We start from the raw sequence: 57,671 nt of genomic DNA, 5'->3' as shown, positions 1-57,671 counted from the left end.
CGCGAGAAGCTCAGCCTGCTGAATCTCGGGCTGGAGAATCGCTTGTCGGACCGTATCGGGCTACTCTCGGGTGGCCAGCGTCAGGCCGTGAGTCTGTTGATGGCCTCGTTGCAACCGTCGCGCATTTTGCTGCTCGATGAGCACACGGCCGCACTCGATCCGAAGACTGCGGCGTTCGTGCTGGAACTGACGGCGCGCATCGTGCAGGAGAGCAAGCTCACGGCGATGATGGTCACGCACAGCATGCGTCAGGCCCTCGACTACGGCGAGCGGACCGTGATGCTGCACCAGGGCAAGGTCGTTCTTGATGTCGCGGGTGAAGCACGTAAGGGACTGGATGTGCCGGATCTGCTGCAAATGTTCGAACGCACGCGCGGCGAACAACTCGACGACGATGCGCTGTTGCTGAGTTGAACGGCTTCTGAGACGAGAGAAAACCCCCGGTAGAGCCGGGGGTTTTTTTATGCTCGCGCAATTTCATATTTGCGCCAAATCCTCATTCAAATCGGGCAGTTTCCACGCGGCAGACAGTTACTGGAAGACGCGCTAGCGCATTCACAAAAAAATCCTGGCTTTCGAATTTGGATTTTTAGCGTCCTATGCTTAACGCTTCAAATAGTGTTTCCAGTACGTCGACAGCGTTGCAGCCTTCGTGCCTCGATGCGCCTTCGCCGGTCGTTGCGACACCTTCCGACGACGGGGCGTATTCACTTGCGATCGGCGGTCACGACCCCTGGCCCACTATGAAGCGCGACGTGCTGTCATGCTTCGCGGTCCTGGGTGCGGCAGCCGGTCTTGCGACCGGCGGTGCACCGATTCTTGGTGTCGGGTTGGCGCTGGGTGGTGCGTTCTCGGCGTTGCTCAAATGGGGGCCGACAAACCTAGTTGCGCGGGAGGCGGCCTTTCAGGAAGTCGTCACGGAGATGCGCGAGGCGGGGGTCGCAGACGCCGACATCGAAAAACTCTCAGGCGTGTGTCGTGACAACCGATCGCAGGCCGCACTCCTGCACGCCATCTTTCCCGAATTGTCGTCACCGGCACTCGCTTCGTGGCTTAAAGACGTCGAGCGACTCGATGCGCACCGGTTACTCGACTTCGGCAAAGTGGTTTTCCATCTGCGACAGGCGCTGAATCTGGCGCCGCAGCGCAACCCCGACGAAGTCCTGCGAATGCTGCCCGTGGGCTACTGGGTCGGCTCGCAGGAAGCGGAGAACGCCAGGCAATTCGATCCGGGCAAAATCGGTGTGGAAAAGCCGCTGGCGACCGCGACGCGAGAATTGTTGACACAGCTCTACGGCGGTTTTCGCCCGACGCCGGTCGATCCGCTGCCGGTGAGTGCGGCCCGGGCTGAGCGCGGGGCAGTCGAACAACGGGATGCGCGCGCATGGATCGAGAACAACGACACCCGAGGCATGGACGCCGGACGCGCCGAAGTCGCGCTGCGCGAGTGGCAGGCAAACGCTGCGCAGGACGTACTGCGAGGCAAACGCGACGCGCTGCGCCAACAGCAGGACAACATCAAAGCTGGCACACAAAGCCGCCAATTGGCGCGTCAGGCACAAGCGATCACGCTTCGGCAAGCGTTGCTGAGCGAGCACAACCCGGCGAAACGCGATGTGCTGCGCCGCGAATTGCGCGAGTTAAAGCAAGCCATCGACGTCTGGCATCTGACGAAAAGCGAGCGCACCGCGCAACACAGACAACACGTCGGGCTAGCGCCGTTCGAGCCCCCAACCCTTCCGGAGCCGCACCGCTTTGTCTCAGTGAGTGACCCACGGGGGTGCAACGAAATCGGTAGCGGGATACTCGTGGGTGTCGAGCCACTCGTGATGGCCACGTCTTCGGCCCCTCGCCATGGCGGTGCATTGCAGTCGATTTCGCGCGCGTTAGGTCATATCGGTCGCCCGATCGGCGCGTTCGTCGCGTCGATATTCGCGCCGGATTCACCCGACTCCCGATCCGCCGATGTGGAACAAGGCACGCCGCTCACGGAGTTCCGCGATGGAAGACCGATCCACGCGAGCGCCGACATCGAAGGTGCAGTGAGGGTCATAGAGGGGCCGCAGAGCCCCGTCCGGGCGTGGATCGCAGGGGCATTGAAGACGACGTTGGGAAGCGCCTCTCTCTATACCGGCTACGCAGGCTTCGAATGGTTGCGCAGTCGCGGCCTATCGGTCGCGCAACCGTCACCGGCGTCGCAGGCCGGTCGGGCTACGCTTTCGCCCACGTCGCTGCAGCGCGCGCTGGTCGACACGCTTGCCAGCAGCGTTCACGCGAACGAGAACGGGACGTGGGGTTCGACGCTCGACGCCATCGCAGCCATCCTGCGCGGTGAGCCCGACCCTCACGCGGCGCAAGTGATCGCGAGTGTGACGGTCGTGCTGCGTCAGGATTTCAACGATGTCGCTTCGGTGTACGCGAACGACTTCGACCGGCCGAACTTCATCGATGGTGTCGACGGTCTCGGTGACGCCAACGATTTCGCTGAATTCGATGTACCGGACGATGTCGACGCCGAGGGTCTGCCGCACCGGCGATTGCGTCGCGACGTCGATGCGAGCAGTGCCGCGCAGAAGCTGGAACAACAGCGCAGCGAGGAAGCGGAAGATCGGGCGACAAAGGCGCGCGTCGTCGAGATCGTCGACGCCGTCGCTCAGCACCAGCAATCGGCGTCGGCAAACGACGAGAAACTGCTTTTCGGCGCACTGCCTGCCCATTGGCGCACCGATCCGGCGCTGGACTGGCTATCAAGGGCACCCGAGTCGGAGCAGAAGCTCTGGGTGCACGCGGTGCAAAAGGCTAACGATCGCTTCGACAGCTTCTCGAAAGCCATCAACGACGCGCAACCGCTCGATGGCATATACGCCGCGTTCGCGAACCTGGGGCTCGACGCCTTACCCGCCGCATGGTCGGTCACGTATCCCGTCACCATCCCCGGTATTCCGACGCCTGTCACCGCGCGCCAAACCCTCATCGAAGCGTGTCTTGCGGGGGATGCGCTACGCGATCCGCAGAAGTTCGAAGGCTTCATCGACGGTGTGCCCGCGTCAGCGGACCAGACCAGACGCATGCGCGAATTGCTCGGTGCCAGTGAGTGCCGCACGTCGCCGCAAGCGCGCCTGATATCGATGACGTCGAACATTCCGGCGCTGAAGATCCCCCTCGCTGCGTTCCTGGAAAGCGAACTTCATCGCGATATTCTGGAAGCCAAGCTCAAAGGGCATCTTACGGGAGGCAGAGACGCGTGGATTCGCGCGCTGGATCTGATGCAAAAGGCGATGAGCGATGCGCCGGACGTCAGCGTCGGGGAATTGCGTCTCGCACCCCCGGGCATGACGGAGATTGCACTGGTCCCATGGCTGGTCTTCACCGACAAGCAGGGTCCGGACTCCGATCCGAATAGCTGTGTCGTGTTGTACCGTCCCATTGAAAAGACGTGGTCGGTATTCAACAGTCGGCAGGAGCTGTTTCAGTACCTCGACGTGGCGCGCATGCGCCACGCGCTGGCCGGTGAGATGAACCCGGCGACGGTCACGACCGGCGGTGACGACGCGCTGCGCTTGCTGCCGCAGGTCGCGCTCGAATCGGCCGCGCCGCGCGATCGCACCGCGTTGCGCAAGTTTTTCAGAACACAAGCCGAAAATCCGGCGAACTGGAAGCCCGAGTACCTCCGGTTCGAGGCGTACGAGGGAGAGCGTCTGACGGTGCGCATGCAAGCGTGGGCGCAACGACAACTGGAACTGCATACCCAACAGCTCGAGCCGCTGGCGAAAGCGCCGGGGCTGACGTCGCAACTGGTTGATGCCGCTGCGCTTGAGCGTCACTTCAAGGCCTACGAGGATGAATATCTCCCGCCGCTGCGCGAATTTACGCGTCGCATGGAGAGCGCCAAGCTCACGCGTGGGCTGTGCGCTGAAGGGCCGTCCGATCTCGGTGAAATCGACGCGGACCGGGTTTTCATCGACTTCAACGGGCGCAACATGACGGTGACGGATTGGGTGCTCGAAGGCTATCGCGCGCACGGCGACGAGGTGCTTGCGAGCACAAACAACTTCCAGCGCGACGCGCAGATTTCGGCAGGGGATGCGGAGGTCGCCGCGCGCTTGAGCACACCAGCGTATAAGCAGAGTCTCGAGAGCAACCTGCGCGCCACCTATGCGGGCGACGCGTTCATCAAGCATCTGCGAGACTGGTTGGCATCGACCGACGCCGAGTCGCAGACGTTTCGTCGACTGACGCAAGCTGCGATTCGTACGCAATTGCAGGTGACCCTCTCCCAGGAGATCGCGAACGGTCGTATCGGGCAGCAGGATGCCTCGTGGATGACTGCGCTTGTCGATGGTTTGCCTCAGCAAGTCGCGAGCGGGGATACGTTCATCAGCGAATTGTCTATCGACGATCGCCGCATCCCGGGGCTGCTGGTGTTCACGCTGCGCAAGCGTTCGTCGGGCGATACGGCAGGCGAAGCGCTGCGCCGCGATTTCGTGTGCTTGCCGCAGGGTCCATACGGCACCGAATGGCTCCCGCTGGACGAGTATCGCGAGGTCATGCATCAGTCGCCGTACGACGACGACTTACGCGAGCGTGCGCTCCGCAAGGATCGCGCCGTGATCGACGCCGCGTTAAAACACGGCCAGGGCGTCGATGCTTCGCGCGTGAAGACGCAGGCGCTGACCGATTTCGCAAGCTTGAGTGACCGACGCCTGCTGGATCGCATCTCCAACGCGCAGGAAAGCACCACAAGCCATGCGGAAGTGATCTGGGGCGAGGTGGTTAAGGGGCTTCGATATGCGGCGATGCCGCTATGCGTCGCGACGACGGGCGGTGCTGGCCTTCTGCTGTGCGGACTCGATACGGCGGTGCTCGCCGGTATCGATATCGAGAGCGCAATGTCGAACACGCGCCGGGGCGACCTGAACACTGCGCTACTCGACGTGGCGTTTTTGTGGGCGGATGCGCTCGATATCGGTCCGGCGCTACGCATCGCGAATCCGGGGCGTCTGCTCAAGTGGGCGGGGAAGACACACTTCGCCAACGCTGAGGAAGTGAGCGAGGTGCTGGGTCAGGTCAAAGGCCAGCGTGCGGCGTTCGATCGTGCGGGGCATCTGCGCGATACGTTGGCGCGTCACGGTATCGATATCGGGGCCGCCCGACCGACGCCGATCCGTGCCGGTAGCGTGAGTGGCGGCGTGCGTTACGAGCACGAGGGACGCCACTACATCGAGGATCGCGGTCGCGTTTTCGAAGTGTTCTCCGACAATGCATGGTCGACCGTGCGTGTGCGTGACCCGCAGCGCGGGAAGGCGTCGGGCGTGCCGGTCGTGTTTGGCAACGGCCGCTGGCGGTGGGACGACGGCGGACTGCTCGGTGGCGCGCCGACGTCGGCCAAACGTCCCCGGATTGTCGACCCCATCAATTATCTGCTCGACCTCGGGATGTCCGCCCGCGATGCACGCGTTTTTCTGAACGCCTTCGTCTTCCCGCCGGGGGTGGAGGGTTCGCGACGCCTCGCGCTCGTGCAGGAAATGCATGGCGGCCTGCAAGTTCCGGGCTGGGCGCGCCGCTATGTTCGTGCGTCCGAGCGTGGGCAAGTCTTCGGCATCATGGGGCAGACGCCGGTCGAGGTATGGGGGAAATCGGTCGGCGTCGTCGATCCGTCATTGCGGCTGAATCGGGATCAGTTCGAATTTCCGAATGCCGCCATGTGGGACTGGTTCGATCTGGCATTGTCCAGGCGAGAGCGCCCGATGTGGGCCGCGAAGTATGCGAGGACCGTCGACGGCATGTTTGTTCCCGAGGAAGTGCTCGCAGCCAAGGGGGTCTTCGACAGTCCCGAGGCGGCGGACCGATATCTGTCCTCTTTCGAGGCGCTCGACGCGTCTCAGCGCGCGCGTTTGGCCAACGACCGTATGGCGCTCACACGTACACCGGAGTGGGCTTATCCGTACCTCCGGGATACGGAGGCGATATCCGTGCTCAGGAGCGAAGGGATGACGGCGGAGCAGATGCTCGTTGCATGCGGCGCATTTGCGCACGACCTTGCGGTCCGCGATTACCTGAGTCGGTTCGACTTCTCGACGATGCAAATCGACGGGGACGCACGCGAGTGGGTTGCGCAACGGCGGTTGCTGTCCGGCGCTACGCCCATCGAGCTTGGTCAGTTTCTGCGAACGCCTGTCGATACCCGCAATCCGGCATCGAAGATGCTGGTCGATGCCGGGATCTTCCCGACCCAACGGATGGCTCGCGAATATCTGGCGAAGTTCACAACGTACGACCCGCTCAGGCGGAAGTTGACGACCGATCAGGTCAAGCAGATCGCACTGGCGCGCATTCTCGAGGGCGTGCCACCCGCGTGGTCGTTTGATCTGGTACAGCCGGAAGATGTGTTGGCGCTGTTCGGACCGAATCGCATACCGCGCAATATCGGCAGTCTGTCCGTCCATGCCTCGGAAGCGGGCCGTCTGGAACTGCCAGCAGTGATGCCACACCTGAGAACGCTGCGCATCACCGGTCCCATCGATCTCACGCTGCCTGTGGAACTGCCGAAGCTCCAGTCGTTCATCGTCAAAGGCGCTCGTGTGCCGCGTGACTTCAGCGTGCCGGTCGGCAGGCGCGCGACCACCGTCGTCATCGATGCGACGGATGCGCACACCATCCGCATACCCTATGGCTGCCACGGGATTCGCCATCTGGGCATGGATGGCAATTCCGCGCTGCGCTCCGTGGTCGTGGAGTCCGCGCCACCGGGCGCCGTCAGTACGCTGGCGAATGTCCAGGTGATCGAAATCCTGAACAACCCACGACTTCAGGAGATCGAGCTGCCGCTTGAATTGCCCCACCTCGTGAACCTGAACCTTGCGGGCAACGATCTGACGCGATTTCCGGTGACGTCCGAACATCGCATGAACACGCTGCGAACGCTCAATGTGCGCAACAACCGCATCGCCACGCTCAGCGGTTTGCCGCACGCGCCGAATTTGCAGACGCTGAATCTGGACCGAAACCAGTTCACCAGCATCCCCGCGTCGGTGGCAGGCTGGCGTGGCGAAAACCCGGCGGAAAACCTCTTCGCGCGGCGGCTCAACGTTTACCTGGAAGAGAATCCGATTCCCGAGGAGCGTATTACGCAGTGGGCCGCGCGTGTGCAAATCAATAACGACGCGCGCATCTACTTCTCGATGGGAAATCCGCTTGCGGATCTGGCGGCGCGCCCGCTTGCCGATGCCGTGTTCGACTGGTTCCCTGCGCTGACGCAGGACGCACATCGGAAGGTTTGGGAGGCTTTCGCGCAGGAGACGAACGCAAAGGACTTTTCCGCATTTCTCGATCGGTTGCGCCGCACGGTGAATTTCAACGAACCGGCGTTCCGTGCGCGGGTGCGGAAATGGCTGGAGCGGTTGGAGGCCGACAAAGCGCTGCGCGACGATACGTTCCCTGTCAGCTTATGCGCGACCGCATCGTGTGAAGATCGCGTCACGCACGCCTATGGCCAGATGAAGCAGGTGTTGTTGACTTCCGATGTCGCAAACGGCGTGTACAACGACGATCCGAAGTTGCTGCGCGAGACCATGCGCGGCCTTTTCGACCTTGAGGTGCTCGAACAGGTTGCGCGAGAGAAGTTCAGGGCGATGGGCGGCGGCGATGAAATCGACGTATATCTGGCGTATCAGGTGAAATTGCGCGGTCCGCTGTCGTTGCCGACCGATGCGACCGACATGCGTTATTTCGCGATCTCGGGCGTGACGGAGGCGGATCTGGTGGCCGCGAAGGCGCGTGTGCTGAGCGAAGAGAAGACGCAGTTCGACGCCTACCTGTCGAACTCGGGACCGATGCAGCAGGCCATCAAAAACAAGTATCCGGAAGCATTCGCCAACGCAGAGGACGCGTTGACCGACATCACGGCCGATGCAGAGGCATTCGAGCAGCGGGTGAAGATGCACCTGAAGCACACCGGCATGGAAGACGACGCCGATGCGATTCGCGAAGCTGGCCCGGTTGTCCTGCGGGCGTTGACGCATGAGTTCTACGGCCCGCTCGTCAGAGATCTGCTCAAGGGCTAGCCGCGCATGCAAACGCCCTCGCTTCGGCTGAGGGCGTTTGCATACCTATGTCAATCGCTCACTGGCGCTGCGGTAGACCTTAAGGTTGAGGGCAGAGGGGAGAAATTGCAGGTCATAAGTCGTCAAGCTTCGTACTCACCGGCGTTTCGCCGGCGCGTGAACGGATGATGTCGGCGAGGTCGGCTTCGTCCAGGCGTTCGCAAATCGTTTCCCAATCCGCGGCGGGAATGAGATACGCCACTGGCGTGTTGCGATTCAGGATGGCGACGGGGCCGGTGGCCCGGTTGATGGCGGCGCTGGGGTTTGATTTCAATTCGCTGATTCCGATCGATGCGCTGGCAAGGATGATTTTCATGTCATGTCTCATCAGGCCCGGGGGGAGGCGGCCTATCCGCTTGCGCGAATTGGCCGAGACCCTGAGAACGAGCCCATCATAGGTCGTTTGTCGATGCTCGGCTTTGGGAGATGGCCGAGAATCCCACCAGAGATTTCCGATTTTTCGCGCACATGAATGCGGCGACCGGACACCACGCGATCAGCCGTTTTTCAGCGCCAGCGCCCGCTCGTACAGCGCGTTCTTCGGTGCGCCCGTAATCGCGGCTGCGAGCTTGGCGGCGCTCTTTGTCGGCAATTCCGCGACCAGCAACGCGAGGACGCGCTGCGCCTCGGCATCCACCCCATCGTCGCTCTCGCTGGCCGCCGCACCTGAGACCGCCAGCACGAATTCGCCGCGCTGACGGTTCGCGTCCGCCTTCAGCCACGCCACACCTTCGCTCAGCGCGCACTCGTGAATGTCCTCGAAGCGCTTGGTCAATTCGCGTCCGATCAGCAGGCGACGCTCGCCGCCCAGCCCCTCGGCCAGCGCCGCGACGGTCTCCACGATCCGGTGCGGTGCTTCGTAAAACACCTGCGCCGCCGTCGACCCGGAGAGGGCGGCAATCGCCTGAGCGCGTTGCTGCGACTTCGACGGCAGGAAGCCCACGAACGTGAACGTCTCCACCCACGCACCCGCGGCCGACAGCAGCGTGATCACCGCGCTCGCGCCCGGCACCGGCACCACGCCGAGGCCCGCCGCGCGCACAGCATCGACCAGACGTGCCCCTGGATCGGAGATGCCCGGTGTGCCTGCGTCCGAAATGTAGGCAATCCGCTCGCCGCCGCGCAAGCGTTCCACGAGTCGCGTCGCCGCTTCGTTTTCGTTGTGTTGATGGGCCGCAATCAGCGGCTTATCGATACCGTAACGCTGCAACAACAACGCGCTGTTGCGCGTATCTTCACAGGCGATCGCGTCGACCATGCCGAGGATGTGCAGCGCCCGCACCGTGATGTCGGCCGTGTTGCCCAATGGGGTGGCCACGACATACAGGGTGCCTGCGGGGTAGTGCTGACCTTCGGCCAGCGACATCAGACGCTCATCCATCGCATCGGTCTCCGCTACGCGTGGGCACCGGCATGCGGGGCATGACGTGCATCGGAATTCGGACAGTGCCGGCTTGGCCGGTCACGGAAAACATCGGAACAACCATGTCGAATCAGCTAGGAGTTTCGTTCGAGGGGCACGCGCAGGCGCTGTTGGAGCGGCGCGGCTGGCGGCTCGTCGCCCGTAATTATCAGTGTCGGGGCGGCGAAATCGACCTCATTATGCGGGATCAAACCGGCGTGCTGGTATTCGTCGAGGTGCGCGCCCGTGCGCGAGGCGACTTCGGGGGCGCGGCGCAAAGCATCACGCGCGCGAAACGGCGCCGTCTGACACTGGCCGCCCGGCACTACCTGTTGCGGCGTCCGGCGGCGCGATGCCGGTTCGATGTGGTGACGTTCGACGGGCGTCCGCCCGTGGTGCACTGGCTGCCCGACGCCTTCCGCACGGACGATCTCTGAGCAACGCCGTGCCCGAACCCTTGCCCGCTGGCCCTGTTACACTTGCGAAATTGCCGCTCTTCAATACTGACGGCATCTGCACGCCAGCCCACGCAAGGCTGGCAGCTTTTGCGACACCCTGGCAAACGACCATGTCGATCGAACGAATTCAGCAACACTTCACGGATAGCGTCGAGACCAAGCTGGCCGCGCGCGACGAACTGGCCCACCATATCGCCGCCGCTGCGGACGTCATGGTCGAGGCCCTCGCCAACGGCAACAAGATTCTCGCGTGCGGTAACGGTGGCTCGGCTGCCGATTGCCAGCACTTCGCCGCCGAACTCGTCGGCCGTTTCGAGCGCGAACGCCCCGAATTGCCGGCTATCGCCCTGACCACGGACTCGTCGATCCTGACGGCCGTCGGCAACGACTACAACTTCGACGTCATCTTCTCCAAGCAGGTCCGCGCGCTCGGCCAGGAAGGCGACGTACTGCTGGCCATCACCACGTCGGGCAACTCCGGCAACGTGCTCAAGGCGATCGAGGCCGCGCACGAGCGCGGCATGCACGTGATCGCGCTCACGGGCAAGGGCGGCGGCAAGACCAACGACGTGCTGGGGGAACTGGACGTGCACATCTGCGTGCCGGCTCAGCGCACGGCCCGTATTCAGGAAGTACACCTGCTCACGATTCACTGCCTGTGCGACCTGATCGACTCGATGCTGCTTGGCGACGAGTGAACCTATTGTCATCTTAAGGCGTCAAGATCATGTGACGGGCACCGGGTCGCGGGGGCGAGCGGTGCCGACCGGGCGCGGCGGGGGCCGTCCCGTCCGAACATCCTGGAAGGAGAAAGCCCGATGAGTTTCCGACGCGTCCAAAGCGTTCAAAGTTTGATCAAGCCGCTGATTGCGGCAGCCCTGATTACGGCAACCCTGGCCGGTTGCGCCCCCATCATCCTCGGCGGCGCCGCGACAGGTGCACTCGTTGCCACCGACCGTCGCTCGGTCGGCGCGCAGACGGAAGACCGCGAGATTCAGGTCAAGGCCGAAGCCAACATCGCCAATACGCTGACCGACGACGCCGTGCATGTGAACGTGACCGTCTTCAACCGTCGCGTGCTGCTCACCGGCGAAGTGCCCAACGACGCGACCAAGCAAGCTGCCGTGAACATCGTCAAGCAGATCAGCAACGTGCGCGGCATCGTCGACGAACTGGCCATCGGGCCGAAGAGTTCGTTCGGCTCGCGCTCGAACGACGCGTGGATCACCAGCAAGGTCAAGGCGAACCTGATCAACACGAAGGAAATCTCGGCGAATGTCTTCAAGGTCGTGACGGAGCGTGGCGACGTCTATCTGATGGGGCTGGTGTCGCAGCAAGAGGGCGCCATCGGCGCGAACGTGGCGAGCCGCATCGACGGCGTGCAGAAGGTCGTCAAGCTGTATGAGTACGTGAAGCCGGAAGAGGCGCAGCGCCTGTCGACCGAAGCCGAGAAGAACCCGGCCCCGGCGCAGGCCGAGGACCCCAATGCGGCGACGGTCACGACCACGCCCATCGGCAACGACACCGTGACGGCCAAGCCGCTCTCGTCGCCCGCGCCGATCAGCGAAGGACCCGTCAAGCCGGGGCCGTCGACCAAGACCGGCAACTGATCGACGCAGCGCTGCGGAGCTTCTCCTTGCGCATGCTTACCGGGCATTGCCCGGACACACGCCGCCGCCCTCGTCCCCTTTGCCGCAAGGCGAGTCGGACGATGGCGGCGGCGTTCGTTTTGACGGCAAGCCTCGGGTTTGCCGCGTCGGGCAACGCCTCGCCCGATTGGCAAGCGCGCGATTGGGCGATGGCTTGTATGACTTGCCACAATGCGTCGGCCCCGGTCAGCGCAGGGAAGGCGACGCTGTCCGTGCTGGAGGGACGTCCGGCGGCAGCGTTGATGGACTCGCTCCGATCGATGCGTGACGGAAAGCGTCTCGCGACGCTGATGCCGCAACTGCTCAAGGGCTATCGCGAGGACGAATTGCAGCGCATCGCTGCGTACTTCGCTGCGCAGCCCAAACCTTCTCCCTCGTCCCCATCATCTCGATAGGCCGCCCGCGCATGCATCGCCGCCAATTCCTTCTCGGCCTGAGTTCGACGGCCGCGTTCGCCGGGACGGTCGGCATGTCCATGCCTTCCCCCGCATTCGCTGCGCCACTTTGGCCGACGCCTGTCAAAGGCCGTGCCCGCGTGGTCGTCGTCGGCGGCGGGTTTGGCGGTGCTACGGCGGCCAAGGCGCTGCGCGTGCTTTCCGGCAACACGATCGACGTCACGCTGGTGGAACCGAATCCCGCCTTCGTTTCGTCGCCGCTATCGAATCTCGTCGTCGGTGGCAACCTGCGCGTGAGTGACCTCACGGTGCCGTACGACCGGCTCGTATCGCGGCACGGCGTGACCTGGCGACGCACGCGCGCCACCGCCATCGACGCAGCGCGCAAGCAGGTCAAGCTGGACGACGGCGCGAGCCTCGCCTACGACAAGCTGATCGTCGCGCCCGGCGTGTCGCTGCGTCGCGACGCCATCGCCGGTCTGAACGACGCCGCGATGCGCGAGGCGCTTCCCGTCGGCTGGACGGACGCCCGCGAGAGCGCCACGCTGCACGCGCGGCTCAACGCCATGCCCGAGGGCGGCACGTTCGCGATCACGATTCCCGAAGCGCCGTTCCGCTGCCCGCCCGCCCCGTACGAACGCGCGTGCCAGGCGGCGGCGTGGCTGAGGCAGCACAATCCGCGCGCCAAAGTCCTGATCTTCGACGCCAACGACGCGGTGCTGGCCGAGGCGGAGCAGTTTCACGACGTCTGGCGCACGCAATTCGCAGGCATGGTCGAGTATCACCCGCAGTTCAACTGCACGGAGGTCGTCGCCGACGGCAAGACGCCGCTCGCGCGCTTCGAATTGGGCGAGGAAATCCGCGCCGACGTGCTGAACGTCATTCCCCCGATGCGCGCGGGCGACATCGCTGTGCAAAGCGGACTGGCGACGGCCAACGGCCGCTGGTGCGACGTCGACTTTCTGACCTTTGCTTCCACTGCGCAGCCCGACATCCATATCCTCGGCGACGCCATCCAGATTGCGCCGCAAATGCCCAAGTCGGGTCACATGGCCAACCAGCACGGCAAGGTCTGCGCGGCGGCCATCGTTGCGACGCTGTCCGGCCGTGCGGTCAATCCCGAACCGCTCTACAGCAACACCTGCTATACGTTCGTTTCGTCCACCGAAGCGATGCACGTCGCCAGCGTGCATCGCTATGACGCGGTGCAGCACACCATGATGCCGGTGCAGGGCACGGGCGGGGCGTCGCCACGGGCCACGCGAGAGGAATTCGCGCTGGGACTCGCATGGGCGCAGGGCATCTGGGCGGACATGCTGGCCTGACGCCGCGTTCATGCGGGTTTGGGTGCCGTTCGACGCCGTCGTATCGCGTTTGGAGGAGAGTCTCTAAGCGGCGCAACCTACGTCCCTACGACTCGCCCGACGCACGTGTTGTCGGCGCGCTGCAATCCCCCGGTTTCCCTCGTTGACGGGGCCTTACCCCTCGCGGTTACACTGGCTCCACGAAAAAATAAGCGTTTTGGGGCGCATAGGGATGGCGTATCGCCAGGGAGAGTCCCGTCTTGCGTCACGCGTCGCGCGTGGGGGCTCGGTCACGTCTGTTCGCAATCGTCATGTCGTACACCGCAATTCCGCACACCGAAGTGCCGCACGCATTGCCCAGTTCGTCGCCCTATCGCTTTGCGTCCTGAGTCTGCTCGGCACTCAATACGCCTGGGCCGACGCCAGTCCGGTGCGCGGCGATCCGATGCAGAGTCTGCCGAAGATCGAAGCGCCCAAGGCGGCCCCGGCGACGATCCACATTCAGCCACCGTCGCAGGAAGACGCGCTCAAGTCGTTGCTCGCGCGCAAGATCACCCCTCAGCGTTTCGGTATCGAAGGCGTGAAGTCGTTGCCGTTCGACCAGATCGCGGCGTTGTTTTCACCGATGGCCGGGAAGGAAGTCACCATCGGCGATCTCGTCGAAAAGGCCAATCAGGTCACGAAGATGTATCAGGACGCGGGCTACCTGCTGTCGTTCGCCTTCGTCCCCGCGCAGGATTTCAACGACGGATTCGTGCGCGTGACCATCGTCGAAGGGTATATCTCCAGCACGAAGATCAGCGGCACGCCGGGGCCGTCGGAGCAGCGGCTGCGCGACATCGCCGCGCACATCGAGGCGGAGCGCCCGCTCAAGCGCGCGACGTTCGAGCGGTACCTGAATCTGCTCACACTCGTGCCCGGCATGAAGATCAAGGCCGACGTGCAGCCGCCCACGCAGACCGATGGCGCGACCGAGCTGTCGCTGGACGTGCAGCGTCAGCCCGTCGCGCTGGGCACATCGCTCTCGTATAACAACCCGGGCATTCGCGGCGTTTTCACCGTCACGAGCAACGCGCTCACGCCGCTGGGCGAACAGATCCAGTTGACGGCCATCGCCCCGAAGGGACACAACGACGAAGAGTTTTACGCGGCGTCGTACGTGCAGCCGCTGGGCTCGAACGGGCTTCAGGCGCGCCTCGACGCGTCGCACTATCGCGGCCAGCCGGACGATCAGGCGCTCGCCGGTCTCACACGGCACCTCGACACCAAGCGCGTTGCGGTGAGCCTGTCGTACCCGATCCTGCTCAATAACCAGCGCAGCCTGACGGTCAGCGGAGGCATGTACGGCGTGAACTCGCGCGACCGTTACGAAGTGCCGAACTCGCCGAACAACATCAACTCGCAGACGAACGTTCGCGCCGGTCAGGTGCAACTGGCGTACAACGAAGTGACCGAGAAGCAAACGCGCAGCGCCACGCTGGGCGTGTTCAAGGGCTTCAATGGGATGGGCGCGAGCCAGTCGTACACGACACAGCCCGCAGGCATCCAGCAGATTCTCGGGCCGTACGATCTCGCCTTCTGGCGTTTCAACCTCGACGCCAAGCAAGGGGTGGTGTTGCCGTGGGAGTTCGGCGTGGTCGTCTCGGCAGGCGCGCAGTACAGCAGCAACACGCTGCCGACGTCCGAGCAGGCCACCTTCGGCGGTCAGCGCTACGGTCTGGGCTATCCGGCGGGCGAAATCGCGGCGGACAAGGGCTGGGGCGCATCGATCGAGCTGAACCGCATGTTCCGCACCGATTTCCGGTATCTGAAGACGATTCAGCCGTATCTGTTGCTCGACACCGCCCGCGTCTATCTGAACGCCGGTCAGCTGTTCCACAACCAACTGGCGTCCGTGGGCCTCGGCGTGCGTGTTTCCGACAGCAAGTACTACACGCTCGACCTGTCGGTCGCCAAGCCGATGGCGGACGCGCCGACCAACTCACCGAACCGTCCGCTGCGCTTCAACGCCAACTGGTCGTATCAGTTCGAGTAAGCGGGGGACCGCCGGGTCCGGTAGCATGCTGCGGGGCGACGCTCGTGCGATAGCTGCATGTGCGTCGCCCCGGTTGTTTGTGCCGTCCCTCATTCATTTTCTTATCAGGTTTTTCCCTGATGCCGACGCTCCCTTCGACTCCGTGTGTTCCGACGCGTCTACCGACGCCGCTGACGACGTGCGTCTCGCAGTCGATTGCAGCGCCGTGCGCTATATCCAGCGGTATACACGGAAACTTCGCATTTTCGGACGCCGCCGATCGTCGCACCGCCAATAGATCGGCGTGCGACATGTTGCAGTGCAGCTTGCTTCCTTTGCCCGTTATTTTGATTATCCGTATATGCGTATGTAGGCATATACGAAATTCTATGTGCCTTCGCACGAACTTGAAGACTGACCGTCATGGAAGAACTCGATCGCGTATTCGAAAAGGTGTCGCACTACTTCAGCCTGCTGTCCGAGCCGACGCGGCTGAAGATTCTGCACGCGCTGTGCGGAGGCGAGCGCTCGGTAAACGAGGTGGTGACGGAAGTGGGGTCGTCGCAGACCAACGTGTCCCGGCATCTCGGTGCGATGTATCAGGCGGGGGTGCTCTCGCGGCGTCGCGACGGGAACCAGGTGTACTACACGATTGCGGATACCGGGGTGGTCGAGATCTGTCGCGCCGTGTGCGTGCAGGTGGCCGGCCGAATCGAGGAGGAAGCGCTGCCGGAGCGTGCCGTCGATGGTTTCATGCCACGCGCGAACTAATACATAAGCTGTAACCCGTCAGTGTCCTCGCGATGCTGGCGGACGCCACAAAACGCGAGGAGACAGGGGTGAGCAAAACAAGCGATGACAAATCGCGAGCCGGCCGTTTGCGCCGGGCTCCGGAGAATTTCATCGACGGCACGTTCGCTGCCGACGTCACGCGCGACGGGTTGAACCCCTCGCGACGCGGCTTTCTGCAACGCAGTTTCCTCGCCGCAGGCGCGGCACTCGCGGGCGGCGCAGCGTTTGCCGCCGACGCGGCCAACGGCGTGCCGGGGGCCGGTGATCCGATGATTCTCGAACCGCGCCCATGGGCCACGTCGCTCGGCCAGGCAGTCGCGGCACGTCCCTATGGCATGCCGTCGAAGTTCGAGGCGAACTTGCAACGGCGTCAGTCGCCGGGGCTCACGCAGACGGCACAGGCTTCGGTCGCCTTCACGCCGCTTCAGGGCCTGTTCGGCATCATCACCCCCAGCGGCCTGCATTTCGAGCGTCATCACCAGGGCTGGCAGGAGATCGATCCGACGCAGCACCGGCTGATGGTGCACGGCCTCGTGCGCGAAGCGAAGGTGTACACGATGGACGACATCATGCGTCTGCCGTCCGTCTCGCGCATGCACTTCATCGAATGCGGGGCGAACACCGGCATGGAGTGGGGCAATGCCGCCGTGCCGACCGTCCAGTACACGCACGGCATGCTGTCGTGCTGCGAGTTCACCGGCGTGCCGCTGTCCGTATTGCTCGACGACGTGGGTGCCGACACGAAGAAGGGGCAGTTTGTGCTCGCCGAAGGCGGCGACGGCTCCGGTATGACCCGTACGATCTCCATGGAGGCGGCGCTCTCGGATGTGCTCGTCGCCTGGGGGATGAACGGCGAGATGCTGCGCCCGGAGAACGGCTATCCGCTGCGTCTGGTGGTACCGGGCGTGCAGGGCGTGTCGTGGGTGAAATGGCTGCGTCGCATCAAGGTCGGCGACGCGCCGTGGAATACCAAGGATGAAACGAGCCACTACGTCGATCTGATGCCGGACGGCCAGCACCGTCAATACACGTCGATTCAGGAGTGCAAATCCGTCATCACGTCGCCCTCGGGCGGACAGGCGCTGCTCGACCGGGGCTACTTCAATGTGACGGGCCTCGCATGGTCGGGCAGAGGACGGATCAAGCGCGTGGACGTCTCCACCGATGGCGGCAAGTCCTGGCGCGCCGCGCGGCTCGAATCGCCGGTGCTTCCGAAATGCCTCACACGTTTTAACTTCGACTGGCAGTGGGACGGCTCGCCCGCCTTGCTCCAAAGCCGTGCCGTCGACGAGACCGGCTTCGTGCAGCCGCGCTACCGACAACTGCGCGAAGTGCGCGGCACCAAATCGATCTATCACAACAATGCGATCCAGACGTGGCAAGTGGCAGCGAACGGGGAGGTGACCAATGTTCACGTCGACTGAGCGCATGCCGAAGCGCGCGTCCATGAGAGCGCTACGCCGTCGCGCGCAATCCACCGCAGTGGCCGCGCTCTGGGCCGGTGCGCTGGCCGTCGCGGGATTGACCGTTGCCACGTGGTTCGCAACGCCCGCGCAAGCCGCGAAGGCAACGCAGGTGTCGCAGTCGGCGTCTGCAACGCCCGCCTCCCCCACAACCCCTACCAAGGCCCCGGGCGGCATCGGACGTGACGCCACACCCGCCGAACTCGGTGCGTGGGACATCGACGTGCGTCCCGATTTCAAGGGACTCCCCAAGGGGCAAGGTTCGGTCGCCGACGGGCAAAAGCTGTTCGATGCGCGCTGCGCGTCGTGCCACGGCACGTTCGGTGAGAGCAACGAGGTCTTCAATCCACTGGTGGGCGGCACGACCGCCGACGACATCAGGACAGGCCACGTCGCCTCGCTGCGTGCGAACAATCAGCCGGTGCGCACCACGCTGATGAAGGTCGATACCGTCTCCACCCTTTGGGATTACATCCGTCGCGCCATGCCGTGGAACGCGCCGCGCTCGCTCACGCCCGACGAGGTGTACGCGGTGACGGCCTACATCCTGAACCTCGGCGAGATCGTGCCGACGGACTTCGTGCTGTCGGACAAGAACATCGGCGACGTGCAGAAACTGATGCCCAACCGCCTCGGCATGACGCGTGCGCACGGCATGTGGCGCGTGGGCGACAAACCGGATACCCATAACAAGGCGTGTATGCAGGATTGCCCTGAGGCTGGTATCGTGACGTCCGCACTCCCTGCGTACGCCCGCGACGCACATGGAGATCTGGCCGCGCAGAACCGGGTCATCGGCCCGGTGCGTGGTGTCGATACGAAGCTGCCGCCGCTGTCGGGCACCGCCGCGCAAAATGCGTCGGTGCGCAGGACCGCGGCTCTCGCCACGCTCGGCATGGCGAGTCCGGACGCGCCGGCCCAAACCGCCGCTGCGACGTCACCGGCAGCAACGCTTGCGGATAAGAACGGTTGTCTGGCCTGTCACGGCGTTACCGACAAGAAGATCGGGCCCGCCTTCTCGGAGGTCGTCGCCAAGTACCATGGGCAGTCGAATGCGACTGAAGTACTGGTGGCGAAGATACGTGCCGGAGGTGCCGGTAATTGGGGCAGCATGCCTATGCCGCCGCAATCACAGGTTGCAGAGACCGATATCCGTACGATGGTCGACTGGATTCTTCGTGGTGCACATTGAGCGGGCAGGGTGTCCGACGGATGCGCCGACGCTCCTCGCAGCTTCAGGTCGCCGCAGGACCCCGTCCCCAACACAAACCGAAGGAGTAAGAATGAAGAAGATGCTCATCGCTGCGGCCATGCTCGCCGGTACCACGCTGGCTCACGCAGGCGTCGACGTCGCCGCTGCGACCAAGCTCGCGCAAGCCAACGCCTGTATGGGTTGCCACGCGGTCGACAAGAAGCTCGTGGGCCCGTCGTATCAGGAAGTCGCTGCCAAGTACAAGGGCGACAAGGATGCGGTGGCCAAGCTGGTCAAGAAGGTGAAGAGTGGTGGTTCGGGTGTCTGGGGTCCGATCCCGATGCCGGCCCACCCGAACATGTCGGATGCTGACGCCAAGATCCTGGTGGATTGGGTTCTGGCCGGCGCCCCGGCGAAGTAAGTCAGGGGCAGGGGGCTCGCCGGAACATCGGACGAGCGAACGGCGGCCGGCGTCACGTAGGAAGCGTTCAGACGTGCGCCGGCGGCCTTCAAAGAGGAAACACACAGAGATGAACCAACAGCGACGCGACATGCTGCGGTTTTCCGCGGTAATGGGACTGGCGGTGGCCGCCGGGCTGATCAAGCCCGAGGAGGCCCGCGCGGCACAGGTGGAATGGAACAAGGCGGCGTTTGCCACCAAGAGCGTGGCCGATACGGTCAAGGCGCTCGGCGGCACGAGCGCGAGCCCCAGCGACCTTGTCGTGCTGACGGCTCCCGACATCGCCGAAAACGGCGCCGTCGTGCCGGTGGCAGTCACGAGCAAGGCCCCGAATACGCAATCGATCGCCATCCTGATCGAGAAGAATCCGAACACGCTCGCCGCGTCGTTCGATATTCCCGACGGCACCGAGCCGTCGGTGACTACGCGCGTGAAGATGGGCCAGACGTCGAAGGTCTACGCGCTGGTCAAAGCAGACAACAAGTACCTCGTGGCCGAGAAGGAAATCAAGGTCACGCTGGGTGGCTGCGGCGGTTGAGCGACGCATCGTATAAGGCTAGAGGAGCACAACATGGGTAATCCGATGCGCATTCGCGCAACCGAGGCCGGCGGTGTCGTCGAAGTGAAGGCGCTGATGAGCCACATCATGGAAACCGGCCAGCGCAAGGACGCTTCCGGTAACATCGTCCCCGCACACTTCATCCAGACGGTCACGGTCACCTGCAACGGCAAGACGGTGCTGACGGCCGAATGGGGTCCGGCCGTGTCGAAGGATCCGTTCATGTCGTTCAAGTTCAAGGGCGGCAAGAAGGGCGACAAGGTCGCGGTGACGTGGACCGACAACAAGGGCGACTCGCGTACCGACGAGGCGACCGTCGCCTGAGCGGCGATGCCGGGAAGCTGTGCGGTGGCGCTCGCGGGAAGGCGGTTCGTGTCTGCCCGTGGTGCGCCGAACAACCCACAACAAGAGGAGAGTCAGATGCTAGAGGCGCAACATAGCGCACGGGTGAGCACCCCACGCGACGCAACATCGGCGGCATGGCTGCGCCGTGCCGTCCTGGGGGGCATGCTCGCCATCGCGGGCGTCGGCGCGCCCGTTGCCACGGTATTCGCCGCCGACAACTCGACGGCCGACGCCATCGCGCAATATCGCGAAATGCTCGCCGACGGCAATCCGGCGGAACTCATCGAAATGCGCGGGGAAGAACTCTGGAAGACGCCGCGCGGCCCGAACAACGTGTCGCTCGCACAGTGCGACCTCGGGCTCGGCCCGGGTGTCCTGAAGGACGCCTATGCGCAACTGCCGCGCTACTTCCCGGATGCGAAACGCGTACTCGACGGCGAGTCGCGCATCGTCGAATGCATGGTGAATCTGCAAGGTTTCAAGCGTGCGGACGTCATCAAGCAACCGTTCTCCAAAGAAGGCCAGGACCCGACCGATCTCGAAGCGCTGACCGCTTACGTGGCGGGACAGTCGCGTGGTGCACTCATTCGCGTGCCGCAGTCGCACAAGGAAGAGAAGGAAGCCTACGCGCGCGGCCAGAAGATTTTCTATTACCGTGCCGGTCCGTACGACTTCTCGTGCGCGTCGTGCCACGGGGCAGACGACAAGCGCATCCGGTTGCAGGATCTGCCGAACCTGACCAAACCGGCGGCCGCACGTCAGGCCTTCGCGACGTGGCCGGGTTACCGTGTCTCGCAGGGCGCGCTGCGCACGATTCAGTGGCGCATGTACGACTGCTTCCGACAGCAGCGCATGCCCGAGCTGAACTACGGTTCGCAGGCGTCGATCGATCTGATTACTTTCCTCGGTGTGATGGCCAACGGCGGCAAGATGGACGCCCCCGGCCTGAAGCGCTGACCGATTGCGAGGCACACCCATGAAATCATTCGCATTGCGCGCGACGTGTGTCGCGCTGGCAGCGGCCGGGGCTCTCGTCGTCGGCGCGGCCTTCGCTCAGGACGAGGGCGTGAAGCGCGTCACGGGCACCACCGACGCGGCCGTCGTACAGGAACTGCGTGACTCGTTCCGTGGCTCGGGTATCGCGCAGCTCGATCGCATCGATCAGAGCGAATTGCAGAAGCTGTGCACGCTGTACGCGACCAAGCCGATGCCCGCGAAGATCGCCGAACGTCTGCAAAAGGCCGAACTGGCGAGCGTCAAGGCGCCGGCGGACGGTAAGTACCTCGGCGACTGGAAGGAAGGCGAGAAGGTCGCCCAGAACGGACGCGGCATGCAGTTCACCGACAAGGCCGACACCGTCAATGGCGGCAACTGTTACGCCTGCCATCAACTGACCAAGAGCGAGATCTCGTTCGGCAACATCGGTCCGTCGCTCTACAACTACGGCAAGCTGCGCGGCGATTCGCCCGAAGTGGTCAAGTACACGTGGGCGAAGGTCTACGACTCGCACAGCTACATGGCCTGCTCCAATATGCCGCGCTTCGGGGCGGCAGGCATCCTGACGGAAAAGCAGTTGAAGGATGTGATGGCACTGCTGCTCGACCCGGCCTCGCCGGTCAATCAATAAGGCGATTGTCCTTTGCCGTTCGGGCGGAGGGGTAACCTCCGCCGACGGCTTCCGGAGTGCCGCATGACTTCCCAATCTGACGCTTTCGCCCGGTCTGAAAGGCCTGGTCGTGCGCGCGCACGCGTGGCACGCGCCGCTAATGGAATGGCCATCGTGTTGAGTATGGTGGCGATGCTCGCAAGTGCGCCTGCGCAAGCGGTCGAAGTCGGCGACACGGTAACGCTGCCGTCGCTCACGTTGCTCGACGGCAAGACACTGCCCGCCAGCGCCTTCAAGGACCGTACGGTCATCGTCGAGTACTGGGCGTCGTGGTGTCCGTTCTGTGCGCAGCAGAATCCGCACCTACAGAAGCTCTACGAGGCGACGCGCGGCAAGCCGATTCAGATTGTCACGCTGTCCATCGACAAGAAGCCCGCAGATGCCGTCGACTACCTCAAAGCGCACGGCTACACCTTCCCCGCCGGGATGGAGACGCCCGCCTGGCAGGCGGCGCTGGGCAAGCGTCGGGGGTTGCCGGAGTTGTATGTGATCGGACGCAACGGCAAGGTTTTGCGCAAGGAAGTCGGCGAGATGTTCGGCGAGGACGTGGCGGCGCTCGCGGATTACGCTGGCAAGTGAACTGATCCGACGAACGATTCGACGCCACAACCAACAAAAGACCAACGCAAAAAACAACGCGCAGAAATAACAACGGCGGCGACGCATGGTGAGACGCGCGCGCCCCGCAGATGCAACGGAGACGAGATGAATCGACGCGAGTTCATGCAAGTACTGGCAGTGGCGGCCGCAGGCGGGATGGCGCTGTCGCATCACGAGACCGCTGCCGCCAAGGCGGCCGCAGCGTTCTACGATCTGCCGAAGTTCGGCAACGTGCATCTGCTGCACTTCACCGACTGCCACGCGCAGTTGCTGCCGATTTACTTCCGTGAGCCGAGCGTCAATCTGGGCCTTGGCGAGCAGGCCAACAAGGCACCGCACCTCGTGGGCGACGCTTTCCTGAAGGCCTACGGATTGCGTCCCGGCACGCAGGACGCCTACGCCTTCACCTATCTGGACTTCGCAGCCGCTGCGCGCACGTACGGCAAGGTCGGGGGCTTTGCGCATCTGGCGACGCTGGTCAAGCGCATGAAGGCGTCGCGCCCCGGCGCCCTGCTGCTCGACGGCGGCGATACGTGGCAAGGCTCGGGCACCGCCATGTGGACGAAGGGCCAGGACATGGTCGACGCCACGCTGGCCCTCGGCGTCGACGTCATGACGGCGCATTGGGAATTCACCTACGGCGCGGAGCGCGTGAAGTCCGTCGTCGAAGAACAGCTCAAGGGCAAGATCGACTTTGTCGCGCAGAATGTGCAGACGAACGATTTCGGCGATCCGGTGTTCGCGCCGTACACCATCAAGACGATGAACGGCGTGCCGGTGGCGATCATCGGTCAGGCGTTCCCGTACACCCCGATCGCGAATCCGCGCTACTTCGTACCGGACTGGACGTTCGGTATTCAGGAAGAGCGTCTGCAGGCGATGGTCGACGAAGTGCGCGGCAAGGGCGCGCAGGTGGTCGTGGTGCTCTCGCACAACGGCATGGACGTCGATCTGAAGCTGGCGTCGCGCGTGCGCGGTATCGACGCGATTCTCGGCGGCCACACGCATGACGGCATGCCCAAGCCGGTGGTGGTGGCCAACGCCGGGGGCAAGACACTCGTTACCAATGCGGGCTCGAACGGCAAATTCCTTGCGGTGCTGGACTTCGACGTGAAGGGCGGCAAGCCGGTGGATTTCCGTTACAAGCTCCTGCCGGTGTTCGCGAACCTGCTGCCGGCGGACGCGCAGATGCAGGCGCTCATCGAGCGCGTGCGCGCGCCGTTCGCGGCGAAGCTGGCCGAGCCGCTGGCGATCACCGAAGGCACGCTGTACCGCCGGGGCAACTTCAACGGCACCTTCGACCAGTTGCTGCTCGACGCCGTGATGGCCGAGAAGGACGCCGAGATCGGCTTTTCGCCGGGCTTTCGCTGGGGGACGTCTCTGCTGCCGGGCCAGGCGATCACCATGGAGCAACTGCTCGACCAGACGGCGATTACCTATCCGTACACGACCGTTACGCCCATGACCGGCGAGACGATCAAGACGGTGCTCGAAGACGTGGCGGACAATCTGTTCAATCCGGACCCGTATTACCAGCAGGGCGGCGATATGGTGCGCGTGGGCGGTATGGACTACACCATCGATCCGATGGCACCGATGGGGCAGCGGATTTCGGAAATGCGACTGAACGGCAAGCTCATCGAGGCGGGCAAGACCTACAAGGTGGCCAGCTGGGCGCCGGTCGCGGAAGGCGCGCAGGGGGAACCGGTCTGGGATGTCGTGGCCCGTCATCTCAAGGCGCAGAAGACGATTGTTGCGAAATCTCCGAAAGACCCCGTCATCAAGGGGATGAAGGGCAATCTGGGCGCGGCCTGAAGCGCCTTGAAATCACAGGGATTGCTCGTCAGACGAGCAATCCCGAGCAATTTTGTCGGCTGCTCGCCGCGCTGAGAAAAATCGCTATAATCGGAGCTTCGTGTGGGGCGGTAGCTCAGCTGGGAGAGCGTCGCGTTCGCAATGCGAAGGTCGGGAGTTCGATCCTCCTCCGCTCCACCAAAACATCTTTTCGGCGAGGATGGGATCTCCTTTCTGGCCGTCGATAGTGCTGAACTGAATTGAGGTGGCGCATGCCCACCGTGCGCGTTTCATCACTCAAACCCCGTACCTGACCGTCTGCCGAGATTAACGCTCGCTGAACTTCGTGCGTCACCGCTTAGTGTTGGCGGTTGTCCGTGATGCCCGGGACGGTTGGCACGTTCTGATCGGCGTGTCACCGAGGCGGTGCTTGCTTCACTCTTCCAATTTGTTACACACGGGTCGCGATTCGTCGTGGCCGTTCGAATATAATTCGACTCTCTTTGCACGGCGCTGAGGCATGGCGATTCCTCGGTTGTGTCGAAGATATGACATGAGAAATTTGAACCCACAAATGAGAAGGCGAGCCGAGGTCGCTCAGTTCACCTGACATCTCCCATGCCGTTCCTGGTCTGCCATTCAAAAACAATGACGAGTGCGGACATATTCGCATCGGGGGCCGCCAAGGAATCAGCAAGTCCGATGTCATTCTTGCATTTTCAGACCATAGAGCCACGAATTGTCCCTTCTTAGATCAAGTGCCGGTTTTGCCATTTCCACGGCGGTGCGGATATTGGTCGGGTTGCTGATCGTCAAAAGCATGGCGTGGCATCTCGGCCCGCAAGCGTTCGGCATGCTCGGGCAAATGATGACAGTGGTCGCCATCGCCAGCATGTTCGCTGGTGGCGGCACCGCGCTGGGTCTCACTAAACAACTCTCTGAACCAGTTAGCGAAGCCATTAAACTGCAGCGGCTCGGATCCGCGATGGTTATTTACGTGGCCGTTTCGTCCATCGTGACGATAGTGCTCGTGTTCGGCAGTCGCGCGTTTGCCAGAAGTTTGCTCGACGACGCTGGCAGTATGGTCGTCATATGGGCTTTAGCTGTCGGTTATTGGCTTGTTGGCATCTATAGTGTCGTTCAATCGATATTTAGCAGCAGGCAGGACGTGCGCTCCTTGGTCGCCCTGAATATCGTGGGGGCCTTGGCCGGCGCAGCCGTGTTCCTGACACTGCTCTATGGGTTCGGCTTTATCGGCGCAGCGTTTGGATTGGTTGCCATGCCGGCGATCAACGGGCTGTCGGCGCTGCTGTTTGCACGGATTCGTCTGCCGGTGCCCTGGCTCAAGCTTCAGTGGAATCCGAATTGGGAAAGCGCGCGCGAGCTTCTCGCATACGGAGGCGTGATGCTTGTGTCGGCAGCGGCGGTACCTATGGCGCAGTTGGCGATGCGAAATATGCTGGGGGAAAGACTCGGCTGGGACCAAGTGGGCTACTGGCAGGGCGTGCTGAAGATATCCGATGTGTACTTTCAGTTCGTGGGCGTTGTGTTGACGAGTTTCATTCTGCCGAAGTTCGCTGCTGCGCGATCGATCAAGCAGATCGATGGCATCCTTCGCTCGATTTTCTCGACGTTGCTCCCTCTAGCGGTCGTCATGTTGATCTCCGTTTACCTGCTGCGCAATATCATCATCGAGCTGCTCTTCAGCCGATCGTTTTTTCCAATGACGGATCTGTTCCTACCGCAGGTTTTGGGGGACTTCATCCGGATATGTGGTTCAATCATTGCCTACATATTCCTTGCGCGCGGTTGGCGACGTATTGCGATCGCTTCGGAATTGTTGCAGGCAATTGTTCTGCTTGTCGGTACCTGGCTACTTGTCGGTCGCGTCGGAATCATGGCGCCAATTTATGCCTATTGCGTGAGCGCCACGCTAACGCTGGTGTTGATGCTCTGGACGTATAGCCGTCTCAGGCTAAAGATGGCGGTGATAGGTGAAGATGTGCAGGCCAGCTCTATCGGTTGACACCGGGGCAATGTGTTTTCAAGTCGAACGATATATGTAATCGCCGATTTTCCCGGTTGGCGAAAGATTGAGGGAACGGATGAGAGTATTGATTCTCTGCACCAAGTTTTCCACCGTTGAGTCAGACGGGTGGCTGACCAACGATTTGGCGGCAGCTTATGCGAGCGCCAAACACGATGTTACGGTGGTATGCGTTGACTGGTCTGGGCAATCGCATTCGCAAGTACTTGCGATGTACGGAAACGTGCGCGTGATTAACACTCCCATTGACTTGTCGGCGGTGCGCAGATTGCCGGCGAGTTTGCAGAAGATGTATAAGTGGTTTTGGGCATCGCGCGCGGCGATTCCGTATGTCGATCAGCATCTGGCTGTGGAGCCTTACGATCTTTTTGTGGGGTTTTCTCCTGCGTCAACGGCATTCTGGGTTCAACGCCATTTGCTCAAACGCCTCAAGCCGAAACGGAAGTACATGGTCCTGTGGGATTTCTTTCCCAGGTATCACCATGAACTCGGCCTCATTCCTGCTGGACCAATCTTCAGGATCGCCAAGTGCATGGAAACGCTTGCGATCAAGCAGTTCGACACGGTCGGCGTGATGTCGCCGGCCAACATTCCCTACTTTTGGAAAGAGACTCCCACGTTTGCAGGACAGGTGGAGGTGCTTCCTCTGTGGGGGCCGCAGGCACTGGCTAGCGAGGGTGATCGAAAGGAAATTCGCGGGCGTTATGGCTTGCCTCAGGACGCCGTTGTCGCGATTTTTGGCGGTCAGCTGATTCCCGGTCGGGGCATCGAACTTTTACTCAGGCTGGCGGAAGCATCTTCCGAAAGCTGCCCGGGAGTGATCTTCGCGATCGCTGGAAGCGGGCCGCTGGAGGGCTATCTTAAGGCGCGTTTGACTGAACCTGCACTATCGAATGTGCGGTATCTGGGAAAAATTCCGCGCGACGAATATCTCACGTTCTTAACGGCGTGCGACATCGGCGTTGTTTTCAACTCCGGAACCGTCAGCGTGCCGACCTTTCCTTCAAAGTCAATTGACTACTTCCGCGCGGGGCTTCCTATTCTCGGTGCAGTGGAGGCTGCAACTGACTACTCTGAAATTCTCGAAAACGATATCCATGGGGGGTATTCTTCGGTCACGACACAATTCGAGCGTATTCAGGAAAACCTTGCCAAATTGTGTGCGTCGGAAAGTCACCGTCGGGAGTTGGGCGAGAATGGGCGCAAGTATTTTCAAGCGAAAATGACGGCCCCACAAATCGTCGCTCAGATTCACTGAGTCCGAGCGTCTATGAGTTTTTATCTCGTTATCGCATTCGTCCTCAGCATTGCTGCGCTGGTGCAGGTTGTATGGCGAAAGCGAATCCTCTCGCTCGGGGCGCTTGCTGTTCTCGCGCTATGGGCGCTGGCCGCGTTGCGATACCGCACGGGCTACGATTGGCTCGTCTATCAAGCATTCTTTGATCAGTACGCTCCGGATTACATAGGTGACGGTTCCGGAATGGTGCCGATGGAGCCACTGTATGTGTTGCTGAATATTGTTGTGGCAAAGATGACTGGGAGTTTTCAGGTCCTTTTGGTTGTGATCGCCACGTTCAATATTTGGGTTTTGTATCGATTTGTAAAGCTCGCCCGAGCCGATCTCGTTTTCTGTTGCGCTTTTTATTTTTGCCTTGTGTATCTGCCGTTGCAAATGGGCGTGTTCCGTCAGTCATTGGCCGTTTCAATGTTCATGATCGGAATGATGTATGCGTCCCGTGGCCGCAACAATATGGCGATGTTCTGTAGTGTTATAGGCGTTGGATTTCAATATTCCAGCGTTATCTATTTTTTCGTATATTGGCGTAAGGGCGTTCGCTTCGTGATGAGGCGTCCCGTTTTGTTCGTCGGCGTCGTACTTCTGTTTTACGCACTCGGCATTGGTGTCGCATCCCTCGCACTCGAGGCGTTGTCCAAGCTAAGTTTGTCGTTCATCTCGGAGAAGGCCGCCATCTACGCGTCGACGGGGGCGTTCGAACGCTCTCCCGGGGCCATCGCCTACCTGCTGGTAAACTGTGGGATCTTCCTGTGGGTCAATAAACGGCTCCCGGAGCGCAGTCGGTTTCAGGAGCTACTTTTCGGTGCGATAATTCTTCAGATCGCATTTCAAGGTCTCTTGTTCGATTTTCCGATTTTCTGGAACCGCGCGCAGTATCTCGCAGTGCTTCCGCAGGCGATTCTGCTATATCAGGCTGTTTCGATGCAGCCGATCGTTGTGCGAACGGTTGTAGCGTCGACGTCGTTGGCATTTGTTGTCTCGGCGCTTGTTTATCAACTAGTAAACCCTCTGATCGAGCCTTACATACCGTACTACTCATATCTCGAATACAAATTCACGGGAGATATTGGGGACGGGCTCGGCAGAACGCTTGAGTATTACCGAAGATTTGAGGCCCATTTACAATGAGTATCAGTTCGTTCAAAAACAAAGTGCTGTTGATTACCGGCGGCACGGGTTCGTTTGGCAATGCGGTACTGCGCCGCTTTCTCGATACTGATATCGGTGAAATCCGTATTTTCAGTCGCGATGAAAAGAAGCAGGACGACATGCGCAAGCGCTATAACAGCGACAAGCTCAAGTTCTACATTGGCGACGTCCGCGATCCGGCTTCGGTGATCAATGCGATTCGCGGCGTGGACTTCGTGTTTCATGCGGCTGCACTGAAGCAGGTTCCGTCGTGTGAGTTTCATCCGATGGAAGCGGTTAAGACCAACGTGATGGGTACGGAAAATGTGCTCGAAGCGGCGATCCAAAGCGGCGTGTCGCGCGTTGTCTGCCTGAGTACCGATAAGGCTGTCTATCCCATTAACGCGATGGGCATTTCGAAAGCCATGATGGAAAAGGTCATGGTCGCGAAGTCGCGCTCGGCGGACGACAACAAGACGGTGATTTGCGGCACGCGCTACGGCAACGTCATGGCATCGCGTGGTTCGGTAATCCCGTTGTTCGTGCAGCAGATGCGCGACGGTAAGCCGATCACGGTGACTGATCTGCTGATGACCCGTTTCATGATGACGCTCGATGACGCGGTGGAACTGGTGCTTTACGCTTTCCAGCATGGTCGTAACGGCGACATCTTTGTTCAGAAGGCGCCGGCGGCGACGGTAGAGACGCTCGCGCGCGCGCTTCGAGAAATGCTTGGCAAGCCCGAGCATCCGATCAACGTGATCGGTACGCGTCACGGCGAAAAGTTGTATGAAACGTTGCTTAGCAGAGAAGAGCTTGCGGCCGCGGAAGATCGTGGCGACTACTATCGTGTTCCGCCTGACCTGCGTGATCTCAACTACGGCAAGTATGTCGAACAAGGCGAGACGAGTATTTCGACTGCAGAGGACTACAACTCCCACAACACCGAGCGCCTGGACATCGCTGGCATGAAGGTGCTGTTGCAGAAGCTCGCATTTATGCGTGCTTTGCAAGCAGGGCAAGACGCTCAGCCGGAGGAGTGATCCGATGAAGATCGTTGTGACCGGTGCGAACGGTTTTGTCGGCAGGAATTTGTTGGTCCATCTCGAGGAGATGGGCGGGCATGAATTGGTGCGTGTTGGTCGCGACACGTCGGACGAAGCGCTCGACGCTGGCCTGCGCGATGCGGACTTCGTGTTCCATCTTGCGGGCGTCAATCGTCCGAAGTCACCCGACGAATTTGTCTCGGGCAACGTCGATTTCACGCAAACGTTAGTTGAGAAGTTGGTAGCGACTGGCCGCAAGGTGCCCGTTGCCTACACCTCGTCGACTCAGGCCACAGCGGAGAATCCTTACGGGCAAAGCAAGGTCGGCGCTGAACTGGCCTTGCAGGCGTACGCGCAGCGCACCGGCGCCGCAGTGTATCTGTACCGGTTGCCGAATATTTTCGGTAAATGGAGTCGCCCGAACTACAACTCGGCGGTCGCCACTTTTTGTCACAACATTGCACGCGGCTTGCCGATCGAGATTCACGCGCCGGACGCCAAGGTGCGTATGGTCTATGTCGATGACGTTTGTGCGGCATTTTTGGCGCTGCTCGCCGACAATGCGCCCGCGCCCGGATTCGTCGATGTCAGCCCGGTTTACGAGACGACGGTCGGTGAACTCGCGGATCAGATTCGCGCATTCCGACAGAGCCGAGATTCGCTGGTGAGCGAACGTGTCGGTACAGGCCTCGTGCGTGCGCTGTATTCGACTTACGTGAGCTTTTTGCCGGACGATGATTTCGCTTACGATGTTCCGATGTACGGCGATGCACGTGGCGTTTTCGTGGAAATGCTCAAGACACCCGATGCAGGGCAGTTTTCGTATTTCACAGCCCATCCCGGGGTGACGCGCGGTGGTCACTATCACCATTCCAAAACCGAAAAATTCCTCGTCATCAAGGGGCGCGCCCGCTTCGGGTTTCGCCACATCGTGTCAGGTCAGCGCCTCGAAATTGAAGTGAGTGGCGAGAAGGCTCAAATCGTGGAAACGGTGCCGGGTTGGGCGCATGACATCACCAACATCGGTGAAGATGAAATGGTCGTGATGCTGTGGGCAAATGAAATTTTTGATCGTTCGCGACCCGATACGGTAGCGCACAAGGTGTAAGTCATGCGCAAAATGAAAGTGATGACCGTTCTCGGGACACGTCCTGAGATCATTCGACTCTCGCGTGTGATGGCGCGTCTGGACCAGTATTGCGATCATGTCATTGTTCATACGGGCCAGAATTACGATTACGAACTCAACGAAATCTTCTTTCGCGATCTCGAGGCGCGTCGGCCGGACCATTTCCTGAACGCTGCGGGTGCGAATGCCGCGGAAACGATTGGTAAAGTCATCATTGCGGCGGATCGGGTGATGGAATCGGTTTGCCCGGATGCCGTGCTGGTGCTGGGCGATACGAACAGTTGCCTCGCCGCCATCCCCGCAAAGCGCCGCAAAATCCCGATTTTCCACATGGAAGCGGGGAATCGTTGCTTCGACCAGCGCGTGCCGGAAGAAACCAACCGTCGTATCGTTGACCATACCTCGGACATCAACCTGACGTACAGCGATATCGCGCGGGAGTATTTGCTGCGCGAAGGATTGCCACCGGATCGCGTTATCAAGACCGGGAGCCCGATGTTTGAGGTGCTGACGCATTACGCGCCGAAGGTCGACAGCTCCAACGTACTGGGCGAGCTGGGTCTCGAGGCCGGCAAGTATTTCGTGGTCAGTGCGCACCGCGAGGAAAACGTCGATTCGCCCGTGAATCTCGCCAAGCTTGGCGAAACGCTCAACGCGGTTGCGAATGCCTATGGCGAACCAGTGATCGTGTCGACGCACCCGCGTACGAAGAAGCGCATCGAAGCGGCCGGGCTGACATTTGCGCCCAACGTCCGGTTACTCAAGCCTCTAGGTTTCCTGGATTACATCCGGCTTCAGCGCGACGCAAGAGCGGTGCTTTCGGACAGCGGGACGATTACGGAAGAATCGTCGATTCTGAACTTCCCGGCCGTCAATATCCGCGAAGCGCACGAGCGCCCGGAAGGCATGGAAGAGGCCTCCGTCATGATGACGGGCGTTGATGCTGACCGAGTGTTGCAGGCGCTGGCGATCCTTGCGGACCAGCCGCGCGGCGAGAATCGTCTGCTCCGACAAGTGGCCGATTACAGCATGCCCAACGTTTCCGACAAAGTTCTGCGCATTATCCTCAGCTACACCGACTATGTCCGGCGCACTGTTTGGCGCCAGACTGTCTGAGCCGTGTCGTCAACAAGCAAAGCATAACCTGAGCAGCACGGCCGGTTACAGGATGGCAATGAAGTGAAAGTACTTATCGTTTCGCAATGGTTCGATCCGGAGCCGACATTCAAGGGACTAATGTTTGCCAAGGCGCTAGTCGCGGCTGGGCATGAGGTGGATGTCATAACCGGGTTTCCGAACTACCCCGGCGGCAAGGTCTACGACGGCTACAAGGTGCGTTTGCTTCAGCGAGAAGTCATGGACGGCGTGCGCATCACGCGTGTTCCGTTGTATCCGAGCCATGACGGTTCGGCGATGCGCCGAGTCGCGAACTATGCGAGTTATGCCGCATCAGCGACGCTGTACGGCATTTTTGGCGCAGGTCGTGCGGATGTGATCTACGCATATCATCCGCCACTTACCGTTGGTATGGCCGCTTCGCTTATCGGGATGTTCCGTCGTACGCCGGTGGTGTGTGACATTCAGGACATGTGGCCTGACACGTTGCGCGCGACGGGCATGCTTAATAGCGAGCGCGCGCTGAACGTCGTGAGCAAATTCTGCGATTGGGTCTATCGTCGTGCGGCAAGGGTAGTGGTGCTTTCGCCGGGCTTCCAACGCCTGTTGCAAGAACGCGGTGTCCCGGCCGGGAAGCTCGACGTTATCTATAATTGGTGCGATGAGACCGGTTTGACGCAAGCGGCCGCGCGTCCGGCCGAGGGCGATCCCTACGGCTTCGCCGGCAAGTTCAATATTGTCTTTGCGGGAACCATGGGTAAGGCACAGGCGCTCGACGCTGTGCTCGACGCCGCGAAGCTTGTGGCACCGAAGCGCCCGGAGATTCAGTTCGTATTTGTTGGCGGTGGTATCGAAGTCGAACGACTCAAGGCGTCCGCTGCGTCGCAGCAATTGGAGAACGTCCGCTTTATACCTCGCATGCCGATGTCGGAAGTTGGTGCGCTACTCAATGCGGCAGATGTTTTGCTCGTCCATTTAAAGGACGATCCGTTGTTCGCGATCACGATTCCGTCCAAGACGCAGGCCTATATGGCGGTCGGAAAGCCCATCCTGATGGCGGTGCGTGGCGATGCCGCGGCACTCGTCGAACAAGCGGGCGCAGGATTTGTTGCGACGCCGCAAGATCCTGTAGCAATAGCGGAGGCCGCTTGTCGTTTCGCCGCGTTGTCGCGTGAAGAGCTCGTCGCCATGGGCTCACGAGGCGCGGCATTTTATCGGGACCACCTATCGGTTGCTGTCAACGTGTCAAAGTTTGGTGAAGTCTTTGAGCGGGTCGTCGCGGAGCGGAGGCAGGCATGAAGCGGACTTTTGATTTTCTTGTCGCCCTGTGCGCGTTGATTGCACTGAGTCCGATACTGTTGGTTGTTTCGGTCTGGGTCGCGATTGCATTGGGTCGCCCCGTATTGTTCCGGCAAGTCCGTCCGGGCAAGGATGGCCAACCGTTTCGGATGTGCAAGTTCCGTAGTATGTCGGATGCGCGAGACAAGGACGGTAACCTCCTGCCGGATAGCGAGCGCTTGACGCGTTTTGGCAAGTTCTTGCGCAGCAGCAGTCTGGATGAATTGCCTGGGCTTTGGAATGTGCTCAAAGGTGACATGAGCCTTGTCGGGCCACGTCCGCTCCTCACGGCCTACCTGCCGCTCTACAGTCCCGAGCAAGCGCGGCGTCACGAAGTACGTCCGGGCATTACAGGATGGGCGCAAGTCAATGGTCGTAACGCGATTTCGTGGGACGACAAGTTCCGTCTGGATGTCTGGTACGTAGACAACCAGTCATTCGCGCTGGATATCAAGATCCTGTTGCTCACCGTTAAGAAAGTGTTTGCCCGTGATGGCATCTCCGCTGCCGGTGAGGCCACAATGCCCGCGTTCAAAGGCAGTCAGGCCGAGACGAAGCGGCCCTGACGCCGATCGCGACAAGAACATTACATTAATCGACAGACTCTCCCAGAACCGTCAGATGCTCAATACTCGACTCTCTCCCTGGCCCAGCTATTCGGAAGACGAAGTAGAGGCCGTTGCCGCTGTCCTCCGCTCGAATAAGGTTAATTACTGGACGGGCTCGGAAAGCCGCGAATTCGAAAAGGAATTCGCCGCATACATTGGGTCTCGGCACGCCATCGCGTTGGCGAATGGCACACTTGCGCTAGATCTTGCGCTCCATGTTCTGGGCATCGGCGCGGGTGACGAGGTCATCGTGACGTCGCGTACTTTCCTTGCCTCCGCCAGCTCGGTGATCAATGCGGGAGCGATTCCCGTCTTTGTCGATGTCGATCGGGACTCGCAGAACATTACGGCGCAAACCATTGCGCCCGCTATCACGTCGCGGACCAAGGCAATTCTCTGTGTTCACCTGGCCGGCTGGCCCTGCGACATGGACCCGATCATGGCGCTCGCCGAAGCGCATAATCTGTATGTGATCGAGGATTGTGCGCAGGCGCATGGCGCCAAGTACAAGGGGCGCCACGTCGGCACTATCGGGCACATGGGTGCATGGTCGTTTTGTCAGGACAAGATCATGACGACTGGTGGTGAGGGCGGCATGCTCACGATGGACAACACCGATTGGTGGAAGGCTGCCTGGGCATTCAAAGACCACGGCAAGTCGTACGACGCAGTCTACGAGAAGCAACACCCGCCGGGGTTCCGCTGGCTGCACGAATCGTTCGGCACCAATTGGCGAATCACCGAAATGCAGTCGGCGATTGGCCGCATTCAATTGCGCCGACTCGATACGTGGAAGGCGCGGCGCCAGGCGCTCGCGGCACGGCTAGACGAGGTACTGCGCAAACACGATGTGGTTCGTGTGCCTGCCATTCCGGCTGATATTGAGCATGCCGAATACAAGCACTATGTCTTTGTTCGCCCTGAGCGTTTGCGCGACGGTTGGACCCGGGACAAGATCATCGAGGCGCTGACGTCGAGGGGCGTGCCTGCTTATCAGGGATCGTGTTCGGAGGTTTATCTGGAGAAAGCGTTCGACAACACTGGCTGGCGGCCTGAAGAGCGTCTGCCAGTTGCACGAGAATTGGGCGACACGAGCCTGATGTTCCTGGTGCATCCCACGTTGACCGACGACGAGATGGCGTTTGTCTGCCGCGAACTGGAAGAGGTATTGACGGCGGCCGCGCGCTAAACAATATGCTCAGTATGATCGTGAATCTGCCGCGTAGTGCAAAGATCACCGTGATGGCCGCAGCGGATGCCATTCTGCTGCCGTTATCATTGTGGACCGCCATCGGACTGCGTCTCGAACTTTGGCAGTTCCCGCAAATCCACGCCTGGTGGGTGTACGTTCTGACATCCGCACTGGCGATCCCGATATTCATGTGCCTTGGCTTGTATCGCGCAGTCGTGCGGTTTATGGGTACGCGCGCGATGCTCATGATTGTGCTTGCCGTGACGCTTTCCGTGTGGGCGTTCGCGGGCACGTTGACGTTGCTGATTCTGCCGCCGGTTCCACGAGGCGCGTTGCTCATTTACTGGGTGATTTCCGTCGTCTACATCGTGGGAAGCCGCCTTCTTGCACGCGCGGCGCTGTTGAACTGGCGCCCTTCCGAGCGTGGTCGCGCTGTCATCATTTACGGATCGGGGAGTGCTGGCTGTCAGTTGGCCGTGGCGTTACGTGCAGGCAAGGAATATCAGCCGATCATGTTTGTGGATGACAATCCCGCGCTGCACAGTCTGGAAATCATGGGCCTGCGCGTGCGCGATCCCAAGGATTTGCCGAAGTTGGTCAACCGCTTCCAGGTTGAGCAGATTCTGCTGGCAATTCCGTCGGCCGGACGTAGCCGCCGCATTGAAATCATCAATAAGCTCGAAGCGTTGCGGGTGGAAGTGCGGGCGATTCCGGGGATGGCCGATCTGGTCGGCGGGACGGTACGAGCGACCGATGTGCGAGAAATCGAGATCGACGACCTGTTAGGACGAGAAACGGTACCGCCCGATCAGAGACTACTGGAGGCCAATGTTCGAAACAAGAACGTTTTGGTCACCGGTGCTGGCGGATCGATCGGCTCGGAACTTTGCCGACAGATCGTATTGCTGCGTCCTCGCCGCTTGGTTCTGTATGAGCTTTCGGAGTACGCGCTGTATTCCATCGCGCAGGAATTGGAACTGGTCGTCGGTCAGCGTGAATTCAGCGACATCGAGATCGTGCCGGTACTTGGTTCGGTACAGAATCGCGATCGTGTCACGGACATCATGCGTCGCTATGGCGTGCAGACCGTGTATCACGCCGCAGCCTACAAGCACGTGCCTTTAGTTGAGTTCAACATGACTGAAGGCGTGCTCAATAACACATTTGGCACGAAAGCCGCCGCAGAAGCGGCGATCGCGGCGGGAGTGGACACGTTTGTGCTCATATCCACGGACAAGGCCGTGCGCCCAACCAACGTCATGGGCGCTACAAAACGCTTCGCCGAACTGGTGCTTCAGGCGTTTGCCAACGATCCGAGCGTCAAGACCCGGTTCTGTATGGTGAGGTTCGGCAACGTCCTGGGATCGTCGGGTTCTGTGGTGCCGCTTTTCCGTAAGCAGATTCTCGCGGGCGGGCCCGTGACGGTCACGCATCCTGAAATCAACCGGTATTTCATGACAATCCCTGAAGCTGCGCAGTTGGTGATTCAGGCCGGTGCGATGGGGGCATCAGGGGAAGTCTTCGTGCTTGATATGGGGGAGCCCGTGCGAATCGTAGATCTGGCGCGTCGCATGATCCACCTTTCTGGATTTTCCGTTGCGGAAGAGGGGCGCAATAACGGTGATATCGCCATCGAATTCAGCGGGTTGCGTCCTGGTGAGAAGCTTTACGAGGAATTGCTGATCGGCGATGACGTGACCGGGACGCCGCACGCAAAGATCATGATGGCCAACGAACACTTCATTGGCCGTAAAGAGCTGGAAGGAGTGCTGGAGATTCTTGCCGACGCGTGCCGGAACAACAAACACGACGTCATCATCAACACGCTACGTAATTGCGTGTCGGGTTTCCGTCCGGAGTCGGAAATTCGCGACCATCTGTACACGGTCAACCAACGTGCGGTGCACTCCGTGTCTTAAGCGCAAACTCGCCAGCAGCTTGTTTGTCAACGAAGGGCTGCCGGTGAAATTGGGTACGAGGTCATGAAGACCTCGTACAGCGCCAATCTTCTTATCGGCCCGAGATCGCGGCCAAACTCTCTCTGAAATGTCGCACTTTCGCTTCGTTATCGGCGAGGGTGAGATGCGTCTCGAGCGCGCGTGTCGGAATGCGTTTGCAAATCTGGTGATCTTCGTCGAATACCTTCCGATTGACCTGCGCTGTGGAATCAAAAAACGATTGCGCAGTCGCCAGCCGCTCGGGTATGACCGGTGCCGTCAACAAGCGACTGGTGAAATGCGTTCGCTCGGGATTGGTCGACGGGAAGAAGTTTTGCAGCGAGTACGAATAGCCGTACGTCGACGAGAGCATCGCGAACGGAAAGATGTACAGGCTCTGATACCCTTCGTAGCGATAATCGATGTTGAACAAGCGGTTCATGGCCCGTAATTGCTTGTCAACGCGACTATTCCCCACCGGCGCTCGCCAAATCGAATTGACGCCATGAAATTCATTCTCGCCGTCTTCAAGGCGTAACGTGCCGAGTGAATTCGGATGCACCATGTCGATGTGATATGGCTCCAGCGCATTCTCCAATGCGATGCGCCAGTTGCATTCGAATTCGTATTGATTGAAATCGTGTCGTCCCGCGATATTGAACGAAATTTCCTCAAGCACTTGTTCCGTTTCGCCCAGTTGTTCGCTGAGACTCATGATCGGTTCAACGCCGATGAACATGAAGTCCGCGCACCATTCAACGCGAAACTCGTTGAGTTTCGCCTTTGCGAGATCGCACGGGGCGAATCGCTGCGGTTGGGGTATATGGACCGTGCCGTGTTCGAAGCGCCAGCCATGATAGGCGCAATGCGCAGGGTGATTGCCATGTGCATCGACGAAAAAGCGGGTCCCTCGGTGCGGGCAGAGATTGTCAAACGCCACGATATTGCCGTGGTCGTTGAACAGGACAATCTCTCCATCAGCCCAGTTCAGCCGAAGGAAGTCATTGTCGGCCAGCAGTTCGGTACGGTGACCGATCAGATGCCAATACCGGCGAGACAAGCGTTGCTCTAACACGAATGGCTCCGCGAAAATTTTGTGGGTCACATCTTTTTGGACGGCGGCGCGTACAGCGTCATGCCGTCGGCCAGTCGGCGCATCGCAGTGGTGCCGGCACCGAGCGTGCAATCCGCACCGATGGTGACGCTGGGCATGACCCGCGCACCCGAGCCAACGAAAGTTCGGGTGCCAAGCGTCGAAAACCCCATGAGGTCGACGTGCGCGCTCAGCGTGCAGAAGTCGCCAACGCTCGCATCGTGTCCGATTGACGAACAAGCGTTGACCGTCACGAAGTGGCCGACTTGCGCATCTGCAGAAATCAAAGATTGTGGGCAGACGATCAGGCCTTCGCCCAGGCGGGCCGATTCGGCAATGACCGCGCTGGGGTGGACGATCGTGCCAAAACGGGTTTCCGGGTTGCGTTCGCGGAGCATGCCAACCAGCCGTTCGCGCACCTTCGGGGAGCCGATTGCCATGACGAGTTCGACGTCCGCTGGCGCCAGGTAATCGGCTGGCTTGCCCAGGTAGGCTACGCCGTAGTCATAACCGTTGAGGCAGTCGGGATTGTCGTCAAGCACTCCGACGACTTCTCCCTTCGTCGCGCCGGCGTTGATCTGCCGGATCCAGGAAATCAGTTCACGGCAAAAACCACCGCCGCCCACGATGACGTATTGCTTCATCAGCGCACCGTAAAGCCACCGTCCACAACCATCGTCGTGCCGGTGATCCAACGTGAAGCGGGGGAGAGAAGGAAGGTCACTGCGTTAGCGATATCTTCCGTCCTGCCGAAACCGAGCAGATGCTTTTCCTCGTAGGCTTGCATGGCAGCGGGCGGGAGGCTCGACGCCAGACGTCCGTGCATGGCAGTTTCAACCGCGCCACTGGCGACGCTGTTCACGCGAATTTTGCGGGGAGCGAGTTCGACAGCCAGCGAGCGCGAGAGACCATCGATTGCCGCTTTCGACGCCGAATAGGCTGTCATGCCGGCCTGGCCGCGCAAACCGGCCGCCGACGACATCAGGACCAGCGAGCCACCATCACGAATCACGTCCTTCATCGCCATTGCGCGAGCGATACCGAACGCCGTGTTCACGCTCGCGGCAAACAACTTGTCCAGACTCGATTGCTTGGTCATTTTGACCGGCAGGATCAGCTCTAGGCCAGCGGCATGAAAAATGCCGTCAACGCCACCTGCGGTGACGGCGGCTTCTTTCACCTGCTGTGCAGCCGAATCTGCATCCTCGAATGCTGTGATGATCGCGACGTGGTCGGCGTTCGTGCCGAGCGAACCCACGCTCTCCGAGGTGCGAGCTTCGTCGCGCCCCATCGCGAGGATTCTTGCGCCGCAAGCCGCTAACAGCTGTGCCGTCGCACGCCCAATGCCCGACGACGCTCCGGTGACTAGGAAGGTTTGACCAGACAGCGCCTTGGAATCAAAGATCATGGAACACCGTTTCGTTACATGCCAGAGGGCCCACACGCATGAGGGCGGAGCCCCACGAATATCCGACGCCGAAGCCGGCCATCAGGAGTTGCTTGGGTTCACGCAGTGCGTCGCGTAAGCGCGTGCTGAGCAATAGTGGGATCGACGCACAACTGGTATTGCCATACTCGCCGATATTGATCGGAAATTTTTCCGCTGGAATCTTCGACTTTCTCGCCAGATGCTTGAGCATGAACTCATTGGCCTGGTGATAAAGGAATCCATCGACATCGTCAGTCATTTGGCCAGCATATTGGAGCGTGTCGGCAACCAGCCCCGGTACGGACTTGAGCGTGAAGTTGAAAATCTCGCCGCCGTCCATATAAAGGCACGCGGGATCGCGGCCTTCCAGGCGGGGGTCTTCCGGCAGTGTCGTGCGGAATCCGCCTTGCGGAATAATCAGGTTCTTTGCACCGGCACCGTCGGTGCCAATCACGAACGTGCTGGTCGGCGCCTGTTCATCGAACTCGATGGCCGTCGCAGTGCCTGCGTCGCCGAAAAGCATTGCGGTGGCCCGATCGTCGGGCGACACCGTTCGGGTGATCGTGTCGCCTGCGAGCAAGAGGACACGGCGCGCACCGCCGGCAATCATCGTCGATGCCAGCCACAGCCCGTAGGTGTAGCCAGAACAGCCCAGATTGACGTCGAACGCTGCACAAGCCTTGTCGAGTCCCAGTTGGCCGTGAAGCGCGCAGGCCGTAGCGGGAAGACGGTAATCAGGTGTCTGGGAAACGAAAACCAGGGCGTCGATCGTGTCGAGCTCCCATGCCAGGCTCGACAGCAATCGACGTGCCGCGTACAAACAGAGGTCCGCCGCGGTGGTCTTGTCATCAACCCAGTAGCGGCGCTGGACCCCAATCATCTTGACGACATCGCGCACAGCGTCGGCGCCGAAGCGCGCTTCGAACCCCTTGTTGTCGATTTCATTGCGCGGCAGCACAGACACGACACCGCGAATGGCGATGTTGTCGATGCGACTTGCGCGACCGAACGTCAAGCGACTGTTCATGCTTTGGCCTTCTCGATCAAAGCCTCGATGTCCGAAACCTTTTCGCACTTGCCGAGGGCCGAGCCATCGAGGGTCACGTTGAAGATTTCATCGACGATGGCAATGGTCGAGACGATTGCAAGCGAGTCCCAGTTGTGCTCTGCCAGCGCCATGTCCGGGCCGACGGTTGCCGGGTCGATTTCCAGTACTTCTGCGAGTTCGGCGTAAAAATTTTCCACTTGTTGCTCTCCCTGTAAATCAATAATCAATAATCGTGCCGGCCCAAGAGAGCCCTACGCCGAAACCGACGACCATGACCCGGCGCGGGCGATCCGCGGGCTGCGGCAGCGAGGTCAGTGCAATCGGGATCGTCGATGATACGGTATTGCCGCAATGGCTCATGTGCACGACAAATTTGTCTTCCGGAATCTGGCACTTCTTGCGCAGAGTCTCCAGGATGAAGGTGTTCGCCTGATGAAAAACGACATGATCGATGTCGTCAATCGTCAACTCGGCCTTTTCGAGCAATCGGCGTACGGCGTCCGGTACGGCACGCAGCGTAAAGGCCATAACGGCCCCGCCATCCATAAAGAGATTGTCGTCGGTGCGCGTATTGCCCGATTCGTCGCTGTACTCCGTGGCACTTGCCTCGGTGCGTTCCGAGCGCGCGCCGCCGGTCTTGACGATGAGATCCTTTGCGCCTTTGCCGTTAGTGCCGAAAATGAAAGGGCCAATAGCGCTGGCGTCGCCACGGTCGGCTTCGACAAGCGTTGCTGCCGCGCCATCGCCGAAAATCGTACGGACGCTTTTATCTTTTGGATGGATGAGCTTAGTGTACGTATCGGCAGTCAGCAACAGAACCCGTCGCGCGCTGCCCGTCTCAATCAAACCTTTTGCCAGCGACAGTCCGTAGACGAAGCCTGAGCATCCCAAATTGAAGTCCAGTGCACCGACATCCTGCCGCAACCCGAGACGCTCCTGAAGTACACACGCGGTTGTCGGCAATATGAAATCTGGCGATTGCGTGCAGAGCAGCAAAAAGTCGATCGACTCCCGATCGATATGATGCGATTCGAAGAGCTTTTCGGCCGCCAGGGCTGCGAGGTCCGAGGCCGTCTCTCCCGGTGCAGAAATGCGGCGTTCGGCAATGCCAGTTTTTGCGAGGATCTTGTCAGCCGTCCACTCGGGAAACACCGCCGCCAAATCCTCGTTACTTACGATATCGGCAGGGAAATGGGTGGCAATGGCGGCAACTTTAGCTTTCGTCATCTCTTCGTGGTCAGTCGGACGTTGATATCCGCCTTAGCTGCAAATTTGCGTAAACTAAAAACGGCCGAAAAGCGGCCAAAATGCTCAGAATACGGTTCGAAAGACTGCGGCACCGGTTTTTGGACGCTGCGCAGTATGCCGCAAAAAATTGCATACATAGCGACAAAATTGCACGTCGATTGGCCAATGCCACTAAACGATGCATTGTGCATGAATGTTTCCGGATTCGCTCGTACCGACCTCAAGCGAGGATCGAACAAGCGGAAAAACGAAACAGTCCTTGTTCGATGTCAATACAGAATGTGACAGCCTTTGGTCATGAAGATTCCGGCTGCCCAAAACGCTGGATATTTTGCCGCTATTATAAACGACTGCTTAATGCCCTGACGGTGCGGATCAGCTTGGAAACCTTGACACGGTCGCCACGCGAGCTAGTCTTCTAGGCAGACCTGTCAACGAGACCATGGCCCTGCCCATCCTCCTGATCGTCGTAGTCGCTGCCGCGCTCGCCTTTCATTTCTGGAGTCCGTGGTGGCAGACCCCGCTGGCGTCGAACTGGCACCAGATGGACGACACGCTCACCCTTACGCTGGTGATCACCGGCGTAGCCTTCGTCGTCATCAATCTTTTCGTTGCCTGGGCGATTTTTCGCTACCGTCATCGCGACGGGCACCGTGCGGCGTATCAACCTCATCACCGGCGTCTCGAATTCTGGCTGATCGCCATTACGACGGTCGGCATCGTCGCCATGCTCGCGCCGGGACTGTTCGTCTACGCGAAGCTGATCGACGCGCCCAAGGACGCCCATGTCGTCGAAGTCGTCGGCCAGCAATGGCAGTGGCGCTTCCGTCTGCCGGGACCGGACGGACGGCTCGGCACGTCGGACGCAAGCTACGTCACCGCCGACAATCCGCTGGGCCTGAACCCCAAGGATCCGGCGAATCAGGACAATCGCATCGTCGACGCCCCCGAACTGCACCTGCTCGTCGGCCAGCCCGTGAAATTGCTGCTGCGCGCCAAAGACGTGCTTCACGACTTCTACGTCCCACCGTTTCGCACGCGCATGAACATGGTGCCGGGCATGGTGACGCAGATGTGGCTCACACCGACCCGCACCGGCCGCTTCGACATCCTCTGCGCCCAGCTATGCGGGGTGGGGCACGCCAACATGCGCGGCGTGGTCGTCGTGGACGACAAGCCCGCCTATGACGCCTGGGTGGCCAAACTCCCCACCTTTGCTGCACTGCAAACGCAACACGCCGGGGCGGGCGCGCTCGATCCGCTCGCCGCGAAGGGCAAGTTGCTGGCGCAGGCCAAAGGATGCGCCGGTTGCCATTCGGTGGATGGTTCGGCAGGCGTCGGGCCGACCTGGCACGGGCTTTACGGAAAGACCGAGACGTTTCAGGATGGCAGTTCCGCACACGTCGACGACGCCTACCTCACCGAATTCATCCGCAACCCGACGGCGCGCGTGCCCAAGGGCTTCGCCCCGATCATGCCTAAACTGGAACTCAGCGACGACGATCTGAAGGCGCTCATCGCCTACATCCGCACGCTGGGCGCCAAACCGGCAGCGCAGCCCGGGGCGCCCGCGCCGACACCACCGTCCGCTCAGTCCGCTTCATCCGACACACCTCATTCGTCCGCCATGCTCAAACCTGTCCGACATCTCGCCATTGCGCTCACTGCCGTGACCCTGGCGGCCACCGCCGCCCCTGCACAGTCGTCGCCCCAGACTGAAGCGCCCGCGATGCAACTCGCGCAGAACACGCTTCAGTCGCCGCGCCCGCCGGTGCAATACGGACCACTGACGCCATCCGCGCCGGGCAATCAGGCGAATCAGGGAACACAGCCGCCGTCCCAGCCTGCGCGCCGCCAGGGGGGCACGCCGGGCCTGCCGTTACAGAACGATCCGAACACGTACGCCCCGCCGCTGGCAATCCCGCCGCGACAATCCACCGGTCCGCAACCGCCGGGACCGGCGCAACCGAGTGTGCCGATGATCAGACCGGCGCCGTAGCCCGACGCGCGTCGCACACAGACGCGCGCGGACCGCACCGGCAACACAGGGAGACAACGTCATGACTGGCAATGCCGAGAATGCCGACGGTTCTGCCCATGCCGGCGCCCATCGTGGATACGGTGGGCATGACGGCGGCCCGCAGAGTTTCTGGACGAAGTACGTCTGGAGTCAGGACCACAAGGTGATCGCGGTGCAGTACGCGTGCACGGCCATTGCCGTCGGACTGGTCGGGCTGGTGCTGTCCAATCTCATGCGCCTGCAACTGGGCTTCCCCGGCAAGTTCTCCTTCATCGACGCCAGTCACTACTACGAGTACGTCACCATGCACGGCATGATCATGGTGATCTATCTGCTCACTGCGCTCTTTCTCGGCGGCTTCGGCAACTACCTGATTCCGCTGATGGTCGGCGCGCGCGACATGGTCTTCCCGTTCCTGAACATGCTCAGTTACTGGGTATATCTGCTGGCCGTTATCGTGTTGATGGTGAGCTTCTTCGTGCCCGGTGGCCCGACCGGTGCGGGCTGGACGCTCTATCCGCCACAGGCGATCCTGCCCGGCACACCAGGCACCGAGTGGGGCATCGTGCTCATGCTCGTCTCGCTGCTGATCTTCATCGTGGCGGCGACGATGGGCGGCCTGAACTACGTCACTACCGCATTACAGGCGCGCACCGAAGGCATGACGTTGCTGCGCATGCCGCTTACCGTGTGGGGCATCGTGATGGCGACGGTGCTGGCGCTGCTCGCCTTCCCGGCGCTGTTCGTCTCCGGCGTGATGATGCTGCTCGACAAAACGCTGCACACGAGCTTCTTCATGCCTGCCGTGGTGTCGATGGGACAGCCGCTCGACTATCGCGGCGGCAGCCCGCTGCTGTTTCAGCATCTCTTCTGGTTCTTCGGGCACCCCGAGGTCTACATCGTCGCATTGCCTGCGTTCGGCATCGTGTCCGATCTCATCAGCGTTCACGCGCGCAAGAACATCTTCGGCTATCGCATGATGGTCTGGGCAATTCTCGCCATCGGCGTGCTGTCGTTCGTCGTGTGGGCGCACCACATGTTCATCAGCGGCATGAATCCGTACTTCGGATTTCTGTTTGCGACGACCACGCTCATCATCGCGATTCCGACCGCGATCAAGGTCTACAACTGGGTGCTCACCCTCTGGCGTGGCGACATCCATCTGACGGTGCCGATGCTGTTCGCCATCGGCTTCATCAGCACGTTCGTGATCGGCGGACTGACGGGGCTTTTCCTCGGCAATGTGAGCGTGGACATGCCGCTGTCGAACACCTATTTCGTCGTCGCGCACTTTCATATGGTGATGGGCGTGGCACCGCTGCTGGTGGTCTTCGGCGGCATCTACCACTGGTATCCGCTGGTCACCGGCAGACGGCTGGACGACCGCCTCGGTCAGTGGCACTTCTGGATCACGTTCCTCGGCACCTACGCGATCTTCTTCCCAATGCATTACCTCGGCATTCTCGGCATGCCGCGACGCTACTACGAGTTTCAGAACTACAGCTTCATCCCCGAGTCCGCGCACACGATGAACACCTACATCTCGGTGGCCGCGTTCGTCGTGGCGCTCGGGCAGTTGCTGTTCCTCTTCAACCTCGCGTGGAGTGTGCGACACGGCAAACCGGCCGGTCTGAATCCGTGGCGTGCGGCGTCGCTCGAATGGCAGACACCGCACGCACCGCCCGGGCATGGCAACTGGGGCGCGGTGTTGCCGACGACGTATCGCTGGCCCTATGAGTACAGCGTGCCGGGCGACATCGACGACTTCGTGCCGCAGAATCTCGCCCCCGATCCGCGACGTCCCGCCACGCTGGTGGATGGTGACTCGGCGGCGCTGCATGGCGGCGGTAGCAAAGCACCGCCTTCGCCCGATTCCCCGAAAGGAGCGACACCATGAGGCCCGTTCCGTCGTGGCCGCCGATGCCACCCGATGGCATTCCTGGCGGCGTTCCCGTGATGCTGCCGCGTCGACGTACGGCGTCTCAGGTGGCGCTCTGGTGGCTCATGGGCGTGATCGGCATGTTGTTCGCGCTGATGCTCGTGGCGTACGTCATGCGCATGAGCCTCGGCGACTGGCGCGCGTTGCCGCCCGTCAATGCGCTGTGGGTCAACACGGGCATGCTGGCGGCGGCGTGCATCGTGATGCAGTCGGCCGCGTCGCAGGCAAAGCGAGGTGAACTACGACGCTCGCGACGCGACTGGACACTCGCAGGTGCGCTGGCACTGGCGTTCATTGCCGGACAACTCTGGGTCTGGCGCGATCTCGCGCTGCGTCGCTACGGCGTCTCGGGCAACCCGGCCAACAGCTTCTTCTTCCTGCTCACAGGCCTGCACGCGCTGCATCTGCTCGGCGGCGTGGTGGCGTGGGCGCTGCTGATTCCACGTCGCGTGACGCACGCCACGCGGGCCAGACGTCTCTCGCTCACCGCGCAGTACTGGCACTTCCTGTTCGTATTGTGGGTGGTGCTGTTCGCGGCCATCGTCAATCTCACGCCGGAGATCGCGCAGCGCCTGTGCGGCACCGGCGTTGCGCCGTAAGCCCATGCTTCGGCCCGGCCAGGAGACGCCTCGTGAATACGCCATCGCCCACCCCATCCTCCGCTGTGCCCGCGATCACGCCGCCTGACGGCTGGCGCGGTGTCGTCACCGACTGGTCCGGCGACCGCGCGACATTCCGCGTGCCGTGGGGCAAGGCGATGATGTGGATCTTCCTGCTCTCGGACACGTTCGTGTTCAGCAGCTTCCTGATCGGCTACATGACGGTGCGCATGTCGACGACGGCGACGTGGCCGAATCCGGCGGAGATCTTCGCGCTCAATGTGGGCGGTCACCCGGTGCCGCTGCTGCTCATTGCGATCATGACGTTCGTGCTCATCACGAGTAGCGGCACGATGGCGATGGCGGTGAATTACGCGTACCGGCGCGACCGTGACAAGACCGCGGCGTGCATTCTCGCGACGGCGTATTTCGGCATCGCGTTCGTCGGCATGCAAGCGTTCGAATGGACGAACCTGATCGTGCACGAAGGCATTCGACCGTGGGGCAATTCGATGGGGGCGGCGCAGTTCGGCGCCTGCTTCTTCATGATCACCGGGTTTCACGGGCTGCATGTCAGCGCGGGAGTGATCTATTTGCTGATCGTCATGCGCAAGGTGCTCAACGGCACGCTGGAGCGACGCGGTAATTACGAACTGGTGGAGATCGCGGGCCTGTACTGGCACTTCGTCGATCTCGTGTGGGTGTTCATCTTTGCGCTGTTCTATCTCTGGTAGGAGGCACGATGGAATCCTCTGCGACAGCGACGCACAGTGCCGGTCACACCGGACAACAACACGCGGTCGGCCTCTACCTGAAAGTGTGGGGGCTGCTGTTCGTGCTCTCGACGTTCTCGTATCTCGTCGACTACGCGAATCTGCAAGGCTATCTGCGATGGGGGCTGATTCTCGCGCTGATGATCGCCAAAGCGGGCCTCATCGTCGCAGTGTTCATGCACATGCGATGGGAGCGGCTCGCGCTCGTCTACGCCATTCTGATTCCACCGTTGGCGCTACTCGTGCTGATGTCCCTGATGGCGTCGGAAGCGGACTTTACGTTCGTCACGCGGCTGGCGCACTTTCACTGAGTTGCTGGGCGATTCCTAAACAACGTCGGCAAAGTCAGCAAGATCAGCGCCTCACAGCAATTCCACCAGCCGCCGGTCGCTCTTCTGACAGTACTCCGCACACGCGGCGCGCGCGGCAGTTCCCGCGCCATGCACGAACAGCGGTGCATCGGCACGGCGCGACATCGACACCACGATGGACGGCGGCGCTGGCTGCAAGGGCAACTCGACGACTTCGCCGTTGGCGATCAACGCGTCGACGAACAGGCGCGGAATCGCGGCGACGCCGAATCCGTCACGTACCAACTGCACGATCACGGCAATCGACGGCGAGCCGGTAATGCGCGTCTCGGAGAGCGGCACGCCGTGCGCACCGGCCAGCTTGGCCACGATGTCTTCAAGCGCGCGGTGCGGCGCAGTCCCGCGTCCGTAGGTCAGGATCGGGTGCTGCAGCACCTGCTTCGCAAGCCCGCTGCGCGTGTTCGGAAACATGCCCTTGCGCGCAATCCAGTGCACCGGATAGTTGGCGAGCGCGTTGCACACTACGCTGCTGTCGTCGCTGCCTTCCACGCGAATGATGAGGTCGAGTTCGTCGGCCATGAGACGCCGTTGCAGCTGCACGGAGACGTCGACCGTCAGCTCGACTTCGAGCGTCGGATAGTCGGCGGCGAGCCGTCGCAGATAGTTCGGCAGCCAGCTGTGCACGACCGTCTCGATGACCCCCAGACGCAGCCGTCCGCGCAACGTGCTTTCTCCCGATGCGGCCGCTTGCAGACGACGCGCCGCCTCCACCACCGCCTTCGCATAGCCAAGCAGGTATTCCCCGTTCGGCGTGAGTCGAAACTCGCGGCTGTCACGGTCGACAAGCTCGGTCTTCAGTTCCTCTTCCAGCACTTTGAGTCGCTGCGAGATGGCCGCCGGCGTCGCATGCAGCGCGGTGGCCGTCGCGCGAAAGTTGCGCAGCTTGGCGAGCGTGACGAAAGTTTCGAGAAAGCGCGTGTTCATGAGGCTCAGTGAGCGTCGTGGGGCAGGGAAGTCGCCCAAAGTCTGCGACGCATGGTGTGCGCTGTGGTGAACGGTGCAGTGAAAATAAATGCAACGAACCTCGGGAAAACCCCTGAGGTTGTTAAGAAATTCTATACATGGAGGCGAACAAAAACTCGTTAGCGGCAACTTTTTTTTCTTCCTATGCTTCTGCCATCCGATGCCGCATTGGCGTCTCCCACTCAAGCCGGATCTGCCATGAACCACCGAGCCACCCCGCACGACTTCACTTCGCAACGCGACACCATCACGCCTTACGAATTTCGTCAGGCCGTGCGTTCGGCACAGTTCCGTGGGCCGACCGCCGGATACTGCGGCGACTACGCGCAGGCGAATCTCGCTATCGTGCCGGTAGCGCATGCGCACGACTTCCTGCGCTTCTGCCAGAGCAATCCGAAGGCATGCCCCCTGCTGGGCGTTGGCGAGCCGGGGCAGTGGCACGTGCCCTCGCTTGGGCGCGAAGTGGATATCCGCACCGATGTGCCGGGCTACAACGTCTACCGCGACGGCAAGCTCGACGCCCAGGTCGATAACCTCGCGGAGTTCTGGCAGAGCGACTTCGTGGTGTTCGCCATCGGTTGCTCGTTCTCGTTCGAGGACATGCTGGCCAAGGCAGGCATTGCGCTGCGCCACGTGGAAGAGGGACGCAATGTGCCGATGTACCGCACCAACATCGCGAATCAGCGCGCCGGTAAGTTCGGTGGCGAACTGGTCGTGTCGATGCGGCCGATGAAGGGCGCCGACGCCATTCGCGCCGTGCAGATCACGAGCCGTTTTCCCGGCGTGCACGGCGCACCGATCCATATCGGCGATCCGTCGGCGCTGGGCATTGCCGACTTGTCGAAACCGGATTTCGGCGACGCCGTGACCATTCGCGACGGTGAGCTGCCCGTGTACTGGGCCTGTGGCGTCACGCCGCAGACCGCGCTCATGGGCGCGAAGCTGCCGCTGGCCATCGGGCATCGCCCGGGCTACATGCTGATGACGGACATCACGAACGCGTCGCTGGCCGTCTTCTGATCTCGTTCAGGACCTGCAAGACCCGCATTACCCGCACCACTCGCACCACCCAGCACCACCGAATCAGCAGAAGAACCGCGCCATAAAGGGCTGCGGCGGGAGAGGTATTGCCCGCCGGTGACGACTTACGCCTGTCGGATGAGCGCGGCCCGAGTGCATCACACGGCAAGTCAGGACATCACCGGAGCCTTTTTCTCATGGAAAGCAAAACCCCTCTCGCGCCCCCCGTCGGGACAGATTCCTCCACCGAAGCCGGCGGAAGCCTGTTCGGCTGGTACGGCGACGCCACACCGCGCGAAAAGCGCGCGTTCTGGAGCTGCAAGGTCGGCTACATGCTCGACGGCATGGACACCCAGATGCTGAGCTTCGTCATCCCGACGCTGATCGCCACGTGGGGCATCAGCCTCGCCGACGCGGGCTTCATCGGCACGCTCACGCTGCTCGCCTCGGCCCTTGGCGGCTGGGTCGCAGGCGTTCTCTCGGATCGCATCGGCCGCGTACGCACGCTACAACTCACCGTGCTGTGGTTCGCCGTGTTCACCGGGCTGTGCGGACTCGCGCAGAACTACCATCAACTGCTCGCCGCGCGTGCGCTCATGGGCTTCGGCTTCGGTGGCGAATGGACGGCGGGCGCCGTGCTCATCGGTGAAGTCATCCGCGCCCGCGATCGCGGCAAAGCCGTTGGCCTCGTGCAATCGGGCTGGGCCATTGGCTGGGGACTGACGGCTATCCTCTACTCGGTGCTCTTCTCGTTGATGCCGGGCGAGCTGGCGTGGCGTGCGCTGTTCCTGATCGGGCTGCTGCCTGCACTGCTCGTGCTGTTCATCCGTCGCTATGTGCAGGAGCCGGAGGTGTACGAGAAGGAGAAGGCCAAGCAGGAAAAGTCGGAAGACGCGCCCGGTCTGACCGCCATCTTCAGCCCGGCGCTGCTCTCCACGACGATCCGCGCCGCATTGCTGACGACCGGCGCACAAGGCGGCTACTACGCCATCACGACCTGGCTGCCGACGTTCCTGAAGACGGAGCGCCACCTCACCGTGATGGGCACCGGCGGCTATCTCGCGATGATCATCTTCGGTTCGTGGGTCGGCTATCTCGCGAGCTCGTATCTGACGGATCGTCTGGGCCGTAAGCCGAACTTCATTCTGTTCGCTGTGGGCTCGATGGTGATCGCGTTCTCGTACACCTCGCTGCCGCTGACCGACAGCGCGATGTTCTGGCTCGGCTTCCCGCTCGGTTTCTTCGCGTCGGGCATCTTCAGCGGCATGGGCGCGTTCCTGACCGAGTTGTTCCCCACGCGGGTTCGCGGCTCCGGACAAGGCTTCTGCTACAACGTCGGCCGTGCCGTCGGCGCACTGTTCCCGTTCCTGATCGGCATGCTCTCGAAGGAATACGGTCTGGGCACGACCATCGGCATCTTCGCCGGTGTGGCCTACGGCGTGCTGATCATCGCAGCCCTCACGCTGCCTGAGACACGCGGTCGCGAACTCGAATCGCTCGAAACCACCTCGCACTAATCGACTGACGGAGGGCGGGTGGTGCACGCTGCGCCGCCCGCCCTCGCCACGCGCTTGCCTCTCGCTGGCTCTCCCCCGATTGACACCCCTCTGTTTTGCGAATGACATCATGACGAACGCTCTCACGCCTTCTGCCCAAAACCGCGCGCCTGCGCATCAGACCGCATCGCGCTGGCAGTTCTGGATCGACCGTGGCGGCACCTTTACCGACATCGTGGCGCGTCGCCCGGACGGCACGCTCGTCACACGCAAGTTGCTCTCGGAGAACCCCGAGCAGTACCGCGACGCCGCCGTCGCGGGCATCCGTCACCTGCTGGGGCTGAGCGCTGGCGAGCCGATCACGCCCGATCTCGTGGATATGGTGAAGATGGGCACGACAGTGGCAACCAACGCCTTGCTCGAACGCAAGGGCGAACCGCTGGCGCTCGTGACCACGCACGGCTTTCGCGACGCGCTGCGCATCGCGTATCAGAATCGTCCGCGACTGTTCGATCTCGACATCGCGCTGCCTGAAGCGCTGTACGCCGACGTCGTGGAAATCGACGAGCGTGTCGGTGCGCACGGCGATGTCGTTCGCGAGCTGGATGTCGTCGCTGCGCGTAGCGCGCTCGAAGCGCTGTACGCGAAGGGCATTCGCGCAATCGCCATCGTGCTGATGCATGGCTATCGCTATCAGACACACGAGAAGACGCTCGCCGCGATGGCGCGCGACATCGGCTTCACACAAGTGTCCGTCTCACATGAAGTTTCGCCGCTGATGAAGCTGGTCTCGCGCGGCGATACCACCGTGGTGGACGCGTATCTGTCGCCGATCCTGCGGCGTTACGTCGAGCAGGTGGCGAAGGAAATGCCGGGTGTGAATCTGCAATTCATGCAGAGCAGCGGTGGCCTCACGCGCGCCGACAACTTCCAGGGCAAGGACGCGATTCTCTCCGGTCCGGCTGGCGGCATCGTCGGCATGGTGCGTGCGTCGAGCGCTGCGGGCTTTGAGCGGGTGATCGGTTTCGACATGGGCGGCACGTCGACGGACGTCTCCCACTACAACGGCGAGTTCGAGCGCGTGTTCGAGACGCAGGTCGCCGGGGTGCGCATGCGCGCACCGATGATGAGCATTCACACGGTGGCGGCGGGGGGCGGCTCGGTGTTGTCGTTCGACGGCACGCGTCTGCGCGTAGGCCCGGAGTCGGCGGGTGCGAACCCCGGTCCGGCCGCATATCGTCGCGGTGGCCCGCTCGCGGTCACGGACTGCAACGTCATGCTCGGCAAGATCCAGCCCGCGCACTTCCCGAAGGTCTTCGGTCCGCACGCCAACGAACCGCTCGATCGCGACGTCGTGGTCGCGAAGTTCACGGCACTGGCCGACGAGATCGAGAAGGCGACGGGACGCCGTCAGACCCCCGAAGCGCTCGCCGAGGGTTTCCTCGACATCGCCATCGGCGCGATGGCCAACGCCATCAAGAAAATCTCCGTGCAGCGCGGCCACGACGTGAGTCGCTATGTGCTGACGACGTTCGGCGGCGCGGGCGGTCAGCATGCGTGCGGCGTGGCCGATGCGCTCGGTATGACCAAGGTCTTCGCCCATCCGCTCGCGGGCGTGCTGTCGGCCTACGGCATGGGTCTGGCCGATCAGACGGCGATGCGCGAACGCATGATCGAAGCGCCGCTGGCCGACGACGGTCTTGTGGCCCTCGAAGACGCCCTCGGTGCGCTGGCCGACGACGCCGTGAACGCACTCCTGTCGCAGGGCGTACCGCCATCGCGTATCGAGACGGTGCGTCGCGTGCACGTGCGTTATGCGGGCACGGACTCGGCCATCGCCGTGCCGTTCGGCAGCGTGGCGCAAATGCGCGACGCGTTCGAAGCCGCGTACCGTCAGCGCTACTCGTTCCTGATGGACGGGGCGGCGCTGATCGTCGAAGTGGCCTCGGTCGAGGCCATCGGACTGTCGGACGCGCCGGTCGACATCGCACCGCTCGAAGCACGCACGTCCGGCGCGCCGCAAGCCATCGATCGGGTGAAGCTGTACGCCGCCGGTACGTGGCACGATGCGGCGCTGTTCGAGCGCGACACCTTGCTCGCGGGCGACACCCTCGACGGTCCCGCCATCGTTGCGGAGAAGAGCGGCACGACGGTCGTCGAGCCGGGCTGGCAGGCCCAGATGACGGGGCAGGGCAATCTCGTGCTCACGCGCGTGGTGCCCCGCGAGACGCAGCGCGGGCTGGGCACGCAAGCGGATCCCGTGCGCCTCGAAATCTTCAACAACCTCTTCATGTCGATTGCCGAGCAGATGGGGCTGCGTCTGCAAAACACTGCGTACTCGGTCAACATCAAGGAGCGTCTGGACTTCTCCTGCGCGCTGTTCGACCGTGACGGCAACCTCATCGCCAACGCACCGCACATGCCGGTGCATCTGGGATCGATGGGCGAGAGCATCAAGACGGTGATCGAGCGCAATCGCGGACGGATGCGCGAGGGCGACGTCTTCATGCTCAACGACCCGTATCACGGAGGTACGCATCTGCCGGACGTCACGGTGATCACGCCGGTGTTCGTGAAAGATGACGACGGTGCATCCGGTGCGCGTGCGGCGGAGCCGCTGTTCTACGTCGGCTCGCGCGGCCATCACGCGGATATCGGCGGGATCACGCCGGGTTCGATGCCGCCGGATTCGACGCACGTCGAAGAGGAGGGGGTCCTGATCGACAACTGGCAGCTCGTGGCCGCAGGCGAACTGCGCGACCGTGAGACACGCGAGCTGCTCGGCGGGGCTCGCTACTCGGCGCGCAACGTCGACCAGAACATGGCCGATCTGCGCGCGCAGGTCGCGGCGAACCAGAAGGGCGTGGACGAACTGCGTCGCATGGTGAACGACTTCGGGCGCGACGTCGTGCTCGCGTACATGGGGCACGTGCAGGACAACGCCGAAGCGGCGGTGCGTCGCGTGATCGGGGCGCTGGGCGACGGGCACTACCGTTATCCGCTCGACAACGGTGCGGTCATCGACGTGACGATTCGTGTCGATCGGGCGTCGCGAAGCGCCACCATCGATTTCACCGGCACGTCGGCGCAGTTGCCGAACAACTTCAACGCGCCGCGTGCGGTGTGCATGGCGGCGGTGCTGTATGTCTTCCGCACGCTTGTGGACGACGACATCCCGCTCAACGCGGGCTGTCTGAAACCGCTTACGGTGATCGTGCCGCAGGGGTCGATGCTCAACCCCGTGTATCCGGCGGCGGTGGTGTCGGGCAACGTGGAGACGTCGTCGGCGATCACCAACGCGCTTTACGGCGCACTCGGCAGCGTGGCCTCAAGTCAGGGCACGATGAACAACTTCACCTTCGGCAACGAGACCTACCAGTACTACGAAACCATCTCGGGCGGCAGCGGGGCGGGCAATGGCTTCAACGGTTCGGATGCTGTGCAGACGCACATGACGAACTCCCGTCTGACCGATCCGGAAGTGCTGGAGTGGCGCTATCCGGTGCGTCTTGAGAGCCATCGCATTCGCGTGGGGTCGGGCGGCAGCGGACGCTGGCAAGGCGGTAACGGCGCGGTGCGACGCATTCGCTTCCTCACACCGATGACCGCGTCGATTCTGTCCAACAATCGTGTGCACGCACCGTTCGGGGCGCAAGGCGGCGGGACCGGCGCGTTGGGTGCCAACTACGTTGAGCGCGTAGACGGATCGCGCGAGGAATTGGCACACATCGGACGCACGCAGATGCAGCCGGGCGACATCTTTGTCGTGGAGACGCCGGGAGGCGGCGGCTTCGGGAAGATGTGAAGCCGAAGGCTCGATCTAATGTCGTATGGCCGGAATGCCCCGCCGGATAAGGGGCCGCGCATCGTGCAACGCGATGCGCGTAACCGCTTCGTCACTGGGAAATGACTGAAGTGAGACCGGTTCCCGGAAGAGATGGCGGGCTTTGCAAAGGCGCACCATGAGGCTCTCCGTACGATGCCGATGTCGTAAATGACAACGGCTACGAAACGTACGGAGGTGCCCTGAAATGTCCCAGATGTCCGCAACACCCCAAGAGCCGAACGCTCAGAACGCCACCGAGGCAGCGTCCTCTTCCCCACCCCCCGGCACGCATGACCCTGACGCGCTGCTCGCACAGTACGAGCGGGCGTGTGGCGAGATCCAGATGGCCGGTCGCAAGCTGGCGCGTCAGACGCTCGACTATCAGACGGTACTCGACGAGATCGAGCGGATGGAAAAGGCAGGTACACCGCAGGCGGCGGACAAGCTCGCCCGGCTCGACGCCCTGCTCGACAGCGAAGCGTTTCAGCGGGAAGCGCGCGAGATCGAACGCATGGCTGTCGCTCTGGCCGGTGTGATCGAACGGCTGAATGCCGAGGTGCCTGCGACGGATGACGAAGCAGCGCGAGCCCCGGCGCGTGGTCGCGCGATGCATCGGACCTGCGCGTGACGGGGGCGACATGATCTACCGAACCCTCGAAACTAACGACGCGCCGCGATTGGGCGGCGTGTTTGTGCAGGGTGCGCGTTCCGCGTCGCAAAGCCGCGCAGGCGACAACCCGTTGTTGAGCGCGATGCAACGCGCAAGCGAGCAGATGGACGGCTTGCGGGCGAGCGTCGACGAATGGCTAGGCAATGCGCGCGCCCGTTCGGCGAACGCTCGCGATGCGCGCGGCTGGCTGACGTCGATTGACGAGATGCAGCGGCGCTTGCGCGCCAGTGAGACCACGGTGTCGCTGCCGGACGGATTGCGCGACTTCGCGGTGCGCCACTCGCTGATGTCGACATCGCAGGCGTCGGGCGCGCTCGGCGCCGCTGCCCTGGACAGCCTCAGCGCCGGTGTGCAGTCGATGGCGTCGGGCGCGAGCGAGTCGGCCACCGTCGAGCAGATCGAACTCAAGCAGTTTCTGTCGCGCTACGAGAACGCGCTGACGTTGAGCAACGCGGTCACCGCCAAGTTGCGCGACATCATGAGCAAGATCACCGCCAGCCTCTGACGACCGTCTTTCACTTGACGTCTCATCTCTGCCCCCTTCATATCGAATTCAGGAACGACCCCATGACTTCCATCCAATCGAACGCCTATCGCTACGCCGCGTCGGCCTCGCAGCAGGTCTCGCCGGACGTCACGCTGACGTCCGCGCGCACCGTCGACATTCATTCGCTCCTGCTTGCGCACGCCGCCATGCTCATGCAAGCCAGCGGCGGCGACGCCAAGCGAAAGATCGACTCGATGCGTGCGCGTCAGGCGCACGGCCGCGAAGCGCGCGATGTGGCGAACCAGATCGAAACGCTCATCAACAAGCTCGGCACCAGCACGACGGCGACGACCAAAGTCGGCGACGGTATCCGCGAATTCTTCGACAAGCACGACCTCAGGATCACCATCGACGACAGCGGCGCGAAGAAGACGCTGAAGGACTGGGAGTCGCGCAGCAAGAAGGTCGGCGAGGACGGTTATGCGGGACCGTCGGGGTCGTTGGGCGACTACCGCGCGGACCATCTGCGTGCGCTCAAGGCGGCGGCCGACAGCCGGGGTGAAGAGGCGACCGACAGCCGCACCATCGAGAACATCGAAATCAACAAGTTCCTTCAGGAATACAACGGCGTCTCGACGCTCGCCAACACGATCATCAGTTCGCGCGGGCAGCAGCTCAATCAGATCAACGGTTCGATGCGCTCGTGAATTCATCTTCATCGACATCCTCGTCGCTGGCGAGTGAGGCGCACGACGCGTCAGCCGCCGACACGGCGGCGATCTTCTCGCGCTTCTTCGAGCGAGGTGGCGCGCTGCGCATGCTGGCGGATCTCGACGAAAGCGATCTGGCATGCGTTCGTGCGTATGCGCTCCAACGCTTCAAGGAGGGCGAGATCGCGGCCGCGCAGCGCGTCTACTTCATGCTCGCCACGCTCGACCCATGGTCGTTCGACGACTGGTTCGGTCTTGGGCTGTGCTACCAGCGGCTCGGTCAGCATGACGACGCGCTGCCGTGCTTCGCCAAGGCCGGTGTGATTCGCGCGGCGGACCCTCGCCCCTCGTATCTGGCGGGCATGAGTTACGAGAGCGTGGGTAATGCGCCTTTTGCAACGAAGGCGTACCGCGCGACGCTACGGCTCTGCGGCGAGAGCACGCAACATCGCAAGCTCGCACATTCGGCGCGCGCCCGGTGCGACGCCCTGTCAACTTCTTCATGGAAAGGAAACCTATGACTGTGATTGGCGCAATCGGCGCGGCATACCGTCCGTCATCCCTGGGTGATGTTCATGAACCCACGAGGCAGCGGCTGCACTCGTGCGCACCGCAGACCGTGCGAAACGACAAGCGGTCGGACGATTGGCTCGCGTCGGAAGACTTTCTTCCCGACGACGTCGACACAGGGGCGTGGCAAGAGGCGGAAAGTGCGTTCGCCCGCTTGCTGCAGCGCCTGTATTCGCTGGGCGGTGCGATGGCGGCGGACGGTATGAATCCCCCGTCGTCGTTCGGCGTGACCGATCTTGCGAGTCTCGAAAAACTCGATCCGTCCACGCTCGTGATGGTCGCGTCGATGATCTCGATGCAGGCGATGGGCGACACGGCGAAGTCGACGCAGAAGGCATTGGAACTGCTCGCTGAGCGTCAGGACAAGCTGCGGCAG

The 57,671-nt window shown here is 61.7% G+C and carries 49 protein-coding genes, 1 tRNA gene and 1 pseudogene (2 of these 51 only partly in view); 42 read left to right on the top strand and 9 right to left on the bottom strand.

What is annotated here, in order from left to right; genetic code table 11:
• Positions 1-414 carry the 3' portion of an ABC transporter ATP-binding protein gene (locus tag MB84_RS23880; protein WP_046290137.1) on the top strand. The gene continues 381 nt to the left of window position 1, outside the view, so 414 of the gene's 795 nt are visible here — the last part of the coding sequence; the start codon falls outside the window, past its left edge; its stop codon occupies positions 412-414.
• A 329-nt stretch (positions 415-743) separates the two neighbouring features.
• Positions 744-8,063: an NEL-type E3 ubiquitin ligase domain-containing protein gene (locus tag MB84_RS23875; RefSeq protein ID WP_046290136.1), complete on the top strand. Its 7,320-nt coding sequence runs from the start codon at positions 744-746 to the stop codon at positions 8,061-8,063.
• Positions 8,064-8,175: 112 nt separating this feature from the next.
• Here MB84_RS23875 and MB84_RS23870 read toward each other — a convergent pair whose 3' ends face one another.
• Both MB84_RS23870 and rsmI read right to left on the bottom strand, forming a co-directional pair.
• A complete protein-coding gene (locus MB84_RS23870; RefSeq protein ID WP_046290135.1) occupies positions 8,176-8,418 on the bottom strand; it encodes a type II toxin-antitoxin system Phd/YefM family antitoxin in 243 nt (80 codons plus the stop codon).
• Positions 8,419-8,598: 180 nt separating this feature from the next.
• Positions 8,599-9,483 (bottom strand): 16S rRNA (cytidine(1402)-2'-O)-methyltransferase, encoded by an 885-nt coding sequence (gene rsmI / locus MB84_RS23865; RefSeq protein WP_046290134.1) that lies wholly within the window; start codon positions 9,481-9,483, stop codon positions 8,599-8,601.
• 41 nt (positions 9,484-9,524) lie between these two features.
• Here rsmI and MB84_RS23860 point away from each other — a divergent pair, with 41 nt between their 5' ends.
• From MB84_RS23860 to MB84_RS23730, 27 genes are all read left to right on the top strand, one after another.
• Positions 9,525-9,941 carry a YraN family protein gene (locus MB84_RS23860; protein ID WP_245725446.1) on the top strand — a complete coding sequence of 139 codons (417 nt, stop codon included), beginning with the start codon at positions 9,525-9,527 and terminating at the stop codon, positions 9,939-9,941.
• 131 nt (positions 9,942-10,072) lie between these two features.
• Positions 10,073-10,660, top strand: coding sequence for a phosphoheptose isomerase (locus tag MB84_RS23855; protein WP_039393910.1), 588 nt, complete (start codon positions 10,073-10,075; stop codon positions 10,658-10,660).
• Between the two features lie 120 nt (positions 10,661-10,780).
• Positions 10,781-11,572, top strand: a complete 792-nt coding sequence (locus tag MB84_RS23850) for a BON domain-containing protein (protein ID WP_046290132.1) — start codon at positions 10,781-10,783, stop codon at positions 11,570-11,572.
• Positions 11,573-11,691: 119 nt separating this feature from the next.
• On the top strand, positions 11,692-12,006 hold the full coding sequence (locus MB84_RS23845; RefSeq protein WP_157122832.1) for a c-type cytochrome: 315 nt from the start codon (positions 11,692-11,694) through the stop codon (positions 12,004-12,006).
• 11 nt (positions 12,007-12,017) lie between these two features.
• On the top strand, positions 12,018-13,331 hold the full coding sequence (locus MB84_RS23840) for an NAD(P)/FAD-dependent oxidoreductase (protein WP_052652740.1): 1,314 nt from the start codon (positions 12,018-12,020) through the stop codon (positions 13,329-13,331).
• Positions 13,332-13,542: 211 nt separating this feature from the next.
• On the top strand, positions 13,543-15,345 hold the full coding sequence (locus MB84_RS23835; RefSeq protein ID WP_052652738.1) for a ShlB/FhaC/HecB family hemolysin secretion/activation protein: 1,803 nt from the start codon (positions 13,543-13,545) through the stop codon (positions 15,343-15,345).
• A gap of 402 nt (positions 15,346-15,747) precedes the next feature.
• Positions 15,748-16,095 (top strand): ArsR/SmtB family transcription factor, encoded by a 348-nt coding sequence (locus MB84_RS23830; RefSeq protein ID WP_046290130.1) that lies wholly within the window; start codon positions 15,748-15,750, stop codon positions 16,093-16,095.
• A gap of 32 nt (positions 16,096-16,127) precedes the next feature.
• The gene (gene soxC / locus MB84_RS23825; protein ID WP_046290129.1) at positions 16,128-17,540 is read left to right on the top strand and encodes a sulfite dehydrogenase; all 1,413 of its coding nucleotides are present in this window, start codon (positions 16,128-16,130) and stop codon (positions 17,538-17,540) included.
• On the top strand, positions 17,524-18,771 hold the full coding sequence (locus MB84_RS23820; RefSeq protein WP_052652736.1) for a c-type cytochrome: 1,248 nt from the start codon (positions 17,524-17,526) through the stop codon (positions 18,769-18,771). Before soxC ends, MB84_RS23820 begins: the two co-directional genes overlap by 17 nt.
• 91 nt (positions 18,772-18,862) lie before the next feature.
• On the top strand, positions 18,863-19,192 hold the full coding sequence (locus MB84_RS23815) for a c-type cytochrome (RefSeq protein ID WP_046290128.1): 330 nt from the start codon (positions 18,863-18,865) through the stop codon (positions 19,190-19,192).
• Between the two features lie 109 nt (positions 19,193-19,301).
• Positions 19,302-19,769 (top strand): thiosulfate oxidation carrier protein SoxY, encoded by a 468-nt coding sequence (gene soxY / locus MB84_RS23810; protein ID WP_039393898.1) that lies wholly within the window; start codon positions 19,302-19,304, stop codon positions 19,767-19,769.
• Between the two features lie 33 nt (positions 19,770-19,802).
• Complete coding sequence (gene soxZ / locus MB84_RS23805) at positions 19,803-20,114, top strand: thiosulfate oxidation carrier complex protein SoxZ (protein ID WP_044457410.1); 312 nt, start codon at positions 19,803-19,805, stop codon at positions 20,112-20,114.
• Positions 20,115-20,210: 96 nt separating this feature from the next.
• Complete coding sequence (gene soxA / locus MB84_RS23800) at positions 20,211-21,092, top strand: sulfur oxidation c-type cytochrome SoxA (protein WP_245725444.1); 882 nt, start codon at positions 20,211-20,213, stop codon at positions 21,090-21,092.
• A gap of 19 nt (positions 21,093-21,111) precedes the next feature.
• On the top strand, positions 21,112-21,762 hold the full coding sequence (gene soxX / locus MB84_RS23795) for a sulfur oxidation c-type cytochrome SoxX (protein WP_046290127.1): 651 nt from the start codon (positions 21,112-21,114) through the stop codon (positions 21,760-21,762).
• 144 nt (positions 21,763-21,906) lie between these two features.
• Entirely contained in the window at positions 21,907-22,380 is a 474-nt protein-coding gene (locus MB84_RS23790) for a TlpA family protein disulfide reductase (RefSeq protein ID WP_046290126.1), read from the top strand.
• Positions 22,381-22,506: 126 nt separating this feature from the next.
• Complete coding sequence (soxB, locus tag MB84_RS23785) at positions 22,507-24,216, top strand: thiosulfohydrolase SoxB (protein WP_046290125.1); 1,710 nt, start codon at positions 22,507-22,509, stop codon at positions 24,214-24,216.
• Positions 24,217-24,320: 104 nt separating this feature from the next.
• A tRNA-Ala gene (locus MB84_RS23780) sits at positions 24,321-24,396 on the top strand.
• Between the two features lie 538 nt (positions 24,397-24,934).
• Positions 24,935-26,221, top strand: a complete 1,287-nt coding sequence (locus MB84_RS23775; protein ID WP_052652734.1) for an O-antigen translocase — start codon at positions 24,935-24,937, stop codon at positions 26,219-26,221.
• 79 nt (positions 26,222-26,300) lie between these two features.
• On the top strand, positions 26,301-27,500 hold the full coding sequence (locus tag MB84_RS23770) for a glycosyltransferase family 4 protein (RefSeq protein ID WP_046290124.1): 1,200 nt from the start codon (positions 26,301-26,303) through the stop codon (positions 27,498-27,500).
• Positions 27,501-27,512: 12 nt separating this feature from the next.
• A complete protein-coding gene (locus MB84_RS23765; protein ID WP_046290123.1) occupies positions 27,513-28,667 on the top strand; it encodes an EpsG family protein in 1,155 nt (384 codons plus the stop codon).
• Positions 28,664-29,710 (top strand): polysaccharide biosynthesis protein, encoded by a 1,047-nt coding sequence (locus tag MB84_RS23760; protein WP_046290122.1) that lies wholly within the window; start codon positions 28,664-28,666, stop codon positions 29,708-29,710. The genes MB84_RS23765 and MB84_RS23760 overlap by 4 nt, the downstream gene beginning before the upstream one ends.
• 16 nt (positions 29,711-29,726) lie before the next feature.
• Positions 29,727-30,821 carry a UDP-2-acetamido-2,6-beta-L-arabino-hexul-4-ose reductase gene (gene wbjC, locus MB84_RS23755; protein WP_342672620.1) on the top strand — a complete coding sequence of 365 codons (1,095 nt, stop codon included), beginning with the start codon at positions 29,727-29,729 and terminating at the stop codon, positions 30,819-30,821.
• A 3-nt stretch (positions 30,822-30,824) separates the two neighbouring features.
• Positions 30,825-31,958, top strand: a complete 1,134-nt coding sequence (gene wecB / locus MB84_RS23750) for a non-hydrolyzing UDP-N-acetylglucosamine 2-epimerase (protein ID WP_046290120.1) — start codon at positions 30,825-30,827, stop codon at positions 31,956-31,958.
• A gap of 63 nt (positions 31,959-32,021) precedes the next feature.
• Positions 32,022-33,257, top strand: a complete 1,236-nt coding sequence (locus MB84_RS23745; RefSeq protein ID WP_046290119.1) for a glycosyltransferase family 4 protein — start codon at positions 32,022-32,024, stop codon at positions 33,255-33,257.
• Positions 33,254-33,862 (top strand): sugar transferase, encoded by a 609-nt coding sequence (locus MB84_RS23740; RefSeq protein ID WP_046290118.1) that lies wholly within the window; start codon positions 33,254-33,256, stop codon positions 33,860-33,862. Before MB84_RS23745 ends, MB84_RS23740 begins: the two co-directional genes overlap by 4 nt.
• Before the next feature lie 55 nt (positions 33,863-33,917).
• Positions 33,918-35,093, top strand: a complete 1,176-nt coding sequence (locus MB84_RS23735; RefSeq protein WP_046290117.1) for a DegT/DnrJ/EryC1/StrS family aminotransferase — start codon at positions 33,918-33,920, stop codon at positions 35,091-35,093.
• Between the two features lie 14 nt (positions 35,094-35,107).
• Positions 35,108-37,015, top strand: coding sequence for a polysaccharide biosynthesis protein (locus tag MB84_RS23730; protein WP_157122831.1), 1,908 nt, complete (start codon positions 35,108-35,110; stop codon positions 37,013-37,015).
• Positions 37,016-37,106: 91 nt separating this feature from the next.
• On the opposite strand, the gene MB84_RS23725 is transcribed toward MB84_RS23730, so the two are convergent.
• Genes MB84_RS23725 through MB84_RS23700 form a run of 6 tightly spaced genes read right to left on the bottom strand, consistent with a single transcriptional unit; the run spans position 37,107 to position 41,830 of the window.
• Complete coding sequence (locus MB84_RS23725) at positions 37,107-38,219, bottom strand: aromatic ring-hydroxylating oxygenase subunit alpha (protein ID WP_245725443.1); 1,113 nt, start codon at positions 38,217-38,219, stop codon at positions 37,107-37,109.
• Complete coding sequence (locus tag MB84_RS23720) at positions 38,135-38,770, bottom strand: acetyltransferase (RefSeq protein WP_046290115.1); 636 nt, start codon at positions 38,768-38,770, stop codon at positions 38,135-38,137. Before MB84_RS23720 ends, MB84_RS23725 begins: the two co-directional genes overlap by 85 nt.
• Complete coding sequence (locus MB84_RS23715; RefSeq protein ID WP_211279390.1) at positions 38,770-39,531, bottom strand: SDR family NAD(P)-dependent oxidoreductase; 762 nt, start codon at positions 39,529-39,531, stop codon at positions 38,770-38,772. Before MB84_RS23715 ends, MB84_RS23720 begins: the two co-directional genes overlap by 1 nt.
• Complete coding sequence (locus tag MB84_RS23710) at positions 39,524-40,582, bottom strand: ketoacyl-ACP synthase III (protein WP_046290113.1); 1,059 nt, start codon at positions 40,580-40,582, stop codon at positions 39,524-39,526. Before MB84_RS23710 ends, MB84_RS23715 begins: the two co-directional genes overlap by 8 nt.
• Complete coding sequence (locus tag MB84_RS23705) at positions 40,579-40,800, bottom strand: acyl carrier protein (RefSeq protein ID WP_046290112.1); 222 nt, start codon at positions 40,798-40,800, stop codon at positions 40,579-40,581. The genes MB84_RS23710 and MB84_RS23705 overlap by 4 nt, the downstream gene beginning before the upstream one ends.
• 19 nt (positions 40,801-40,819) lie before the next feature.
• Complete coding sequence (locus MB84_RS23700; RefSeq protein WP_046290111.1) at positions 40,820-41,830, bottom strand: 3-oxoacyl-ACP synthase III family protein; 1,011 nt, start codon at positions 41,828-41,830, stop codon at positions 40,820-40,822.
• A gap of 463 nt (positions 41,831-42,293) precedes the next feature.
• Between MB84_RS23700 and MB84_RS23695 the strand changes: the two are divergent.
• The 5 genes and pseudogenes from MB84_RS23695 to MB84_RS23675 all read left to right on the top strand — a co-directional run.
• Positions 42,294-43,421: pseudogene (locus MB84_RS23695) on the top strand (cytochrome c oxidase subunit II); the annotation flags it as partial.
• Positions 43,422-43,911: 490 nt separating this feature from the next.
• Complete coding sequence (ctaD, locus tag MB84_RS23690; RefSeq protein ID WP_046290110.1) at positions 43,912-45,768, top strand: cytochrome c oxidase subunit I; 1,857 nt, start codon at positions 43,912-43,914, stop codon at positions 45,766-45,768.
• Positions 45,765-46,409 carry a cytochrome c oxidase subunit 3 gene (locus MB84_RS23685; protein ID WP_084009951.1) on the top strand — a complete coding sequence of 215 codons (645 nt, stop codon included), beginning with the start codon at positions 45,765-45,767 and terminating at the stop codon, positions 46,407-46,409. The genes ctaD and MB84_RS23685 overlap by 4 nt, the downstream gene beginning before the upstream one ends.
• Before the next feature lie 32 nt (positions 46,410-46,441).
• Positions 46,442-47,143: a heme-copper oxidase subunit III family protein gene (locus tag MB84_RS23680; RefSeq protein ID WP_046290109.1), complete on the top strand. Its 702-nt coding sequence runs from the start codon at positions 46,442-46,444 to the stop codon at positions 47,141-47,143.
• Between the two features lie 8 nt (positions 47,144-47,151).
• Positions 47,152-47,493, top strand: coding sequence for a cytochrome C oxidase subunit IV family protein (locus tag MB84_RS23675; protein WP_046290108.1), 342 nt, complete (start codon positions 47,152-47,154; stop codon positions 47,491-47,493).
• A gap of 51 nt (positions 47,494-47,544) precedes the next feature.
• Here the strand turns inward: MB84_RS23675 and MB84_RS23670 are convergent, their stop codons facing one another.
• Positions 47,545-48,477 carry a LysR family transcriptional regulator gene (locus tag MB84_RS23670; protein WP_046290107.1) on the bottom strand — a complete coding sequence of 311 codons (933 nt, stop codon included), beginning with the start codon at positions 48,475-48,477 and terminating at the stop codon, positions 47,545-47,547.
• Positions 48,478-48,762: 285 nt separating this feature from the next.
• On the opposite strand from MB84_RS23670, the gene MB84_RS23665 reads away from it, so the two are divergent.
• From MB84_RS23665 to sctE, 8 genes are all read left to right on the top strand, one after another.
• A complete protein-coding gene (locus tag MB84_RS23665) occupies positions 48,763-49,536 on the top strand; it encodes a putative hydro-lyase (protein WP_046293191.1) in 774 nt (257 codons plus the stop codon).
• A gap of 197 nt (positions 49,537-49,733) precedes the next feature.
• A complete protein-coding gene (locus MB84_RS23660) occupies positions 49,734-51,053 on the top strand; it encodes an MFS transporter (RefSeq protein WP_046290106.1) in 1,320 nt (439 codons plus the stop codon).
• 109 nt (positions 51,054-51,162) lie between these two features.
• A complete protein-coding gene (locus tag MB84_RS23655) occupies positions 51,163-54,837 on the top strand; it encodes a hydantoinase B/oxoprolinase family protein (RefSeq protein ID WP_046290105.1) in 3,675 nt (1,224 codons plus the stop codon).
• A 226-nt stretch (positions 54,838-55,063) separates the two neighbouring features.
• A complete protein-coding gene (locus tag MB84_RS23650; protein WP_157122830.1) occupies positions 55,064-55,486 on the top strand; it encodes a hypothetical protein in 423 nt (140 codons plus the stop codon).
• A gap of 10 nt (positions 55,487-55,496) precedes the next feature.
• Entirely contained in the window at positions 55,497-56,033 is a 537-nt protein-coding gene (locus MB84_RS23645; RefSeq protein WP_046290103.1) for a hypothetical protein, read from the top strand.
• A gap of 62 nt (positions 56,034-56,095) precedes the next feature.
• Complete coding sequence (locus MB84_RS23640) at positions 56,096-56,722, top strand: hypothetical protein (RefSeq protein ID WP_046290102.1); 627 nt, start codon at positions 56,096-56,098, stop codon at positions 56,720-56,722.
• Positions 56,719-57,246, top strand: coding sequence for a CesD/SycD/LcrH family type III secretion system chaperone (locus MB84_RS23635; protein WP_084009950.1), 528 nt, complete (start codon positions 56,719-56,721; stop codon positions 57,244-57,246). Before MB84_RS23640 ends, MB84_RS23635 begins: the two co-directional genes overlap by 4 nt.
• A gap of 98 nt (positions 57,247-57,344) precedes the next feature.
• On the top strand, positions 57,345-57,671 hold the 5' portion of the coding sequence (sctE, locus tag MB84_RS23630; protein WP_169835038.1) for a type III secretion system translocon subunit SseC family protein. The gene runs 1,065 nt beyond the window's last position; only the first 327 of its 1,392 coding nucleotides appear in the window; the start codon lies at positions 57,345-57,347; the stop codon falls past the right edge of the window.

It is taken from the genome of Pandoraea oxalativorans, assembly GCF_000972785.3.
In the GTDB taxonomy this organism is placed as follows: domain Bacteria; phylum Pseudomonadota; class Gammaproteobacteria; order Burkholderiales; family Burkholderiaceae; genus Pandoraea; species Pandoraea oxalativorans.
This window is presented reverse-complemented; position numbering and strand designations above follow the sequence as displayed.

Coding starts and splice junctions, on each gene's coding strand:
- MB84_RS23830 (WP_046290130.1), top strand. CDS start 15,748: ATGGAAGAACTCGATCGCGTATTCGAAAAGGTGTCGCACTACTTCAGC.
- soxX (WP_046290127.1), top strand. CDS start 21,112: ATGAAATCATTCGCATTGCGCGCGACGTGTGTCGCGCTGGCAGCGGCC.
- MB84_RS23675 (WP_046290108.1), top strand. CDS start 47,152: ATGGAATCCTCTGCGACAGCGACGCACAGTGCCGGTCACACCGGACAA.
- MB84_RS23700 (WP_046290111.1), bottom strand. CDS start 41,830: ATGACGAAAGCTAAAGTTGCCGCCATTGCCACCCATTTCCCTGCCGAT.
- MB84_RS23770 (WP_046290124.1), top strand. CDS start 26,301: ATGAGAGTATTGATTCTCTGCACCAAGTTTTCCACCGTTGAGTCAGAC.
- MB84_RS23685 (WP_084009951.1), top strand. CDS start 45,765: ATGAGGCCCGTTCCGTCGTGGCCGCCGATGCCACCCGATGGCATTCCT.
- soxY (WP_039393898.1), top strand. CDS start 19,302: ATGAACCAACAGCGACGCGACATGCTGCGGTTTTCCGCGGTAATGGGA.
- wecB (WP_046290120.1), top strand. CDS start 30,825: ATGCGCAAAATGAAAGTGATGACCGTTCTCGGGACACGTCCTGAGATC.
- MB84_RS23650 (WP_157122830.1), top strand. CDS start 55,064: ATGTCCCAGATGTCCGCAACACCCCAAGAGCCGAACGCTCAGAACGCC.
- MB84_RS23840 (WP_052652740.1), top strand. CDS start 12,018: ATGCATCGCCGCCAATTCCTTCTCGGCCTGAGTTCGACGGCCGCGTTC.
- MB84_RS23820 (WP_052652736.1), top strand. CDS start 17,524: ATGTTCACGTCGACTGAGCGCATGCCGAAGCGCGCGTCCATGAGAGCG.
- MB84_RS23655 (WP_046290105.1), top strand. CDS start 51,163: ATGACGAACGCTCTCACGCCTTCTGCCCAAAACCGCGCGCCTGCGCAT.
- MB84_RS23640 (WP_046290102.1), top strand. CDS start 56,096: ATGACTTCCATCCAATCGAACGCCTATCGCTACGCCGCGTCGGCCTCG.
- MB84_RS23870 (WP_046290135.1), bottom strand. CDS start 8,418: ATGAAAATCATCCTTGCCAGCGCATCGATCGGAATCAGCGAATTGAAA.
- MB84_RS23835 (WP_052652738.1), top strand. CDS start 13,543: ATGGCGTATCGCCAGGGAGAGTCCCGTCTTGCGTCACGCGTCGCGCGT.
- MB84_RS23720 (WP_046290115.1), bottom strand. CDS start 38,770: ATGAAGCAATACGTCATCGTGGGCGGCGGTGGTTTTTGCCGTGAACTG.
- MB84_RS23815 (WP_046290128.1), top strand. CDS start 18,863: ATGAAGAAGATGCTCATCGCTGCGGCCATGCTCGCCGGTACCACGCTG.
- MB84_RS23875 (WP_046290136.1), top strand. CDS start 744: ATGAAGCGCGACGTGCTGTCATGCTTCGCGGTCCTGGGTGCGGCAGCC.
- MB84_RS23735 (WP_046290117.1), top strand. CDS start 33,918: ATGCTCAATACTCGACTCTCTCCCTGGCCCAGCTATTCGGAAGACGAA.
- soxA (WP_245725444.1), top strand. CDS start 20,211: ATGCTAGAGGCGCAACATAGCGCACGGGTGAGCACCCCACGCGACGCA.
- MB84_RS23850 (WP_046290132.1), top strand. CDS start 10,781: ATGAGTTTCCGACGCGTCCAAAGCGTTCAAAGTTTGATCAAGCCGCTG.
- MB84_RS23660 (WP_046290106.1), top strand. CDS start 49,734: ATGGAAAGCAAAACCCCTCTCGCGCCCCCCGTCGGGACAGATTCCTCC.
- rsmI (WP_046290134.1), bottom strand. CDS start 9,483: ATGGATGAGCGTCTGATGTCGCTGGCCGAAGGTCAGCACTACCCCGCA.
- MB84_RS23645 (WP_046290103.1), top strand. CDS start 55,497: ATGATCTACCGAACCCTCGAAACTAACGACGCGCCGCGATTGGGCGGC.
- MB84_RS23730 (WP_157122831.1), top strand. CDS start 35,108: ATGATCGTGAATCTGCCGCGTAGTGCAAAGATCACCGTGATGGCCGCA.
- MB84_RS23765 (WP_046290123.1), top strand. CDS start 27,513: ATGAGTTTTTATCTCGTTATCGCATTCGTCCTCAGCATTGCTGCGCTG.
- MB84_RS23855 (WP_039393910.1), top strand. CDS start 10,073: ATGTCGATCGAACGAATTCAGCAACACTTCACGGATAGCGTCGAGACC.
- MB84_RS23740 (WP_046290118.1), top strand. CDS start 33,254: ATGAAGCGGACTTTTGATTTTCTTGTCGCCCTGTGCGCGTTGATTGCA.
- MB84_RS23670 (WP_046290107.1), bottom strand. CDS start 48,477: ATGAACACGCGCTTTCTCGAAACTTTCGTCACGCTCGCCAAGCTGCGC.
- MB84_RS23760 (WP_046290122.1), top strand. CDS start 28,664: ATGAGTATCAGTTCGTTCAAAAACAAAGTGCTGTTGATTACCGGCGGC.
- MB84_RS23710 (WP_046290113.1), bottom strand. CDS start 40,582: ATGAACAGTCGCTTGACGTTCGGTCGCGCAAGTCGCATCGACAACATC.
- soxB (WP_046290125.1), top strand. CDS start 22,507: ATGAATCGACGCGAGTTCATGCAAGTACTGGCAGTGGCGGCCGCAGGC.
- MB84_RS23860 (WP_245725446.1), top strand. CDS start 9,525: ATGACGTGCATCGGAATTCGGACAGTGCCGGCTTGGCCGGTCACGGAA.
- soxZ (WP_044457410.1), top strand. CDS start 19,803: ATGGGTAATCCGATGCGCATTCGCGCAACCGAGGCCGGCGGTGTCGTC.
- ctaD (WP_046290110.1), top strand. CDS start 43,912: ATGACTGGCAATGCCGAGAATGCCGACGGTTCTGCCCATGCCGGCGCC.
- MB84_RS23790 (WP_046290126.1), top strand. CDS start 21,907: ATGGCCATCGTGTTGAGTATGGTGGCGATGCTCGCAAGTGCGCCTGCG.
- soxC (WP_046290129.1), top strand. CDS start 16,128: ATGCTGGCGGACGCCACAAAACGCGAGGAGACAGGGGTGAGCAAAACA.